The sequence below is a fragment of the Lysinibacillus sp. fls2-241-R2A-57 genome (genome assembly GCF_030209535.1).
In the GTDB taxonomy this organism is placed as follows: domain Bacteria; phylum Bacillota; class Bacilli; order Bacillales_A; family Planococcaceae; genus Lysinibacillus.
Genome location: NZ_JARVRU010000076.1, coordinates 1 through 53,800, shown reverse-complemented (window position 1 = coordinate 53,800; position 53,800 = coordinate 1). Strand labels below are relative to the sequence as shown.

Here is a 53,800-nt window from a genome sequence, read left to right as displayed (position 1 = left end):
ACTATTTGGGCTTTTATCGAAAAACAAGCTCTTTCTATCAAAGAAATCAACCACAATAGTTAAGATAGCTTCATACTTTTAAGTACGTAATTTAAGATAAACTTAAGATTTATCCTACCTTTTTCTTCATTAGTTTTATTTATAATATTTTAAGTAAAGAAGAATAAGGGAGCAGTTAAGAATGAAAAAGCGGGTCTTTTTATTAATTTTCGCAATATGTTTAGGTGTGACAGCCTTTAAAATAGTACCGTTCTTTCAAGGTGAAAAAGCCTATAATGAAAATGGTGTAGTGGACGGTAATTCGTCTTCTGAAAATATGAAAAAAGTAGAAATTCCAGAAGAACAAATTTATCAAGGAAATTTACTTTTGGTTAACAGTAAGCACCCAGTTCACAATGAAAGTATAAAATCAGATATCATCAATTTAAATGCTCGTGATGAATTGGTAAAAGGATACAGAATGTTTAATAGCGAAATATATTTATCAGAAGATATAGCACGTAAATTTTCGGATATGGTTCTTGATGCGGGAGAAGATGGAGTTTCTAGTTTTTTAATTACGAGTGGTTTTCGAGGATTTGATGAGCAAACTAAACTTTATGAACAAATGGGTTCCAATCGTGCCTTGCCAGCCGGTCACAGCGAACACAATTTAGGTTTATCGCTTGATGTGGGAAGTACCCAAGGGAAAATGGAGATAGCACCTGAGGGAGAGTGGATTGCAAAGAACGCTTGGAAATACGGGTTTACGCTACGTTATCCAGAGGATAAAACGGACATAACGGGAATTATGAATGAACCATGGCATATCCGCTATGTCGGTTTACCACATAGTGCGATTATGAAAGAAAAGAATTTTGTTTTAGAGGAATATTTAGACTATCTAAAAGAAGAAGAACATATTTCTGCTACTGTAAATGGTCAAGAATATGAGGTCTTTTATTATCCTGTTACTGAAAATACCACTATTAATGTGCCAGCCAATCTTCGTTATGAGGTATCGGGCAATAATACGGATGGTGTGATCGTGACAGTATTTCCAGATAACGCGTAGAAACGAAGGTGCGGAAGAAACCGAACGAAATTGATGAACAGTATTATGGTACAGGCACTATTTGCCTTTATGTGTATGCATTATTGTTTAGCTCGATTAATTTCAGAGGAATCTGGGAAACCCGATGTTATCTTGAATCGGTTGTTAAAATCATATCCACCTATGATTTTTTCACAATATTTCACATCGAAAAAGCGCAAGAAATCAACTTTTTTAAAATTGATTTCTTGCGCTTTTTTAAGTTTTAATCGGTTATGTCCCAGCCACTTTGTGCGTTAAGAAATGGGATTAATCCTGTATAACCCCTACGACCTTTCCAATTGTAATAAAGGTGAAACACCATATAAAGGCACCAATCGCAGCAAACGTAATATATGTTTTTAATCTCATTTTGCCGATTCCCGCAAAGTAACAGGTTACGTGTCTGAAACCGGGAATGAAGTACCCGAAAACAAGTGAGAACGGCCCGTATTTCTTCATCCACCTTTCTACTTTCATCATTCTCTTCTCTTTCAGCCCTATCCATTTTCCATATTTCGCTATTAAAGGACGACCAGCTTTTCTTCCGATTAGATAACTGATCATCATCCCTATAAGCGCTCCTGCAAAACTAACGAAAATAGCAAGTTCATAATTCAGGACATGAATATTTGTAAAATAACCGACAATTGTCATTAGGACTTCATCGGGTATCGGCAATCCAACGATTCCAAGAATCAACATTAAAAAAATTGCTAGATACCCATAAGATCCGATTAATTCTTGAACTGTTCCCATCTTTCCACCTCTGAATTTTCAACCGCAAGTCTTTTAAAATGTGGAAACTTAATTGTGCTCACCATCAAATAAGAAAGTACACATGTGCTTACTGCTAATACGATTGAGTTATTCATGAAACTTAATATAACAAGACATATTCCTGCAAATGGAATCGGCATTCCAATGAATGTTGGAGACTTGCTGTGACGAGCATTAAATCTGGAAAGGCGAATCGCACCACAAGTGCCATATGCCAGCGTACACAAAATCCCAATATACGGAATACTATACAATGCTACATTGTAAGCAAGCATAGCCGGAGCCACACCAAACGTGATCAAATCAGCGAAAGAATCAAGTTCCTTCCCAATATCCGAAACGGCATTTAGCTTACGTGCGACCATGCCGTCGAAAAAGTCAAGAAACATACCAACAAAAATGAAGAACGCTGCTGTATAGAAATCTTGAATAAACAAAGAGCGAATAGCAAGAAGTCCGCAAATAAAGTTTCCAATTGTAATCATACATGGTATATGTTTCACAGTATAATAAACCTCCTATTCATTCAAATCAACACAATGGATAAAAAACAGTCTTACAGCTCACCTTGAAAAATAGAATTTTCATTCGGTAAATGTTTTTATAGCGACAGGTACAAATGTTTTTTGTAACGTAAGTGAAACGTCAGTTACAAATGTATTTTGTACCGAAAGCGTAGCGACAGGTACAGAACAATCCCCCCTGAAGGTGGTGAGACTCCACAAACTGCTAATTATATTGTGAATGGTATTTAAGTACACGATAATACTAGGTAAAGGGAATTGTCTAGGTCCACAAAGAGAATAACAACAGGTACAATTGGGGTTTTCATTGTTCCGAAGGCTTCCCCCACTTTTCTAATTATTCCGCTAAGTTTTCTGTCAATTGTTTTTCTTTCCACACAAATGTAATACCGATGCCAATGACCATAATAACAGCAGAGAAAAGATAAGGATAGTGGACGTTTACGTCAAATAGTACTCCACCTAACATTGGCCCAATGATATTACCTAAGCTCGTATAGGTTGAGTTCATTCCAGCAATAAATCCTTGATCTTTACCGGCAGCTTTTGATAAATACGTCGTCAATGCCGGACGAAGCAAGTCAAATGCAAGGAAGATAAGGCAAGTTACCACCAACACTGCCCAAAATCCAGAGATCACGGTGGACGCAACCGCCAATATTGCACCTGCAATTAAACATAATTGGATCAATTTCTTTTCACCGAGTTTATCTACCATTTTTCCAAACATAAATATTTGTACAATAACACCGAAGATTGCGCTTATCGTAATAATGGTTGCGATGTCCTTCGGTGTGAAGCCGAATTTATGATCAGAAAACAGACTAAAAACAGTTTCATATGCAGACAAGCCGAAAGCTAGTACAAATACAATGATAAATGGAATGAAATAAAGCGGACTAAGTGATTTTTTTAAATCGTTTATAAAGTTTGTTTGTTTTGTTTTAGCAGAAATTTCTGCAAGCTGTTCCTTTGTAAGCGGCTCTTTTAAAATAAATATTGATAAAATGCACGCTACAAAGGCAATAGCTGCCGCAAAGAAGAAGGGCATGCGTATACCGTATTCTGCAATAAACCCTCCAAAGCCAGGCCCTATAATAAAGCCAGTACTAATGGCGGCAGAAACATAGCCCATCGCTTTTGGTCGTTCCTGAACTGATGTAATATCTGCAACATATGCAGTAACACCTGGTATAATAAAGGCGGCACTAATTCCCCCTAACATTCTCGATAAATAAAGCACCGATACATGCGTGCCTAAACCAAAGATAAGTTCTGAAATACCAAAAAGGAATAAACCGATTGTGATGATGTTCTTCCTGCCATAACGGTCAACCCAACGACCTGCGAGTGGTGACATAAGTAGTTGTGCCATCGCAAATACGGCAATAAGATAACCCATCGTTTTTCCTGATAATTGCATGCTATTCATAAATGACGGCATAACTGGAATGACAAGACCAATTCCAAGAAAAGCAATGAATACATTGCTTAGAAGTATAATTAATATCGACTGTTCTTTAATTGTTTTCTTCATGTATCAACATCTCTTTCTATAAGAATCATTGATGTGAAATATCTCTAACTGTCTATGAGGCTTCTAATTTTTTACATAGAATGGGTTCCAAATTAATTTGTATTTTGTACAAATAAACGTTTCAATTGTTTACGGAATCGGATAATAGCTACAATTATAATAACACCAAAAACAATCTCCCAGACATGTTGTCCCATCATACTAATGACAGAATGCATTTTATCACCTAACCAGTAACCACCAATTAAGAAGAACGATACCCAAAACAGAGCACCTGAATAAATTATTATTGCAAAACGGCGAAATGATAAATTGATTATTCCTACAAAGTATCCAGTAAAATGACGTACGCCTGGAATGAAAAACCCAATAAAAAGCAGGAAATATCCATATTTATCAAACCACATTTTCGTTAAATCGATTTTCCTCTGTGTTAAAAATACATACTTTCCATACTTTTGTATAAACGGCATACCTAGTTTATTACCTAGAAAATACTGAATCGTCATCCCAACACTTGTCCCAATAAACGATAGTATAATTAATATCGGTAAGTTTAAATCTCCCGTATGTACTAAATACCCTGCATAAACTAATGTTGGCTCCCCTGGAAATGGAAAAGCGATATATTCTAACAGCAAACCAACTAATACAACATAGTATCCATACTGTTGAAATAATTCATAAATCCATTCCATGTCATCTCTCCAAAGGTTAGTTTTTTCATCGTAGATCTCCCAATTTCTTATCAATCATATTTGGTGTTTCCCGTTCATCACGCTTGAAATCTGAAATAGAAACTTCAATATCTAAACGCTTTTGCAATCCTACTAATAAAGATTTGTACCTGAAAGAATGAAAGATGCTTTCTTCAAATAACTGTACATCTAGGTTTTCTTTGGCTCTTCACCATAACGTGTGGTTGATTTCCGTTCCGACTGGGCGCTTTGTTGCTGACGCTTCGCTTTCGCACAGATAAAACAATTGTCGCTGCCGCTTCGCTTTCGCGCAGTTAAAACATATGTCGCTGCCGCTTCGCTTTCGCGCAGTTAAAACATATGTCGCTGCCGCTTCGCTTTCGCACAGAGCAAAGCTTCCAAGGGGCGTCCGATGAGCCGCTTAGGCCTACACGATGTAGGTCACGAAGGCGTTATCACAGGACGTGATGCTCTTAGCCTTCGTTCCTCTACTTGCTCGCTCCAGGGTCTCATCTGTGACGCTAATCCCCAAGGAGTCGCCCAGCTGTAACGAAGATCAACTACATCAAAAATGTCATCCACAAATTTTGGTGATGAGCCTTTTCTTTTACAATATCGTTTTCAGAGACGATTAGGAGTGATCGAGATCAATCTTTTTAAGCTTTCCATCTCTGAGGAATAATGTTATACGCACAAAAATTTCAAGCTGCAGAAATAAACTTTTACTATGTAGAACTGCACACTGTTTAAATATTTCTCATCCTATTTTGCAAATTTTAATTCCATCTGTAATTACTCCATAGCTTCTTGTGTTAATATTTTTAACATTTTTTCAAATTGTTCTATTTCCTCTGCGGTACATCTTTTTTTCAAATTTGTAATCATATTATTAATATAATTATCATTCAGACAGTAATAGTCCATAAATTTATCTGTTACTTGAAGGTAATATACACGTTTATCTTTTTCGTCATTGAATTTTGTAAGATATCCTTTTTTTATCAATTTATTGATTCTATACGTGGCATTCGGCTGTGATATATTAAAAAACTCTGCAAGCTCGCTATAGGTAGGGTTTTTTAAGAAATATACAACTTCAAGGGATGCCATTTCTACAGCACTTATATTTTCAATCTCTACTGTTTGGTTGTGAGATGCATTTTTATAAAAATTCACAGCAAGTTTCATATACAAATCTTCAAAGAGTTCATTCAACACACTTTTTCTCCTTTCTGCAATAAACTTAAAATATTTTAATTAAAATATTTTAAGTTTATACTAAATCAAATAATCTTCATTGTCAAATACTATAAAAAAACAGGCGTGTTGATTAGGAAAAAATAAGTTTATTATTGATCGATGAAAGGGTTTTTCTTGTTGCTATTTAGTATCGAGCCCCAAAACAGAATCGCTAAAGCTACTTTCGTTCGTTTTATAGGAATACTTTGAAGATTTATCGAAACTAAATCGCTCTTTATCGAAACTATTTGAGCTTTTATCGAAACAAAATCTTATTTTATCGAAACTATTTGGGCTTTTATCGAAACAAAATCTTATTTTATCGAAACTATTTGGGCTTTTATCGAAAAACAAGCTCTTTCTATCAAAGAAATCAACATCAGGGTGGATAAAAATGGTTAATCAACACACCTGATAAAAAAACTAATTAAATACTGTAAAAAACGAGGTTCAGGTAATGAGATCAGGTTAGCGAGTAACCTGTAGCGGAAATCTATATTAAAATCAATGTTTGTGAACAACTTTAATCAAAATAAGTAGTTAAATTTCATTTTAAAATCAAAATAAAACAACCTAGCCTTCTCTCCTTAGAAAGGGGGCCAAGTTGTTTTTTATTTGACATTCGTTTCTTGGTATTCATGTGTTTAAATGGTTACTCTCCAAACGGCCATTTTGGTAGCATATTTGCTAATGGCTTATCTTGGCGTTTTCCTAATACATAGTCAGCCTGCATAATTGTATGAATTTCACGTGTACCTTCATAGATGACCGGTGCTTTCGAGTTACGTAAATAACGTGCGACTGGGTATTCATCCGAGTAACCATATGCCCCGTGAATTTGTACAGCATCATCCGCAGCCTTATTGGCAAAATCACAAGCCTGCCACTTTGCTAATGATGTCTCACGCGTATTGCGCACACCTTTGTTTTTTAACTCACCAACACGATATACAAGCAAGCGACTCATTTGATAGCCCGCTTCCATTTTGGCAATCATTTGCCCTACTAGCTGATGCTCACCAATAGGTTTTCCAAATGTTTCGCGTTCATGACAGTATTTCACGCTCGCCTCGATACATGCTTGAATGAGACCTACAGCACCAGCTGCTACTGTAAAACGGCCATTATCTAGCGCAGACATTGCAATTTTAAAACCTTCTCCTTCTTCTCCTAGACGATTCTCTACAGGTATACGTAGATCTTCAAAAAAGAGCTCACCAGTATTACCAGCACGAATACCATATTTTCCTTTAATGGCCTTCGATGTAAAGCCCGCCATGGAACGCTCTACGATAAAGGCGCTAATACCATGATGTTTCTTCGATTTATTAGTGTAGGCAAAGACGATAAAGTGGTCAGCTATATCACATAAAGAAATCCATGTTTTCTGCCCATTTAATACGTAAAAATCTCCATCCCTTACGGCGGTGGTAGACATTGCGGCTACATCTGATCCCGCTCCAGGCTCCGTTAAACCAAACGCTCCAATCCGGATCCCCTTCGCCTGTGGAACAAGGTATTGCTGTTTTTGGGCCTCAGTCCCCCATTGCATTAAGGTCATACTATTCAAGCCTGTATGAACTGAAACAGCTGTGCGAAACGCTGTATCTCCACGTTCAAGTTCTTCACAGACGATAGCAAGCGCATTGTAATCCATGCCACTGCCACCGTAATTTTCTGGTACACAGACACCCATTAAGCCAAGCTCAGCAAGTCTTGACCAAATCTTCGGATCGAAGCCACCTTCAGCATCCCACTTCGCAATATGTGGAATGATTTCATCATCCACAAACTGCCGTACTGTTTTCCGTAGCATTTCCTGCTCAGTGGAAAATTCGAAATTCATGACCACGCACCTACCATTTCACGATCATTGCAGATTTATGAGATGTTTCCTTAATGACAACACCACGTTTTGCCATCTCTTCAATATAAGTATCGCCCGGTACAACTGATTCAGGCGCAAATACACCGCGCTCTGTAATTTTATCTTCACCAATCATTTGTGCAACGACTGAAATTGTATTTGCTGTTGCACGAGCCATAGCTGTTTCATTAATCGTCATATCTTTACGCACAACCATTTCGTATTCATAAGTCACTTGTTGTTGTGCTTTTTCACCCGCTACAATAACACGTAGTAGTACTGCATCTGGTTTTGTACCAAGCTCAAGCTTCTTTTTAAGTGCTTCACGAACTACTGCACGCACAGGAACTTCCTGTTCTTCTACCTCTACCTTATTACTAGCATCAAGGAAGCCTAAATCTGCTAATAGCTTAAATTTCTCTGCATGTCCCTTATAACGAATTGTTTTATATTCTAATGTGCGGACATTTGGGAATGTCTTATACAATGTCGATATACCGCCAGATGTATAAAATGCCTCAAGCACACCAAAACCATCGAAATAAATAGGTTCAACACCTGATAATGATGGAACTTCTTGTAGTTTTCCTTTTTGAATCGTCTTTGATGGCTCTGTATAATGATCAAAGACACCATCTAAAGAAAACACTCGTGTATAGTGAAGAGGTGGCTTCGGCTCTGTAGGAATACCGCCTACAAAAAGTTTAATAGATTCTACCTCATCTAATTTCGAAGCACCATAACCTGCTAATATGTTGACCATACCTGGGGCAACACCCAAATCTGGAATAATCGTTACACCTTTTGCTTTCGCCTCTTCGTTGAGATCTAATATTTTTTCCGTTACACCACCAATATGACCACCTAAATCTACGGAATGAACACCAGCCTCAATTGCCGCCCTTGCTACACGCTCATTAAAGGAATAAAATAATGCATTAACGACTACATCACCTTTTGAGATAACCGCCATCAGCGAGTCATCGCGCTCAGCATGAACCTCCACAACCTCAACCTTATCAGTATTTAACGTGTCCACAAAATCTTGCGCTATTTTTACGTCTATATCCCCTAAAAATACACGCTCTACTTTGCTATTTTTTATTAAATCACGAGCTACCTCTTTCCCCATCAAACCTGCACCTAATACAACAACTTTCATCAAGAACATCCCCTTTCATTGATCTGTTACTCTGTATCGATTTGTGCTCTTTGTAATTTACCGCTATAGTCTACATAAATACTTTTCCATTCTGTATAGACATCCAAAGCAGCTACACCTGAATCACGGTGACCATTCCCCGTACCCTTTGTACCACCGAATGGTAAATGGATTTCAGCACCCGTTGTGCCTGCATTCACATAAACAATACCTGTGTCTAAATCTCGTTGCGCGCGGAAAATCGTATTAACATTTTGTGAGAAAATTGAACTTGATAAGCCAAATTTTACGCCATTGTTTACTTCGATTGCTTCATCCAAACTTGCTACTTCAATTAGAGAAACGACCGGGCCAAAGATTTCTTCCTGTGCAATAATCATGTCAGGCTTCACATTGGTAAATAGTGTAGGCTCATAATAAAACCCTTTATCATAAGGAGGCTCAGATAAAATTCTACCTCCAGCTAATAATGTAGCCCCTTCCTGTTTGCCGATTTGCACATAGTGATTAATTTTTTCCAATGCGGCTTTATTAATCACAGGTCCGATTTTCACATCTTCATCTAGCCCATCTCCAATTGTCAGCTTTTGCATTTCGTCTAATAGACGTTTTTCTAATTCCTCTCTTACATCTTTATGCACAATAACCCGACTACATGCTGTACATCTTTGACCAGCAGTGCCAAATGCACTCCATAAAATCCCTTCAGTAGCTAGCTGTAAATCGGCATCATCCATAACGATGACTGCATTTTTTCCACCCATCTCTAATGAAATCTTTTTCAGGTGTTTACCACCTAGCTCCGCCACTTTACTACCCGTTGTTGTAGAGCCGGTAAATGAAATGACCTTAACATCTGGATGTTCAATTAAAGCTGTTCCAACTGTTGGACCTGTACCAAAGACAATATTTGCTACTCCTTCTGGTAAGCCAACCTCTTCAAAAATTTTGCCCATTTCATACGCCATCATTGGTGTCTCATTAGACGGCTTCCAAATGAACGTATTGCCAGCAACAATTGCAGGGAACGACTTCCAAGTGGCAATGGCTACAGGGAAATTCCACGGAGTTATTAAACCTACAACTCCAATCGGTGCCCGTACACTCATGGCAAATTTATTAGCTAGCTCAGAAGGTGTTGTCTCCCCAAATAACCGTCGCCCTTCACCAGCCATATAATAAGCCATGTCTATCCCTTCCTGTACCTCACCTCTAGCTTCTTCAATAACCTTTCCCATCTCTTTTGTTAAAACGGTCGCCAAATGTTCCTTCTTCTCTTTCATTTTTTGACCGATGGCATATAAATAGTCAGCACGTTTAGGCGCAGGTACTAATGCCCAGTTTCTTTGTGCTTGTTTGGCAACCGCTACCGCTTCATCTACCTCACTTGCCGTAGAACGCGGTATGACAGCTAGCTGCTCTCCATTTGCAGGGTTGGTCACTGCTATACTTTGTAAATGTGAATGTGTTACCCATTCACCACCGATATAGTTTTTGATTTCCACTACAAACACCCCCTGAAATTTCTATGATGCCTCTGCCCCGTTGTTACCAGTCACATTGCCTGCAGACAGATATCATCTATTACTCTATCTATACAGAGAATCAATTATACCTCGGCATAATTGTGTCCAGATTTGTCTTTGCTTTTGCACAAAGAACTCCCTTCCAAATCCGCCAGAGTAAATATGTCAAAATTTCGAATTTTCAACAAATGACAATCTGCAGGGCATGCTTTCGGTTTAACAACGTCGATGACAATCGCCAGAGACTTTATTTTCTTTTAGCTAAACACGGATGTAGGGTCACTGATGGAAGTCTTTTGTGAGCATTGGAGAAACAATCACAAAAATCTTTAGCTAAATAAAAAATACACATTCTAGTTTTTTATATTCGACATTTCCTAGCTTATTCCCTTTTTTTCTAAATTAAATAATTATACATTGAAACTAATGTGAATTATAATCGTATATATAACAAAATTACTTTTTTTGGAGGAATCCTATTATGAATAATCACGAAATTGACTACAAATTATATGGCGATGATATGCAATACGTACAAGTTGAGCTTGATCCACAGGAAACAGTGGTAGCTGAAGCTGGAGCTTTAATGATGTTGGACGATTCCATCCATATGGAAACGATCTTTGGTGACGGTTCAAATGGAAGCCAAGATAGTGGTCTTATGGGGAAATTATTTGGAGCTGGAAAACGCCTAATTACAGGTGAAAGCTTATTTATGACAACATTTACGAACGTTGGTTCAGGTAAACGTCATGTATATTTTGCTGCTCCATACCCTGGTAAGATTATTCCAATGGATTTAAGTCAATTAAACGGAAAAATCATTTGTCAAAAAGATGCATTTTTAGCTGCCGCAAAAGGAGTTTCTGTTGGTGTAGAATTCCAGAAGAAAATCGGTGTAGGGTTCTTCGGTGGTGAAGGCTTTATTATGCAAAAGCTTGAAGGAGATGGCATGGCTTTTGTACATGCAGGTGGAGCAATTCACGAAAAGACTCTACAACCTGGTGAAGTATTACGTGTTGATACAGGTTGCTTAGTTGCTATGACATCCGATGTAGATTACAATATCGAAATGGTTGGTGGCGTAAAAACTGCATTGTTCGGTGGTGAAGGTATCTTCTTCGCTACATTAAAAGGTCCAGGTAAAGTTTGGATTCAATCATTACCATTTAGCCGTTTAGCAAGCCGTGTCTTCGCTGCAGCACCAATTTCTCAAGGCGGTGGCGGTCAATCTAGAGGTGAAGGCGGTATCGGCGGTTTATTTGATATGTTTAATAAATAATAGACGCATTTCTACTAATGTTCATAACAAAAGGAGCTCATCTAGTTACGATGTGCTCCTTTTCTTATAGATGAATAAAACAATGGATTTCCACTACGGACAATCGTTTCCCTCACGCTTCGTGGCAAAAAGGCACCTCCATCTGTTATTCAGTGTGATTAATCAATTCGATTCGACGGAGCCTTGCCCTGCCCATATGCAATAAGAGCATTGACATTCAGCATCAGCATAGCAGTTCTAGTTTGAAGCGATGCACTACCGATATGTGGAAGTGCTATAACATTTGGCAACGTTAATAATGGATGATCCAGCGCAATGGGTTCATGTTCAAATACATCTAGACCTGCTGCCCACAGCTTACCACTTTTCAAAGTTTCATAAAGTGCGTCCTCCTCGATAATGCCACCACGCGATGCGTTGATTAACACCGCGTCATCCTTCATTATAGCAAGTTCCTCTGCTCCTATAAGACCTACCGTATCATTATTATAAGGTGTCATAATAACAACAAAATCCGATTGCTTTAAAAGTTCCTCTAACGATACATACTGAAATCCATACATTTCTTCTGCCTCATGGCGACGTCTACGATTGTTATATAAAATTTTCATATCGAAACCTTTTGCTCGTCTTGCAACAGCCTGGCCAATACGCCCCATGCCAATAATTCCTATAGTAGCTCCTGAAACATCTTTACCTACTAATTGCATTGGATACCAGCTTTTCCATTTACCCTCACGTAAATATCGTTCGCTTTCTGGTATTCTACGAGCAGTCGCAAGCAATAATCCCATGACAAAATCAGCAGTTGTATTTGTTAAAACTCCTGGCGTATTTGTGGCCATTATTCCGCGCTTACGCAAAGCATTAATATCAATATTATTAAATCCAACTGCTAAATTGGTCACGAGTTTTAAATTGGGTGCGTGTAATAATAACTCTTCATCGACTTGGTCAGCAAGCGTTACCCACAGTACTTCACAATCTGCGGCAGCTGCCAATAGTTTTTCCCGCGGTATAACAATTTCCTCCTCCTCCCATTGTTCGATATCATAATACTCTTTTAACGGCTCAACTATATGCGTCGGGAACTTACGCGTAATAAATAATTTCTTTTTCATATTCCGAACACCCCTCTAATTAATTCGCCTATAGCGTAACACTTAGCACGCGCATTTTCTAGGGATTTCTTATCTTTCCATGTGTGATTCTATCCCTTTACAAGCTTCATCCGTCTATTTGTTGTTTTATCCTTCTAATAAGCGACTTTATCCTATTTATAAAAAAAAATAAAAACTAGGCTAATCGCCATAACGTGAGGTTGAGTGCCGTTCCGACTGGCGGCGTCCGATGAGCCGCTTCGCTCCAGAGTCTCATCTGTGACACTAAATCCCCTTAACAAAATGTCATCCTCAATTTTAGAGAATAAGAAAAAAAACTATTTATAATCACTAAAAACCCCTGATTGTCGATCTAAACGATTGGCAACTTTCTCTAATTATTCTAAGGATTCTCCAATCGATTCTATGATATTTACCAATTCCGTTATTTGTCGTCCAACATTTCGAAAGTTCGAGATAGAACCGTTTACTGAGCCACATCTTGCTTCGAATGCTTTCAAAGATTGTGCATTTTGCTCAATACTATTGCTCACCAGTTCTTGTATTTCGTGGGCTCATCACCAAAACGTGTAGTTGATTTCCGTTCCGGCTAGGCACTTTGTTGTTGCTGTCGCTTCGCTTTCGCACAGATAAAACAATTGTCGCTGCCGCTTTGCTTTCGCTACAGAAAACATTTGTTGTTACTGTCTCATTTGCCGCTGACGCTTCGCTTTCGCGCAGATAAAACATTTTGCCGCTGACGCTTCGCTTTCGCGCAGATAAATCATTTGCCGCTGACGCTTCGCTTTCGCGCAGAGCAGAGCTTCCTGGGCGTCCGATGAGCCATTTCGTGGATTGTTTGGACAACATGTGGGATAAACAAAAAAGCCACTCTTTCTTTAATAGAAGAGTGACTTTCTAATTTACATAAAAATAATGAAAGCTAGTACAGCAGCTAGTACTAAACGATAAATAGCAAATGGCTTTAATTTCACTTTTGAAACAAGTGCTACAAAGAATTTAATAGAAAGTAATGCAAAAATAAATGAACTGATGAAGCCTACTACATAGAAGCTAAAATAATCCATAGATAGCGTATCCCAGTTTTTCAGTACAGATACTAAACTAGCACCTGCCATAATTGGTACTGCCATAATGAAAGTAAAATCAGCGGCCACACGGTAACTCATACCACATAGTACACCACCAGATATTGTTGCACCTGAACGAGAGAACCCTGGCCAAAGTGATAAACATTGTACTAAACCTACTTTAAATGCTAAACCATAAGAAATCTTATCTAGCGAATCCACTTTTGGTTTTTTCGGTGCAAATTTATCTGCAATAAGCATTAAAATTGCCCCAGCTATTAAAGCATAAATAACATGCTCTACTTTAAATAAATGATCATCGATAAAATCTTTAAATGCAAAACCTAATACAGTTGCAGGCAACATGCCCACAATAACATGCATTAAGTTGAAGCGATTTTTCATCGAAGTAGATTGTCCTTCGATTTTATATAGCCCCACTAAGCTTAACATTCGTTTCCACATCACAACGACTACGGCTAATATAGAACCTAGTTGAACAACAATTTTAAATGTATTTGCGGGATACATCCCTAAAAACTCCTCTGTCTTTAGCCACATATCGTCCACAATAATCATATGACCTGTCGATGACACTGGTGCAAACTCTGTCAACCCTTCGACCATACCTAAAATTAACGCCTTTAATAACTCTATGATATCCACATCTTCACCTTACCTTTTATTAATTAAATATCCACATATAATAAAATACTCTTTTTCATGTACATTGGCTATAGTCTTCAGCTGTGAGTAGACAACATTTACTCAAAAAATATAATTATAGCTGTTTAACATCAAACTGTCTAAACACTAGCCTCTACCTCATCATCATAACGTGTGGTTGATTTCCATTCCGACTAGGCGCTTTGTTGTTGCTGTCGCTTCGCTTTCGCACAGACAAAACCTTGTTGCTGTCGCTTCGTTTTCGCACAGACAAAACCTTGTTGCTGTCGCTTCGTTTTCGCACAGAGCAAAGCTTCCTGGGGGCCCCCAAGGAGTCACCCAGTCTCCACCCCAATTAACAATATTCCCACAACTTTTGGTGATGAGCATAACTACTACCGCCTTTATTATTTAACGGAAATTGATATCTACCACCCATAATTCAGAACGGCTACCTATTCGCATTGGAGGACCCCAAAAGCCAAAGCCTGATGAAACAAGTGTATGCATTTTCCCCTTCCTCTTATAACCATAATCAAGCTCAAATACACGAGCCGTTATATACTGATTGGGCCATAATTGACCTTTATGCGTATGACCTGACATATGGAAGTCTACGCCCATTTTGGCAGGCGTTATTAAATCATTTGGGGTATGATTCATTACAAACCAAGGTAAGTCATCTGTTAACTTCAATGCATCTAGTTGTTTTCTATCCTTGTTTGTAATATCCTCTTGGCCCGTTAATATTAACGCATTATCGATTCTAATAGTTTCGTCCCTCATAATCTTTACATTTGCGTTTTCCATCTCTTCAACAAATTCAGATATTTTCTTACCGTAATATTCGTGATTACCAAGTACACCATACACTCCGTATGTAGAAGTTAAATGCTTCATCACATCTGCCATTCCCTCTTGAACAAACCATTTGGGATCATCATCCACAATATCCCCAACTAAAAAGACGATATCCGGCTTTGCTTCATTCGATAAAGTAACAAAGCGCTGTAAATGTTTTTTATGTGATAGAACACCTAAATGAAAATCTGATGCCACTACAACTCTCAACGACTCTAGCTCACTACTCTTTTTATCCATCGTTATTTCTAAATGACGAACAACAGGAGAATAGGCTAAATAGGAGCCCACAATACTTAGTACAAGCAACATTGCAACTGCTATACTACCAATTATCTGTACACTATTAAAGGGACTTAGCCAAATAATAATGTTTGCTCCCAAACAAATCAATAATCCATATTCAAAAATGAACATCCAGTAATTACTAATAATTGAAAACGCTCGTAAAGACTCATGCAGTCTGCCAATAATAATACTAAATGCAATGATATACAGCACTAACCAATATAAAATTGGGTAACGGAACCATTCCATTGCCACAAGCCATTGCCTTAATCCCCAACCTAAGTAAAAAGTTAACGCACTATATATACTTATTAAAAGAATTCCACCAATTACTTTAGGCATATCTTAGTCCTCCACTTTCATATTTTCTTAATCGATTATAGCATTATACTTAACATTAATATTTGCATTAAGTACTTTCACTATTCTTCTTATAGAAAAAAATAGAGGAAAAAAGGATACCAATTGGCACTTTATATCAAGTGTACATCTTCCTTGTAATTCAATCGTATGATTTACATGACAATCTCTACTAGGAAAGTGACAATTTTGTAATCTAGGTGATTACTTACCACTTTAGCTATATTAATGATTGTAAAACGTAGCGAGCGAAGCGGCAGCGACAAATGTTTTATCTGTGCGAAAGCGTAGCGGCAGCGACAAATGTTTTATCTGTGCGAAAGCGTAGCGTCAGCAACAATTGTTTTATCTGTGCGAAAGCGTAGCGACAGCAACAACAAAGCCCAGTCGGAACGGAAATTAACCCTACGTTATGGTAATGATCCCCACTTTTTTGATTAATGTACTTTAATTTTTTCCATTTTTTCAGTAACATAATAATAGCAAGAGAAAATTTACGCATTTACGAGCGAAAAAGGGGTGCTGTTTCAATGACAAGATATAAATTCGAATCAACAGAGCATGAGTTATTTCGTAAAACCTTACGTAAGTTTTTAGTAGAAGAGGCTGAGCCACACTATCCACAATGGGAGAAAGATCACCTTATTCCACTTGAGTTTTGGCGTAAGCTCGGGGAAATGGGTTATCTATGCCCTCAAGTAGAAGAGCAATACGGCGGTCTCGGGCTCGATTTTAGCTTTGGCGTTATAATCCAAGAAGAGCTTGAGCGTGTAGGTTCGAGCCTTATTGGTATTGGTCTGCATAACGATATTGTCGTGCCTTATATTGAGGCATACGGCTCACATGAGCAAAAATCACGCTGGCTGCCGAAATGTGTTACAGGCGAAAACATTACAGCAATTGCTATGACAGAGCCAGGCACAGGTTCAGATTTAGCAAACATCAAAACTACTGCTATTCGTGATGGCGATCACTATATCGTCAACGGACAAAAAACATTTATTACAAATGGTATTCATACAAATTTAGCGGTCGTTGCTGTCAAAACAAATCCTCAGGCAGAAAAAAAACATCGTGGCATTAGCCTTCTTGTGATTGAGGACGGGACACCAGGCTTCACAAAAGGCCGCAAGCTCGAAAAAGTCGGAATGCACGCACAGGACACAGCTGAGCTATATTTCGAGGATTGTCGAGTACCTGTAGAAAATCTCCTTGGTGAAGAAGGTAATGGCTTTATCTATATGATGGAAAAGCTACAGCAAGAGCGTTTAGCAGTAGCCATCGCTGCACAAACAGCTGCTGAGGATATGCTAGCCTTAACGATTGATTATGTAAAATCACGCGAAGCTTTTGGAAAATCAATTAGCGACTTCCAAAATACACAATTTAAAATAGCCGAAATGGCAACAAAAATTGAGCTTGGCAAATCATTTTTAGAAACTTTAATAGAAGAACATATCGCAGGAAATGATGTTGTAACAAAAGTTTCAATGGCAAAATACTGGATAACGGAAAATGCACGTGAGCTTGCTGTCCAGTGTATGCAATTACATGGTGGCTACGGTTATATGGAAGAATACAAGATTGCTAGAAGATATCGAGATATTCCCGTTATGTCCATTTATGCAGGTACCAACGAAGTCATGAAAGTGATTATTGCCAAAAATTTAGGCTTATAACTACGCACTTTAAGGTAATAAAGCATGGCTCTTCGGCACAACGAGTGGTTGATTTCCGTCCCGACTGAGCGCTTGTCCGGGGGCATCCGATGAGCCGAGATGACGGATTGAACAACCACAATCGTGGATAGAACCGCAAAGCCGAGAATGGCCCCGCCAAACGACGGATTGATAGACCGGAACGACGGATGAATGAGCCAAAGCGACGGATTAAACAGTCGCAGTGACGGATTGAATTCTGAGCGACGGATTGATAGGCCGGAACGACGGATGAATGGGCCAAAGTGACGGAATAAAATGTCGCGGTGACGGATTGAATTCTGAGCGACGGATTGAACCGCTAAACGACGGATTGATAGACCGGAACGACGGATGAATGGGCCAAAGCGACGGAATAAACAGTCGCGGTGACGGATTGAATTCTGAGCGACGGATTGATGGGCTGGAACGACGGATGAATGACCCAAAGCGACGGATTAAACAGTCGCAGTGACGGATTGAATTCTGAGCGACGGATTGATGCGCCGGAACGACGGATGAATGTGCCAAAGCGACGGAATAAACAGTCGCAGTGACGGATTGAATTCTGAACGACGGATGAATGGGCCAAAGCGACGGAATAAAGTGTCGCGGTGACGGATTGAATTCTGAGCGACGGATTGATGCGCCGGAACGACGGATGAATGTGCCAAAACGACGGAATAAACAGTCGCGGTGACGGATTGAATTCTGAGCGACGGATTGATGGGCCGGAACGACGGATGAATGACCCAAAGCGACGGAATAAAGTGTCCCAGTGAAGGATTGAATTCTGAGCGACGGATTGATAGGCCAGAACGACGGATGAATGACCCAAAGCGACGGAATAAACAGTCGCAGTGACGGATTGAATTCTGAGCGACGGATTGAACCGCCAAAGCGACGGATGAATGGGCCAAAGCGACGGAATAAACAGTCGCGGTGACGGATTGAATTCTGAGCGACGGATTGAACCGCCAAAGCGACGGATTGATAGGCCGGAACGACGGATGAATGGGCCAAAGCGACGGATTGAACCGACACTACCGTGGTAGAACCGGCAAAATCGTGGATAGAACCGCCTCAACCGTGGATAGAACTGCCTCAATCGTGGATAGAACTGCCATAATCGTGGATAGAACTGCCACAATCGTGGATAGAACCTCCACAATCGTGGATAGAACCGCCTCAACCGTGGATAGAACTGCCACAATCGTGGATAAAACCGCCTCAACCGTGGATAGAACAGCCACATCCGTGGATAGAACAGCCACATCCGTGGATAGAACCGCCTCAACCGTGGATAGAACAGCCATAGCGACAACATTCAAAAGGATTTACTCACATATTTTATTTTTCAACATAACGAAAACAGCGGCAAATACGTTTGCCGCTGTTTTTTTGTCTATGCTGCTGGAATTCGGACGATTACTTTAAATAAATCTCCATCTATTTCTATACTCATACGAGCGCCGTGCAAATCTACAATGGATTGTGCGATAGCTAAACCGAGCCCTGAGCCCTCTGTATGGCGCGAAGCATCTGCTCGCTTAAAGCGTTCAAATAATTCATCGGCATCCTCGCTAATTTCATACTTTGCGACATTCTTTACTGTGAATTCCGCATCGCCCTCAGGAGTATGTTTTAATGTCACATAGACACGTGTGCCTTCTAATGCATATTTCAATACATTGACAATTAAATTATCGATCAGTCTCCACCATTTTTGACCATCTACATATGCGTAAATTGGCTCAGGAGGATTTGTCATTCGTAAATCTAAACGTGCCTTCGCTAAATCTTCCTCATGCTCCCCTACTGCCTGCTGAACAAGCTGATTTAAATCAACTCGACTACGATGGAGCTCAATATTACCACTCGCCATTTTTGATACTTCAAAGAGATCCTCTATTAATACTTTTAGACGCTCTGATTTTTTATCGAGAATATGAATATATTGCTTACGCTCTTCCTCTGTAATATCAGGATTTTTCAGTAAATCGGTGTACGTAATAATGGATGTTAACGGTGTGCGTAAATCATGACTAACATTCGTAATTAGCTCTGTTTTTAATCGCTCACTTTTTGCCTGCTCATGCATGGACGTGCGTACGCCTTCTCTTAAATGATTAAGATTTTCTGCATGCCCTGCAAGTTGTGATTTGCCCATTACCTTCACATCACGATTTAAACGTCCTTCCGCCATGTCTTTTGTATCCTTCATAATTCGGTTTAAATACCCCGTTCTAGAGAGGAAGAGAATCATGGCTGGTATACCGATTATTGCGCAAATGACAAATACAAAGAAAGGAAAACCGCCACCTCTTGCCATTGTAGCGACAAGACTTCCACCACCGAAAAATGCTGCTCCAATCATTACAATGGAATGTAATGCGATGGAACGATTTATAAATAAATCTGTAATTGATTCGCCTAGTGACCATAAATAGCTAGCTTTTAAATTCTCCTCTAATTTCTGTGCTGTATTCACTCGATCATACAACCAGATTAGCTGAATAAAGAATACGATCGCAAGAATCATTAAGACGCCTGCTTCAAATAGTATATCCAAAATAAAACGTACATAATTGTATTGATTGTAAAATTCAATTGATTCCATAACAACATGTGATGTAAACCAATACATAGAGCCAGTTATGAACAACAATCCAATTTGGAAATCAATTTTCAGCTTTGCAAAAGCTTCTTTTTCCTTTATACCTAGTACCATTCGCAGTACTTCTTTACGTCCTTTCCATGCAAAAATAGCCGCTACAATACTCGTTAACCATATAAAATAGAAAATGTATTGATTGCGCTTAAAATGGTCATAATCCTCCATCACAACTGCAGATTGTGCTGGTTTTTTTGAGATTGATATGATGCCAGTATAATCAGCAGTTTCTCTAAGATTATCTGTGTTAACAGAGACATCATTTTCATAAAAAACATGGTCCAAATTTCTACTAATATTCTCAGTAGTTAATGGATGCTGCTCAGTGTACTTTATTTTATATACGTTACTGTCCGAAACATCGCCTGAACTATATGTTTTACCTGTTTCAGTGTTCGTTAATTCATAAGACCAATACTTATTATCCTTCACAAATCTCTTTGCTGCATCTTGTGCTGCCTTTATATATTGATCAACGAGTGCTTCCTTATCAGCAAGAATTTTCTTACGGACATGCTCATCATCCTCAAAGTTTGTCGTAATATCTTTAATTTTCTCATCTCGCTCTTTCTCTAGCTTTGTTTTTAAATCCGTTGCATTTACATTAGTAGCTTCTTGAATGCGCTCTTCATATTGAGCTTTAATATTTTCTATTTGGTATCCTAATGTTCCATAGCGATTACGATGCTCTTCAATTTCATTTTGCGTAACCTCTATTTTACTTTTCAAATCCTTTGAAGCTGGTACATTTAATACTAATGGTCCTAACTCTGACTGAAAATTTTCAAGTTCATGCTGGAAACTTTCAGATTGGAAATAGGACTTTCCAATATATTTATACCCGATATTGGAGAATGTAAATATACCGAAAATCACCCAGATTAAACATAGAAGAGCGAGAAGAGGTTTCCAATTTTTTAACATACTTTTAACTCCTCTCTAGAAAATTCTCTCAAGCAATTGTAGTACCTCTGAAGAGCGGGCATTTACTAGCTGATACGCAAACACACCGAAATAAATTAGTCCAAAAACCGCTGCTACAAACCCTGCAATTGTAACATACTGTTCTATTTTATTTTTCCATTTTATAGCCAACGCCCCACACCACCTTTAAATAGCGTGGATTTTTCGGATCTGCTTCGATTTTTTCACGTATTTTTCGAATGTGTACTGCCACAATATTTTCTGCATTGTAGGCTTCCTCATTCCATACACGCTCATAAATCTCTCTAATTGAAAATACACGCCCTGCATTTTTCATTAATAATTCCGTAATTTTATATTCGATTGGTGTTAATCGAACAGGCTCTCCTTCTAAAATGACTTCCTTGGCGTCTTCCTCTAAGACAAGTCCATCAATTTCTACCTTAGCTACTTCGTCATTGTACGTCCCAAGTTGTACATATCGTCGCAGCTGTGATTTTACCCGAGCCAACAATTCTAATGGATGAAAAGGCTTTGTGACGTAATCATCTGCACCTACAGACAATCCATGAATTTTGTCGCCATCCTCTGCCTTTGCACTAAGCATAATAATTGGAATATTGCGCTCTGCTCTAATTTTAAATGTCGCTGTAATTCCATCCATATTTGGCATCATAATATCTAAAATAATTAAATGTACTTCATTGTTTTCTAACTTTTCAAGTGCCTCTAAGCCATCAGCAGCTTTAATCACATGGTAGCCTTCATTTTTTAAATAGATTTCAATACCATCACGAATATCTTGATCATCATCTGTTACAAGAACTGTTAGTTTCGTCATGATATACACCTCGCTCTCAATTAATAGTGTACCTTTTAAATCTTAAAAACCAGTTATTATAAAAATGAAGAATTTCTTAAGTTTTGAATGAATTTCATCACTATGACGTGGGGTGATTTCCTAGGGGCGTCCGATGAGCCGCGTTGCTCCAATCAAGCTATATACATTGCTACGTTTCAACAAGTGTAATAAGCCAATAGCAATAAAAAAGATTGTATTGTATGACTTGTTCTCAAACCTTTTTTCGCCCTCCTAATGTCAATACAACAATACCACCTAATAACATTACAACACCAATCCAGGAAGTCATACTTAAATATTCCCCTACTAAAAATACACCGAGGATCGCTGCAGTTAAAGGCTCTGCTAGTGATAGTGTAACAGCCGTCGATGAATTAACTTTCTGTAGACCATTTAAAAACAGCAAATAGGCCACGCTTGTACACATAATCCCCATGAAAAGCATCGTCCATAAGTTATGTGTAACGGCTAACCAGCTAAAACCTTCACTTATCGAAAATGGCAGTAAAAATAACGTACAAATTGAAAACGTCATCGCCACTGCTGGTAGTGCCTCCTCTTGTGTCATAAGCTTTTTACTAATATTTGTGTACAATGCAAAGGAGAGACCTGCACAAAGAGCTAGTCCGATACCTCCCATATGAACAGCCTCTTCCCTATTATTAACAAATAATAAAATACACCCGAGTATGGCCATTATCGTTGCTATTCCCCACACCTTTGTTGGCCGTGTTTTCCATAGTATCCATTCCAAAACACCTGAAAATACAGGAGCACTACCAATCGTTGCAACTGTTCCAATAGCTACACCCGTTAGACGAATTGATGAGAAAAAAAGACCTTGAAATATTGCAATACTCGCGGCAGCTAAAATTGTCCATTTCCACGACCATTTACGAAAGTTAATTTTACGTAGCAAAATAGTAATAGCTAATAATAGTCCGCCACCAATCGCAGAACGAACTGTTGCTACTGCTATCGGAGATGTTCCATCATCTAAAAATGTTTGTGCAGTTCCTGTCATGCCCCACAATATAGCCGCTAGTAGCACGAAAAATGGATACATTTTTTATTTCCTCCTCGACCTTTACACTCATTAACATTAATAATACAGATTTATCCAAAATCAAACAATTACCATATTTCTTTTTCTTTCTTTTAAAGGGACGTTATAATAAAAGCAACAAAAGGAGCGAAAATTATGTATAAAACAATTGAAGAAACAGCCATTGAACTTGGTATGCCAGAGGATCAAATACTGCGCCTAGTTTATGAGGGACGTATCCGCTCAGTGTATGATGGGGACCAAATACTGATTAATAGCGGACAGTTCAGCACATACTTTGAGCAGTTAGATCGCATTAAAGAGGAAATCGAAATTTGGCGTAATACACCTATTCCCGAGGATATTGATGTTAAAGATGAGGATTAAAAAATGCCTATCATTCAAACAAATGAATGATAGGCATCTATACGTTCTTCACCTATTATATTGTTACTACAAATCCAGCTCGCTTACCGATAATTTCCGCATAATCCTCAACCATCACACTCGCTGTTGGATACATACCTGCTCCAGGTCCAATAAGCGTTAATGTGCCAATATAATTTGTATCCAACGCTACAGCATTATTGACGTCATCAACTGGATAAAGTGGGTGTTCTTTATCCACTAATTGTGGACCAACTTTTGCGAAGACTTTACCATCAGCCAGCTTCTCAACCTCAGCAACGTGGCGGTAACGCAAGCCCCTTTCACACGCTTCTTTCACTTGCTCTGCTGAAATACTATCAATCCCAATCACTTCTACATCTGCCCAATCTGGTTGTTCACCAAATGCCAAAGCACTTAAAATCATTAATTTTTTAAAGGCATCCTGGCCTGATATATCATTATATGGATCTGCCTCTGCATACCCTAAATTTTGTGCCTCTTTTAAAGCTCTTTCGAACGACCAGCCTTGAGAACGCATCTTCGTTAAAATATAGTTGGATGTGCCATTTAAAACGCCCTGAATACGACTAACATCATTGACAAGCAAAATGTTTTTCATCGTTTTAATAACAGGCACACCACCAGCTGTTGTTGCCTCAAAGCCTACAAAAACACCGTTTGCTTTGGCAAGTTCCTGCAGCTCTAAGCCTCGCTTTGCAAACATTACTTTGTTAGCCGTGATGACATGACATTTATGTTCAACAGCGCGCTTTAAGTAAGTAAATGCTGGTTCCTCATTCACGATCGCCTCAAAAACAACTTGCATACCCGGTTCTGCTACGACTTCATCCATACTAGTTGTCATTAAATGCGCTGTACCCGGTACACGTTCACGGCTAGCGTCTGTCACTAAAATTTTCGCTACTTCCAGCTCAATTCCTAATTTATTTTTAAGCTCTTCACGCTTTTCGTTTAATATATGGTAAATTCCTTGACCTACCGTTCCAAATCCTAATATAGCTGCCTTTATAGTTGCCATTCCTGTATTCCCTCCAACTTACATTCCGCAGTTTCATTAAATTTATTTCGCCTTAGCTTATTTCGTACAGATTTTGAATTGTGCGCCGACTTTACAAAGCAGGTCAGATTGCCGTATTTCTAATACTTCATTTTCAGTCATATATTTAGTCGTGGTATTTTCGCTCTCACCATCTGTGGAAGTTCTTTATAGCTGACGCTTCCGGTACAAAAAATATTTGCTGAAAGAAGTTAAAAAATATGTGAAACACAAACAAATTCAAATAATTCAAAATTCAACTTAAAGAAAATTGTAACGCAAATACATACATTGCACAAGAAAAATCTTTCTAGGATGGACATTTGTTTTCCCTAGACGTGCAAAAGAAATCGTTTTCATCCCTTTTATCATATAATTTTTCAGTAGTTCTATAATATTTGAACAAAAAATGACGATTCCCGCTTCCGTGACACCCGCTGATAGAAGTTAAAAAATGAATGCCTTTCTTCTATTATATATATGTATGTTAAGACATCCAAAAGAAGTGTTCTTTTGAAATATAGTACTAAAAATATTTAAAAGGTATGCCAGTCTATCTCTTCACTTTTTAAAAAAGCTCATTCCCTGTAGCAGCAGAGAATGAGCACAAATTATATGAGGGATAATTAACTAGCTTTTGCTAGCAATTTATAACGATATTTTGTTAATGCTTGTTGTACTAGTCCTATTTCTTCTTGCGTAAGATTTGGTATTGCATACGTACGTTCAACTAATTGGAATGTACCGTATTTTAAGTAATACTCTGTCGCAGGTAGAGGTATATGACTTGCTCCATAGCTTTTATAAGCTTCGAAAACTTCTTTTACTGTATAATCTTCCTCTTTGGCATAAATGATTTCCTGAAAAGCAGAATGTCCAAAGGTTTGTTGCCATTTACTATCAACCGATGCAAGTATGTTTTGAATGGACATGTTGTTCACAAACACATGACCTTCATTTAACTCATAAATAAGATAAGATGCAATGTTTTGTGCACTATAAACATTTCCCATTGAAAACACTCCTTTATCATCAGTTTTTAGTTAAGAGTAGTTGCGGGCTGAGCAACTACCCCTCTTCACATATTCAAAAGTGGGGGAGCACTTTGAAAACAAATTGGTTCTAGGTTGGTAGCCTTTAGAACGTTTAACTTATTTCCTAGTATAATACAAGGATTTAAATAAATCAATAATACTTATAAAATTACTAGGTATTATTCGTGAATATTTTCAAATATCTTACCGAATGAGGCAAGCGGTTGATGCCGCAACGTTTTACGTATTACCAAATGAGGCCTATCGAATGAGAAAATACGTAAACGCTACAACATTAGCCAATTTTCATTAAGCTTCTATTGTTTGTTGAGAAGCTGTTACTTGTTCAATAGCTTGTTCTAAATCTGCAATAATGTCCTCTACTGCCTCTAAACCGATTGATAAGCGAATGAGCGACTCGGTTACGCCAGTTTGGATTAACTCTTCAGCTGATAGTTGCTGATGCGTAGTAGATGCCGGATGAATAATTAATGATTTGGCATCCCCTACATTTGCTACGTGCGAGAATAATTTCACACTATCAATTAGTTTACGCCCTGCTTCACGTCCACCTTTAATACCGAATGTAAGCACTGAACCGAAGCCATTTCTCAAATATTTTTTTGCTAAATCATGAGTAGGAAAATCTTCTAAGCCATTGTAATTTACATATTCCACAGATGGGTGGTTTCGTAAATATTCAGCTACTGCCAATGCATTTTCATTGTGTTTTGGAATACGCAAATGAAGCGTTTCTAAACCTTGTAATAAATTAAATGCTGCATCTGCACTCAACGTTGGTCCAAAGTCGCGTAGTAATTGTACACGCAGTTTTGTGGCAAATGCAGCCTCTGCTGTGTCAATACCATAACGCAAACCGTGATAAGAAGCATCTGGCTCAGTAAAGCCTGGGAAACGTCCACGAGTCCAATCAAACTTTCCTGCATCTACTACAACGCCGCCTAAAGTTGTACCATGTCCGCCAATCCATTTTGTTGCGGAATGAACGACGATATCTGCACCGTAGTCAATTGGTGTAGAGCCATATGGTGAAGCAAATGTGCTATCAATAATTAATGGTAAGCCGTTTTCATGTGCTATATTCGCTACTGCTTCGATGTCTAGCACTTTTAAACTTGGGTTACCGTAAATTTCAGCGAACACCGCTTTTGTTTTATCAGTAATAGCTGCTCGGAAATTTTCTGGATTTGTTTCATCTACAAAATTCGTTTTAATACCGTAGTTTGGTAGTGTATTGGCAAATAAGTTATAAGTACCTCCATATAAAGAGCTAGCTGCGACAATTTCATCCCCTGCCCCTGCAAGATTTAAAATTGAAAATGCAATAGCTGCTGCACCAGATGAAAGTGCTACCACTGCTGTACCGCCTTCTAATAAAGCGACGCGTTTTTCAAAAACATCTACAGTTGGGTTTGTAATTCGTGTGTAAATATTGCCAGCTTCCTCTAAGGCAAAAAGACGTTGCGCATGAGCAGTGTCTTTAAAAACGAATGCCGTTGAGCGATATACGGGCACTGTACGAGATCCTGTTACCGGGTCTGGCTCCTGGCCACCGTGTAACAGCAATGTTTCTGGTTTAAAATTTGTCATTATATACCTCCAAATGGTTATTTTTTTACGATGGTACCGGAGATGAGGAGGATTTTTTCAGTAGAAAACAAAAACCCTCTTCAGTAAGAAGAGGGTTGCGGTTGCAAGTTTTCCTCCCCTTATCTGCCAGATCCAAGTAAGAATCTGTAGGAATTAGCACCTTAGCAAGTTTGTCACTTACTGGTTGCCGGGCATCATAGGGCCTATCCCTCCGCCGCTCTTGATAAGAGTATGTGATTCAATTTCCATCGTTGTTACAAAGTATAAACACAGACTTTTTTTCTGTCAACACTAAAATTTTATTTTTTCCGAAACTTCTGTCTGTTTATATACGTATTACGAACGCATACACTATTTTAGTATTTATTGGTTTATCACCAAAAGTTTGGGATGAAATTTGTTAAAACGTATGCCATTTATCTTCATTCAGTAGAAGACCCCCACCTCTGAAAGCGGAATGAATTGTACGGGCACAATTCAAAAATCCGGACGCATTGTTTATCTGTGCGAAAGCGTAGCGACAGCGACAGCAATGCGCCCAGCCGGAACGGAAATCAATCCCACGTTATGGTGATGAGCCTATTTATTTCGAAAGGAGGACTTTTATGGTAAAAGCCGTTATCATTTTTCTACTTGTTGGTTATTTAATTGGCTGTATCCACGGCTCTAAAGTAGCGCAGTTTTTATCCGGGGTAGATTTAAAAAAGACTGGGCATGGCAATGCAGGTGCTTCCAATGCAACTCTTTCTCTTGGATGGAAATACGGCGTATTAGTTGCACTTATCGATATCGGTAAAGGTGTAGCAGCTATTATAGGCGCCCATTTCTATCTAGCAGATGCAACACACTTAACAGAAGTACAAGTTTGGTTCTTAAGCTATGTCATAGCTGCTGGTGTCATCCTAGGTCATAATTTTCCATTTCACATGGGCTTCAATGGCGGTAAAGGAACTGCATCAATCATAGGAATATTACTTGCAGTTGATTGGAAAATTGGTTTATTTGCACTTATTTTATTTGTTATTTTTTCTTTCGTGACGAACTATTTAATTGTCGGTGTACTTGAATTTTATCTTGTTTTTTGTACAGCAACATATTTATGGATTCCTGGAGTAGGCCCAACGATTATAGCTCTACTACTTTTTAGCATAGCAATCATTTTGCATATCGAAAATATCAAACGCTTAATTCAGGGAACTGAGCCAAAAGTGACTTCTGCATTTAAGAAAAAGAAATAATATTACTTTAGGGTTTTTGTCCTTTCTATGACCACATATTTTCTCGCAATCGCCTATTATTGCTATAACTAGAGAGTATTTCATATAAGATTTTTATTTACAATAAATATACAAATTACTTTCTTAAAAAAGCATATTACTAGCCGATGTTATGGAAAATAATAGTTATTGATAGAAGAAAGGATGAAAAAAGTATGTCTACTTCTGAACAAGCAAAACCGAAACGTAATTTGAAACCGCTCTGGATTGGATTAGCCTTTGCTTCACTGATTATCATTACTTTTTTACCTAACAACGGCGATTTACCTATAGCTGGACAACGAGCCTTGGCCATCTTAGCTTTCGCAGTCATCCTTTGGGTTACAGAAGCAGTATCCTATCCCGTTAGCTCTACCATGATTATTGCACTCGTTACAATTTTATTAGGTCTAGCTCCGTCAATGGAAGATCCAACGACACAACTTGGAACATCAGAAGCGCTAAAATTGGCATTAAGCGGGTTTAGCAATTCTGCAGTTGCACTAGTAGCCGCAGCTCTTTTCCTAGCAGCAGCTATGCAAATTACCAATTTACATAAACGTCTTGCGCTATGGATACTTTCACTAGTTGGGACAAAAACAAAAGCCATTGTATGCGGTGCTATTTTAGTATCGATAGCACTCGCATTCTTTGTCCCTTCTGCTACTGCACGTGCAGGCGCAGTTGTGCCAATACTACTAGGAATGGTAGCAGCATTTGGTTTACCACGTGATAGTCGACTTGCTGCTTTACTTGTCATTACCTCTGTGCAAGCTGTCTCCATTTGGAATATCGGTATTAAAACGGCGGCAGCTCAAAATATGGTCGCTTTAAATTTCATCAAAGAACAGTTTGGTGTGGATATTTCTTGGGGTGCTTGGTTACTTTACGCTGCCCCCTTCTCAATCATCATGTCAGTGGCTCTATTTTTCATTATGATTACACTGATTAAGCCTGAAACGAATAATATTGAAGGTGGTAAGGATGTCATTAAAAAGCAGCTTGCGGATCTTGGTCCATTAAAAGCTCCCGAAATTCGGTTAATCATAACATCGGTAGTTTTACTATTTTTCTGGGCTACTGAAGGAAAACTTCATCCATTCGACACTACAACAGTCACAATCGTTGCAATTGCCATTTTATTAATGCCAAAAATCGGGGTCTATACTTGGAAGGAAGTTGAACCGCATATTCCTTGGGGAACAATTATCGTCTTTGCAGTAGGAATTATGCTAGGAACGGTTTTACTTAATACACAAGGCGCATCATGGTTATCTGATAAAGTATTCGGTTCACTCGGTTTAGATTCTATGCCAATTCTAGCAACAATCGCAATTGTTACTTTATTTAATATTCTTATTCACTTAGGCTTTGCGAGTGCAACAAGTTTAGCATCCGCACTTGTGCCAGTATTTATCGTTTTAGCTTCAACGTTAACGGCCAATGTCGATCAGGTTGGATTCGTTATCGTGCAACAATTCGTTATTAGCTTTGGCTTCCTCTTACCTATTAGTGCACCACAAAATATGCTTGCCTACGGTACAGGAGCGTTTACAACAAAGGATTTCTTAAAATCTGGTATTCCATTAACGATTTTTGGATACCTCCTAGTTCTGCTATTCTCCGCAACGTATTGGAAATGGATTGGATTATTGTAAGAAGGAAATTTGTAGCTAGACTTTTCTGTGGGCACCTGATCACTTCGGGGCCCACCTGAACGTTTTGTCGGCTTACCTGATCACTTTGCTGGCCTACCCGATCACTTTGTCGGCTTACCTGATCACTTTGGGGGCCAACCCGATCACTTCGCTGGCCAACCTGATCACTTCGCCGGTCCACCCGATCACTTTGACAGCTAAAAAAAGCCTTGAAGGAACAAGTCAACTGTCCTTCAAGGCTTTCTTCAATTTATTATTTCGACAACGCAGGGTCCTTCATCGTCCCATTTTTTGCGTAATTTACATGCCATGAAAGTGCTTTTTCGAGATTGTGTGGCGTTTGGTGCCCACCTGTTGCTTCATTGGCATCGTTAAAATACTTCCATAATTGTTCATGATATTCTGGGTGTGCACAGTTATCGATAATAAGCGCAACTCGTTCTTTTGGCGCAAGCCCACGCAAGTCTGCTACTCCCTGCTCTGTTACGATTACGTCTACATCATGTTCTGTATGGTCTACATGGGATACCATTGGGACGATACTAGAAATATTTCCGCCTTTTGCGTAAGATTTTGTGACGAAAATACCTAATCGTGCATTACGCGCAAAGTCTCCAGAACCGCCGATTCCATTCATCATTCTTGTGCCAGAAACATGCGTAGAATTCACATTCCCGTAAATATCTACTTCAAGCGCCGTATTCACGGAAATTAACCCGAGTCGGCGAATGATTTCTGGTTGGTTAGAGATTTCTTGCGGACGTAATACTAATTTATCTGCATATTTTTCAAAATTACTATAAACTCGGTTTCCAACTTCCTCGGAAAGAGTAATAGAAGTAGCAGATGCAAAGCTTACCTTGCCTGCATCTATTAATTCAAATACCGCATCTTGTAGTACTTCTGAATATACTTCCAAGTTCTCAAACTCAGAATCTTTAAAGCCTAATAATACAGCATTTGCTACTGAACCTACACCTGATTGGATTGGTCGTAAGCTCGTCGTTAAACGACCTACTTTTATTTCCTCACGTAAGAAATTTAATAAATGGTTGGCCATAATATCTGTTTCTTCATCAGCAGGAACGATTGTGGATGGTGCATCTAAAATATCTGAAATAACAATACCTTTTACTTTATCTAAGTCTAGTGGAATGCCAATTGTGCCAAGTCGATCCGATACATCTTGTAATTGAATTGGATCACGTTTCCCCTGTGGTCCTGGTACAAAAATATCGTGCACACCCTCTAATGCATCAAGCTGAGCTATGTTCAACTCTATGATTATTTGGTCTGCCTCTTGCACAAAAATCGGAGAGTTACCAACTGAAGTTGTAGGAATTAGTAAGCCGTCTTCTGTAATGGCAGCCGCTTCAATAATCGCAAAATCAATAGGCCCAATAATACCTTGGCGTACTAGTTCCGCATTATGTGAAAGGTGCGCATCAACGAATGTAATTTCACCTCTATTGATTTTATTACGAATACCGGCATCTGCTTGGAAAGGCCCGCGTTTACGAATAACGCCAGCTTCTGCTAAGTATTGGTCAACTTCAGGACCTAGCGAAGCACCTGTATATACATCTACCTTGAAGCTCTCTTTTTTAGCTTTCTCTACAAGTGCCAGAGGGACCACTTTAACGTCACCAGCACGTGTAAATCCGCTCATCCCAAGTATCATACCATCCTCAATCCAAGATGCTGCTTCTTCTGCTGTTACAACCTTACTCCGTAGCTGTTCATTACGAAGCTTTTTCGCTAACTTTTCTTCCATCCCTTATTCCTCCATCCCACTTTATTTTTGTTCAACTAGATTACTAGGCTTAATCCACTTGGTATATACATCCATTTGTTGTAAATCCAAACAAATAAACCACTCACACTTAATTCTATATTATTTAGAATTTTTAATCTATATCAAATGAAATATTTAATTTTACGAGAAATATTATGCATTCGCACTTTTCTCACAAATAATTTCAACATCTAATAAATTCGATTTTGAAGAAAAAGCGTGATATGCTCTTGATATATAAGGGGAAAAGGAGATTTTTTAGATGGTTAAACAATTATTACGTAACCACTCTTCGGTTCGTATTTATGATGGAAATCAAATTTCAAAAGAAATTATTGAAGAATTAATTGCCACTGCACAAATGGCTGCTACATCACATTTTGTACAAGCTTACAGTGTTATTTGGGTAACAGATGAAGAGAAAAAGGAAAAATTAGGTTTACTCTCTGGTAATCCCCGTCAATACGAAACTTCTGGCGGTGCCTTTGTCTTCTGTGTAGATTTCAAACGTCTTCAAACTGCAGGCAAATTAGAAGGTGTAGACATCGTGGCGGATTCGGCAGAAAACGTACTTGTTGGAGTAGCTGATGTATCATTATTCGCGCAAAACTTTGTCATTGCGGCAGAGTCTATGGGATATGGTATTTGTTATATTGGCGGAGTGCGTAATAAGCCTGAGGAAATAAGCGAATTATTCAATCTACCTGATTATGTATTCCCGCTATTCGGCTTAACAATTGGGGTTCCTGCTCGTCGCAATGAAGTAAAACCTCGTTTACCGGTTGCAGCAGTATTACATGAAAATGAATATAATGCAGAAAAATACGAGGAGCTTTTACCGGCTTACAACGACACAATGGAAACATACTACAATAATCGTTCATCAAATCGAAAAATTGATAACTGGACTAAGCAAATGGCGGATTTTTTAATTGATCAACGCCGTCCTCATATCAATGAATTTTTAGCAAAAAAAGGTTTCAATTGGAAATAATTTTCTGTGTGGAGTTACTATCGTATGATAGTAACTTCACTTTTTTCATATACGCCCCCATTCTAGTATTTTTTGTCTTTAGCCGTATGTTAAATTTAGGTATAAATTAAACGAAAAGACACTTTCTTTTTCCAGCAATTCTATTACTATTAATAGATGATACCAATATAAAAAGGAGCTATGTAAATATGTCCTATGTCAATAAACATCTTGCTCGTATCTTAGAACAACAACATAAGCGAAGTGTAAGAGGTTTATTTTTTAAAATCCAAGATTTAAATAATGATTGCACATTATTAAGAAAGCGACTTGAGCCACATATCGACTTAACTGTTTATAAGAATGCTATTGATTATGTCAATCAATTCGTTGCCCACACTACTATCCTCAACTTAAAATTCATTACAAATACGCAAAATCTAGAGGTGGTTGTGTTACATACCCTTTTATTAGCGCATATTTTAGACAACGAAAACTCTTATTCTTTTGAGTATGAACATACATTACTTCAAGGGTACATACATGAAATATTTGAATTAAATGATCATGCTAAGACACTTTATACTAATCACCAGGAAAAAATGTTTCACTATATGGAATCTCAACCAACATAAAAAAGACGATCTTCGTAGCGCAGTACTACTAGATCGTCTTTTAGTTTTAGATTATCTTTTTTCTTCTACTTGTAATCCTTTAATAATCAGTGATCGAACTGGTAAGAACTGCTCTCCTGTGTCACCATAAGTGAGAATTACATCATCACCTTCTTGTAAATAAATTGCAAGTGGTTCTGTTTCTGAACTTACTACATAGTTCTCTCCGTTATCTAGTAAAAATGATGCAACTGTAAAGTCACCGAGACGTTCTTTGTATACGCGAAGCACCTTTCCACTTGCATTTTTTTCTTCGGCATGTGAGCTACCTTCAACCGTATTGCCACCTCGACTTAAGGCAGTTTTATACAATTTTAATGCCTCTTTAGGAGTTGGCGCATAAACGGAAATTTCAGGATTTGCCGCGGACACGATGAAATAATTTTGTAAGAAACCATTTGAATCAAGCACCGCTGTTAGCCAACTAGCTTCACCGTAGAAGTTATACAATACTGGCATTTTCCCAGTCCATTTTTTCTCGATAAATTTCTTCTCAATTATTTGCAAATTACCTTGTGAATCCATATAAGAAGAATCTAAATTTCCTGTATAATAGGTTGCTTCACCTGTTCGAGCATTTGTTAATGAATAGCCAAGCATCGAATCGACACCCTCTTTAGGACTCGTAAAGTCTGTGAAATAATACATATCACCTTTCTCGTCAAAAATTGGGCTGACATTTGACTCTGTTCCCTCATCAGAAGGAAGTTTTACATCTTTCTTACCAAATCTACTGTTCCAAAATCCGTGAACATAATTACCGAAATAGCTATTTTGTAAACTTACTGTCTCAGGCGAAACTGCTCCGTCAATAAACTCTGGGACATCTGCTAGCTTGATCACCTCAGATTTTCCTGTCAGCGCATCTACAAGCACTATCCCTTTTACATCGAAGCCATTACGTCCTGTAATAAAATCACCGTATGATTGGATGTAATATGGCTTACCTTCATCATCCACTTCAAGCTGTACATCCCCGTAAAAAATAAGGTAAGGATTTTGTAAACGTATATGTCGCTCTAAATTTGCATTTAAGAAAGCAGAAGGAACATACTTCATTTCTTGCTCAACAAATTTAGGATTATCCGCTGAATCCGTTGCACTCATGGTAAAGTAACCAGGTGTCGTCCCACCATTCATCCATTTAAAAAAGCCTGAAAACTCAACTGGAGCTATATAAACATACTCGCCATTTACTTTTTGAATTTGTAGGCGTCCTAACTCATAATAACTTGTATTCGGTACTTGCCCGAACGCTTTTTTCATCTTATTACGCGCAAATTGAGGAGGCACACTAGCTGGCGTTTTTGTTTCATCAAACGGTTTTATTTCAACCTCTTGCTTCATGTCAGCTGATTTGAATTTTTCGTTAGCATTCCATAAAGGTGCTGATAATACATACACTGCAATACCTAAACTAGCTAAAAATAAAACACCTTTTATTTTTCTCTCAATGCCACTTGCAAGAAGCGCACCACCTAATGTTAATAGAATAATAGCTGGCCAAAAAGCAAGCCAGTTTACGTCCATTTTTGTCACATATACTGTTATACCTGTAGCTAAAAATCCTAGCACAAATACACCTATAAAGAAGTATCCAATTACCTTTTTAGATCCGTCTTCTCGCTTTTTCGTTATAAGCGGTGTTAATAAAACACTCGCAATTAGTCCAATAATTGCCGAAGCTACTATTAGCTTGGTCATTTCGTTCACCCTCTCTTAGCTGACTGTCTACTTATTTACGGCTACATATCAAAAAAGTTTCATACATAAGATGCGTATAGTAAACTCTTTATATAGCATCTAAAACTTTGTATAAAGGAAATTGTAACACAGATAAAGAATTTTAAAGAAAAGGAGCTGAGAAGTTTGTCTAAAAAAATATTAATACCATTCATTATTTTGTTTGGCCTCTATTATATTTTTTTCTTTTCCCATATTGCAGAAAGCTTGAAACTTGTCTTTAAAGTCATTCCAATGCTTTTAATCATTATTTTAGCGGCTACACCAAAAAATTTAGGCATTAAAAAATATCAACTACTGATTGTCATCGGACTTGTGTTTTGTATGGTCGGTGATTATACGCTCCAGTGGTTTCTAGTTGGGCTAACAAGTTTCTTAATCGGACATATTTTTTATATCCTTGCCTTCTCTTCTACGAATGAACGACAAGTACCCACTTGGGCGAAGATTGTATTACTTGTTTATGGAGGAAGCATGGCTGTGTGGATTGTAGGTACAGTGTTTTCATCAGGAGAGGTCGTTCTTGGTTTCGCAGTAATTGCCTATATTTCGGTTATATTAACGATGGGTTGGACTGCAATTCGAACAGGTTCCACTCTTGCAACAATTGGAGCTATGCTATTTATCGCATCAGATTCCTATTTAGCTATTGATAAATTTGTTATGCCTTTACCATTTTCACACGAGTTTATTATGCTGACATATTATAGCGCCCAAATACTTATTGCGTTAAGCATCCTTCAATATTCCGAAATCCGAAGTAAAGTGTTACAATAATATCAATTACGCCTCGGCATAATTGCGTCCGAAGGCTTAAAGAAGTTACACATACACATTAGGAGGCCATACTTATGAAAGAACAAGTAATCGAGCGTTTAATTCGTTATGCAAAAATTGATACACAATCTGATTTCACAAGCGAAACAACTCCTTCAACACAAAAACAATTTGACTTATTGCATGTACTAAAAGATGAACTTGCTGCAATAGGCTTAACTGACATTACATTAGATGAAAATGGTTATTTATTTGCAACACTTGAAGCAAATACAGATAAAAATGTGCCTACTATTGGTTTTTTAGCGCATGTCGACACTACAACAGATTTTACTGGCACAAACGTGAATCCACAGCGCATTGACAATTATGATGGTGGAGATATTCAGCTAAACGAAAATCTAGCGATGTCGCCAACAGATTTTCCTGAGCTAAAAAATTATGTAGGTCAAACGTTAATTACAACGGATGGTACGACATTATTAGGCGCTGACGATAAAGCTGGTATCGCTGAAATTATGACTGCCATGGAATACTTAATAAATAATCCTTCGATTAAACATGGTAAATTACGTGTAGCCTTTACGCCTGATGAAGAAATTGGCCGCGGTCCTCACAAATTTGATGTAGCTGCATTTGGAGCCGAATATGCTTATACGATGGATGGCGGACCTCTTGGCGAGCTACAATACGAAAGCTTTAATGCAGCAGGTGTAAAAGTCGTGACAACAGGTACGAGTGTACACCCTGGTTCTGCAAAAAATAAAATGGTCAATGCGATTACAATGGCGATCGCCTTCCAAAATGAAATGCCTACTGATGCAGTACCAGAAAAAACAGATGGCTATGAGGGCTTCATTCACTTAATGGGCTTTAAAGGTGCTATCGAGCATACTGAGCTTTCCTATATCGTTCGTGACCACGACCGTCAAAAATTCGAGGCGAAAAAACAATTAATGCTTGATGCTGCGGCAAAAATTAAAGCTCAATATGGTGAAGATGCTTTAAGCATTACAATTGAAGATCAATACTATAATATGGGCGAAAAAATTGAGCCTGTAAAAGAAATCGTTGACATTGCACGCATAGCAATGGAAAAGTTAGATATTACTCCAATTACATTACCAATCCGTGGCGGTACTGATGGTTCACAGCTTTCTTACATGGGCTTACCAACACCAAATATTTTTGCAGGTGGCGAAAATATGCACGGTAAATTCGAATATGTATCTGCGGAAACAATGGAAAAAGCAACACAAGTTATTATTGAAATCGTACAGCTATTTGAAGAACAAGCAAAATAGTAATTGCGAAGAAGGGTTTGCCCCTTCTTCGTAATTTTTTCGAGATAAATAACTGAATTTTCAAATTACATAAAAGGTTTTGAGGTGAATTTTAATGAAAGAAATTGCATTAGGCGTTTTAGCCTCACTATTTTTTGCTGTTACATTTATATTAAATCATGCAATGGAAATGCAAGGGGGTAGTTGGCTATGGAGTGCCTCTCTGCGCTATTTCTTCATGCTTCCATTTTTACTTGCCATCGTCTTTTTTCGAAAAGGCTATTCCCAACTATCAGATGAAATGAAAGCACAACCAGTACCTTGGCTGCTTTGGAGCTTTATTGGGTTCGTTTTGTTCTATGCACCACTAACATTTGCAGCAGCATTCGGCCCAGGCTGGCTCGTTTCTGGAACGTGGCAATTGACAATTGTCGCTGGCGTATTACTAGCCCCCCTATTTGTTTCAGTAGTGGCTGGGAAAACTGTACGTCAAAAAATACCGCTAATTTCATTACTAATTTCATGTGTCATTTTAGTCGGCATTTTACTTATTCAAATACCACAGGCACAGTCCGTTCCATTCAAAAGTTTAATGCTTGGCATTTTACCTGTAGTAGTTGCAGCATTTGCCTACCCTCTTGGTAACCGCAAAATGATGGAAATCTGCGGCGGACGCATCGATACATTTCAACGCGTACTAGGCATGACCATCGCCTCGATGCCCGCATGGATTATTATGGCCATTTATGCACTGGCGACGGTCGGGCTTCCTTCAAGCAGCCAAGTGATGCAATCGTTGCTTGTAGGTATAAGCTCTGGTGTCATCGCGACAACTTTATTTTTCATTGCAACTGACCGTGTTCGCGATCATCAAGGCAAACTTGCCGCAGTTGAAGCAACACAATCCACTGAAATACTTTTTGTCATTATTGGTGAAGTATTATTACTCGGCATTGCATTCCCAGATCCAATTGCTCTTGCCGGCCTAGGCGTCATTATTGTTGGCATGCTATTACATAGTTACTATACGATGATACTAGGGAGAAAAAGTGCTGTCTCTTCATAGCAGTCCGCACACAGTGGACTGCTTTTTTCGCGGAATTTGGAGTTTATCGGAATACTTTGAGCATTTAATCTCCCCCCACGTTGTGATGAGGATTTCATTTTTATCGGAAAGATTTGAAGATTTATCGGAACATAATCTCATTTTATCGGAACAATTTCAGTATTTATCGGAACAATTGCAGTTTCTTATAATTTGAAAATCATTGTTTTAGATGTTCCTACTACTTCATAATCTTTAAAGCCTAATTTGTTGTAAATATTAATTGCAGAACTATTTTCAAGGTCTACACTAAGAGAAAGGGTTTGATATCCATCATCCTTTGCTTGTTGAATTATTTTAAGCATAAGTGAAGTTCCCAAGCCCCTTCCTCTTACCTCTTTCGAAACAGCGATTCCTATTTCAGGCGTATTGCAATCAATGTAACCATAACTTTTATTAGTTTCATCAAATAATCTATACCAGACTGCACCAATCATTTGATTTTCTCGGTTGAAGGCAATCAAAGCTTTGTCTCCCACTTCCCCCCAACCTTCATGATATTTCTTTATGTCAGGCGAATTTAGCAATGCCTCTTTTGATGGTTTATTTTCAGGAATGTGTATTGATTCATATAACATATCTTGAAAGAACTCAAACTCGTTTTCATTACCTTCGAAGTTTTTAATAGAAAACATGAAATAATCCCCCTTCCTGCAACTATATGCATTCAGGGGGATTATATATTAAATTGTAATTTTCGGGACAATATATATACATTGATTGGAGTGAAGGCTGGGTGACTCCTTGGGGATCAGCGTCACAGATGACCCCTGCAGCGCACTCTTACCTAGCAGAAACAGAAATCAACCCACGTTACGTTGACGATTTCATTTTTATAGGAATACTTTGGGCATTTATCGGAACATTCTCTCGTTTTATCGGAACAATTGCAGTTTCAATCCCCAAAAAAACGACTCAATCACAATGGATGAGTCGTCTGAAGATTTCACGTTCCCAAAAAATGAGGGGGGTTTTAGGAGCGTCTATCATGAACTAGCAAACTTCTGGAGAAAAGTAGCTAAAGTTCATCCTCCCTACACTGTATTGTAGAAGAGGAATAATCTTTATACGATAATGATAATCATTATCAATTAAAATGTCAACATTAATCTGAAAATTTTTTAAAGTTTTTAATGACTACACCTTTTGTAATTGCAAATAATTAAGCTATAGAGGTTTCGATAATCAAAACCAACTTTTCAGATATGTTTAATTAATTTTACTATATTGCATTCCATTTGTGAAGCAAAAATGATTAATTTATAATTGAAGCAGAAGATTGAAAGAAAAGGTGATGACAATGCCAGCATTAACGATGGATCAAGTTCGACAATTGAATTCCTATAGCATTTATACAACAGAACCAAAGCGAACATTATTTACTTTAGCAGATATACATAAAGACTTTTACCATCCTGACTTTTTAAACCTGATGATGGGAATTACAGATGCAGCAACGGAAACGGCCGCTATTTCTCACTTTGCACGCCGCTACGGTATGTTTTTCGCTATGCAACTATACATGCTTGCCGCCTATGACGAAGTGTGGGATGGTAAACCAATCGAGCTTCGCTTTGATGCAGCAAAAGAATTCAACAGCTTTACAGTCGCTATGTTTGTAAACCCAAATGATTGGCGTTATGTCGATGAAGATGAACGCCAGGCAGTTATTGAGAAGATCTTATATGATGGGCATGTTATCGTTCAACAGCTTCGTAAAGTAACGTCTATTTCCCCTCTCACTATTTGGGAGAATTTCTTTGGATATTTACTTTGGCACTATCACATATTGCTTTCTAATCCTGGTTTAGCCGATCAAGCCATGGAGGATATTGAAGCTTTAGAGGATCCTAAAACGTGGGCTCGTTTCTCTAACAAATCGTGGTGGGCACAATATACAGGAGGTCAAAGTCCAACTAATTTAGTGAACGTTCCTGTACGAAAATCATGTTGTTTTTCTAAAGATATACCTGGTTTAATGGCATGTGGCTTTTGCCCGATTAAATAATACCACCGTATATAATAACCAATACAACTTTCAATGAAGATACAAAGGGAATGGAGAGAATTTACAACGCAATCAATCTCATTATCGTCTGCTGGAATGTTCCGATCCACTGAACATTAGCGCGCTATAAAGCAGACGTCATGAAGTACAAATACCGTTCCCTTTTTTTCGAAAGAATCAAATTTGTAAATAATGTGATAGGAAAGGATTAAAAGAATTGCACACTTACACAAATAGTTGAGGATTTAAGGGCTGATAACCCTACATTAAAGTATTTTAGTTTTCACCTTCTTAAAAAAGAATTACGTGCTAAAAACATTAAGACGAATTTCTAAAATGGCCCAATACTTCTTATACAAAAAAGCCCCCCTCCAGTCACATTGGAGCGGGGGTTATTAAACGATTTTGATGAAAATACATGTTTCTCTATGTATGGAAAGAAAAAACGCTTCAAATCAAAAATTATAAGCGAGCTTTTTTCAATAAAACAAATATATCAACTAGTTTCTTTCGGTAGTAATTGCTTCAAACGTTCATCCAAACCAGAAACTTTTAAAGGCTGAATGGCTTTTAAAAATTTACGGACATTCGATTTAGTCTCAATTTCAAAAACAACCAAATAGCAACAAAAGTCCAGTAGCGTATCATGTTGAATGAGCACACTTTCCTCAGCCTCATCTACAGTTATACATAGCTTTGAATCCTGTATAATCTCTCGGATGTCATAATCATTGCTAAAAATGATGGAAGCCCCTAATAACATGGCAGCGGCTAAACAATGCATTTCACCTAAATCGTTTGTATGTTTCAGTGGCCGATCTTCTCTTTTTTTCTTTTCATTTTGATCATCAAACCCTTGTTTCACATCTACTAAGTATCGATTATAGATTTCATATATATCATCTGATAATGTAACTTCATCATCAGGATCAAATAGTATCCAACCGTCTTTTAACTTAGCGTCTACATTTTGCTTTACCTCGTTTAACAACAGTTCATCATACACCATTTTATGAATATAGACCTCATCATATAATGCATCAATCAATTGGAATATGTTAATTATCTTGTATTCTGTTGCAAATATTAATATGTTGGAGTCTATCAATACTTTTCCTTTACGTTTCTTCATCGTTTTCCCCCAGATACAGCGTTTTTTGGTACTGCTCAGCTTGTTTGGGAGCAAACTTTGCCAATTTATTTGCGGCAATTAAAGTATCCAAGCCTATGTGCTCAACATTTTGTTTAACGACATCTTCATAAGCCTTAAAACGGGTCTCTTTCACAGGTTCATCTAAATTCGAATATGGAAACCCTAACTCAATCCGGCTGTCTCTCCACTCATGCTCTGTTCTATTTGCCAACGAACTAGGTATTGTATATCCTAATTCTTTTACTCTGCGAACCATAGCTAAATATGGTACCTGGGCGAAATCTGAAAGATGAATTATGCAACTTTCGATATCATTTAGTTCTGAAAGTTTGTTCCACAAATCTTTTATTAACGCTTTTGGAAGCATTATTGCAGCTGCAAATCGATCCGCAGCACGTTCATGATCAAAAAACTCGTTATCTAAATCTTTGTACTTAGTTAAATGCCACAATTCATGTGAAGCTGTGAAATACCTCGTCCGCAACGGATGATATGTGTTTAAAGCAATAAATTGTTCTTCATTTTCATGGGTTACTGCTACACCAAAGAACTCTTCATCTTCAACGTATTGATAAATAACATTTGCGTACTCTGCCAAAATATGTTCAATTTGACCACCTATAAATAAATCATGTCCATATTTATCATGTAAAAAACTTGTTGCAAATGCCTCCGCTAATACTTCAGCTTGTTCTTTTCGTTCCAACATCTTCCACCTGCTCTTTTAATCCAATATAGTCTTCGATAGCAAACAATAAAGAGTCCAGCTCTCTACGAGAACGTCGATTAGTTAACTTTCCTCTTAAATTTACAGTTAATTTATCTTTTGTTATAACTTCTGATTCCATTAGCTCTTTTGTAGTTAAGTTCATTATTTTTGCTATTTGTTCTATTCTTTCAGGTTTAAGAGTTCGCTCTCCTTTCAATATAAATCCTATTAGTGACTTACTAATCCCCATTTGATCAGCTAACCATTGGTAAGACTTACCCTCCGATTCCAACCATTTCTTCAATCTGGTAATAACTACCTCATATGTGTTCATTCCTAATCGCTCAACTCCTGTCTACATAAACTGTACAATATTTTGTAGATGTCTACAAATATTTATTTTTTAATTCTTTCGTATCAGCTGTATTATTTCTTTTTAGACAACTTTAGTTTCTTGCCACATCATAATTAAGGACTGCTAATATCCCCTCCAAAAATCTAGACTTTCAATTTTTAATTATGAATCGGTTGGTGAAAAGCAAATGGCCACATACTCCAATATGCAACTTGGAACATTTGCAGTTAATGCGATTACAACAGCAGCAATATGTCATCCTCTTATGCCAGATATTCCAGCAGGAGACAAAGGAATATCTTTTGATGGTCATATAGACGTAATGAAAGATGCGTCAGAAAGAAAGGATGCTTTTTTAGGGAAGGTTCCTGTTCAAGTTAAAAGAACTGGCGTTAAACATTTTTCAGGTCTCTACATAACCAGTGGAGCAGTTCTATTTGTTGTAGAGGTAGACGACAAAACCAATACAAAAATATTCTATAGACCAACTATTACCCTTCGAGCTAAAGATGATAATTAATGACTATGGACATCAAAAAATGCGAACGATAGATTTACACGAATTGGATCGAACAACAATTTACTTTGTATGTAAAGGTTTTTTACCTGAATCTCATAAGCAATCAACTAGTCTCATATCATTCCCATTTTGGACGCTTTTAATTCCATCAATTTATTTTGTTTAAATTGTGTAATGGCCTACGATACAACCAATCGGTTAGATTTTTTATACTTGGCAGACAATATTTACTCACTTCATAAAGACGATTAATAGATAAAGATGAAAATATAATTCGAATTAATCAATTACAAATTAAAAAAAGAATAAACATCAAGTCGTATTTCTAATATTCTACCCTTACAAAAAAGCCTTCCCTCTCACAATAAGTAAAAGGTAAGGCTTTTTACTGTTATTTATTTTTCATAAACGACGAACCAATCATTTTGATCCTCATACATAGAAGTACCTACATAGCCCTGCTTTAAAAGCTGTTGCTGACCAACTGTATCCCCCATCGATATCGTCTTCTTTTCTGTACAGGTTGATAGCTCTTGTCGCAAGTCTTTATAGAAAATGTAACGTAGCTTATCTACATACTTAACTTTTAATCCCTTTACCACTAATCCTTGAGAAAATTTATCTTTTAAGCTCGGGATATTATATGGCTTTACGGTTGAGCATACATAATCATATTTTTCTAAATCGATATGACTCATGACCACTTTGGCTAATGTTTTTTGTAGACCATAGCCACGATATATTGGTGAGACATTCGATATTTCTTGATATAATACGCGATTGAATTCATCCTCGGCAATTCCACAATCAAAGCCAAGGTGCTCATCATCGACAGGGGGATTTAATAGTGCACGGAAGGCAATTAACTCATCACCGACGTAAGCACCTATCATCATGCCATTGCCGCTTAAAATATAGTCAAATTCCTCCGTGCTTAATGGTTGTAATATACTTTGGTCGGCTAATGATTCATACACCTCAAGCTGTAATTTCTCAATTTCCTCTAAATGTTGAAAATTTAAAGTTGTCACAAAAAACGGCGTTTCACCAAGCTTGCCTTCATAAATTTTTTCCATTTTACCGTCTCCTTACGCTGTTACAGTTGTTGAGAATTTACATAATTCTTTAAGAATCTCTTCATCTACGTCCACACCTAATCCTGGTTTTTCATTTAAGCAGATGAATGGAACATCATAGTGTAAGTTTCCGACATCCTTAGAGAATTTTAATGGACCTGTTAATTCTACACTTGTCATTATTTTTTTAGAGAATGCTACATGGAAGCCAGCTGCTGAGCCAACTGATGATTCTACCATTGAACCGATCTGACATTCAATGCCAGCCATTTCAGCCATAACTGCTAGTTTCATAGCAGGATAAATGCCACCGCATTTCATTAATTTAATATTCACCTTATCTGCAGCACGCTTGGCAATAATTTCACGCATTTCGCGTACACCGCGAAGTCCCTCATCAATCATTAATGTTACATCTGATTTTGACTTCACTTCTACCATTCCATCAATATCTTCACTATCTACCGGCTGTTCTAACCAATCGATATTTAGATCCTTTAATGCACGTAAACCTTGTAATGTAGTTGACGCATTGCCCCATCCTTGATTGACATCCACTCGAATGGCGATGTCTTCACCGACACGCTCACGCACTGCTTTAATACGAGCAACATCACGTGCTACCTCTGTTCCTACCTTCATTTTAAATGATTGATAGCCCACCTCTACTCTGCTAGCCGCCTCATCAGCCATAGCATCTGGTTCCCCGATACTTAGTACATGTGTAATAGGGAACTTTTCATGATAGCGTCCACCTAGTAGTTGGTATACCGGAACCTGTAACGCCTTACCTGCAATATCAAAGCAAGCAATATCAAGCGCTGCTTTCGCTGCTGGGACATCCTTCACAACTTTGTTCATTTTATCGTGAAGTTTTTCAAAGGCCATTGGATTTTCTCCAATGATTGCAGGAGCAAGCTGATTCTTTAATACAGCGTATGTACTCTCCCATGTCTCCCCTGTTACGTGCTCATCTGGGACAGCTTCACCGTAGCCTACAATACCTGTGTCTGTCGTAACCTTCAAAATAATAGAAGGCATCGTATCATATGTAGCATAACTGATGATAAATGGATCAATAAGTGGTAAATGGATTGCAAAAATTTCTACTTGTTGGATTTTCATATGTATCTATCTCCTATATAATATAGTTGTCGTTAATACGTCGTTAATTATTGAAAAAATATAGAAAAGGAACATTGCCTATGTCTACTAAAATAGCAGTTATCTGCTCTAAAGCATTTATGGAGCGTATAAATAGTATCGCACACAACATTAAGAATATTCAATTAGAATTTTATCTTTACACTCAACCTACAGAGGCACCCGTTTTGTTAAAACAAATTAAACCATGTGATGCACTACTGTTTGGAGGAACGTTACCCTATTTACATGCCCAATCTGCACTGTCAGCAATGCCAATACCTTGGAATTATATAAAACAAGATGAGACGGCAATTTCTACAACTTTTTTATCCCTTATAGCAAATCATGCAGTGCCTTTAAATAGAATTTCCATTGATGTTATGAACCCAGCTATTGTAGAAAATGTTTTAACAGAAATAGAGTATTGTGGTCCAAAACCATTTATCCAGCCTATTGCTATCACTAAACCTACTCAATCTATATTGCAACATCATATAGCTTTATGGGAGGCTAACAGTATTGACTTTATCATAACAAGTATTCATAGTGTGTTTGATGAATTACAAGCTCTTCAAATACCTGCAATGCGCATGCTAGATGCAACTAACTCTATTATTCAATGTTTAGAGGAAACGAAATCCCAATCACTTCTTACAAAATCTGAATCTGTTAAAGCTGTTGTCGGACTATTAGAGGCTCCTGAAAATAAACCTATAGACGCTAACATGTTAACGCAAATCACTGCAGCTACGCATTCAACTTATAAACAAATTACACCTTACTCTTTTGAGCTTTATACGACAGCTGGGCATTTGCAAAGGGCACTCGAAAAAGAGAATTTACAGAACTTATTACAGCAAACTGATAAGCCATTTAAGTTAGCATTTGGTTATGGTCACTCTATTTTTGAGGCTAACCAAAATGCCAAGAACGCATTAACATTTGCTAAACCTTGTGAAGTTTATCTGTTAGATGAACATAAAAACTTGCTAGGTCCATACCCAAATTCGGAAGTAAGGCTAGCTTTAAAAACGGATGATCCTTACGTGTTACAAATGGCAAAGCAAACAAGCTTAAGCCCCTTAAACATTTCCAAGATCATTCAGTTTAGCCGAGAGCGACAATCCGCTCAATTCACGTCACATAATCTTTCAGAGTACTTACAAGTTACACGCCGCACAACAGAGCGCATTATCAAAAAACTAGTGGATCACAGCTATGCTAAAATAGTTGGTGAAGAAATGACCCACCAACAAGGTCGCCCACGCACAATATATGAATTAAACTTTGCAACCTACTAAAATATATAAATTGAAATCTCGCAGATGCTTTTGCATCCGCGAGACTTACCGTTAACTATCAGATAAGAGTGACATTTTAGTTTCTACATTAGTCAGCCATGACCATATTAGCTTCGTCTACTTCTTGCTCTTTTTTGCGTTTCTCAGCTTCTTCCATTTCTTCAGGTGTCAGCTTAACAATCGCAAATCCGATATAAGCATAAAAAATTGAAATGATCGGTACTAAGAAGTTAATAATTGCATATGGCGCATATTCTATAGCGCTTACACCTAATGTTGCTAAAATAAACACGCCACAAGTATTCCACGGGAAGAATACAGAAGTTAGAGTTCCCCCATCCTCTAACGCACGAGATAAGTTTTTCGAATGCAAGCCACGCTCTTGATAAACATTTGCAAACATACGTGATGGAACAACAATTGAAATATACTGCTCAGAACATGTAGCATTTGTTGTAATACATGCAGCAATCGTTGAAGCAACTAGGCTTCCTGTAGATTTAGCAAATTTCACAATAACATTCATAAGGGCTTTTAACATGCCGGAATATTCTAACACCCCACCGAATGTCATAGCCACAATCGTCATTGAAACCGTATTCATCATCGAATCTAAGCCACCTCGGTTAAATAACTCGTCCACCATTTCATTGCCAGTTGAAATAACAAATCCTTCTTGTAAAGCATGTACAGCCATTGCAGGCGTGCCACCTTGTACGAAGATTTGTAGTAAGAATCCTGAGATAATTCCAATAATTAAAGCTGGAATTGCAGGTACTTTTTTCGCTACCAAGACAATTACACCAACTGGTACAAGCAATAACCACGGAGAAATAACAAAGCTTTCCTCCATTACTTGAAGTGTTGTTAAAATGCTTTCTGATTTCATTGAGATATCCGCAAAGCTTCTTCCCATAATTCCAAATGCAACGATTGCAATGACTAAAGCTGGAATTGTCGTATAAAGCATATGCTTAATATGCTCAAATAAGTCGGTACCTGTTAAACCCGCTGCGAGATTAGTAGTATCCGATAACGGCGACATCTTATCTCCAAAATATGAACCCGAAATAACTGCTCCAGCAATCATTGGTGCAGGGATTCCCATACTTAAACCAATACCCATACCAGCCACACCGATTGTTGCCATCGTCGACCATGAGCTACCAATCGCCAATGAAACAATTGCACATAACAGCATGATTGTTACTAAAAACCATGCTGGGGAGATTAATTTTAAACCATAAAAAATCATTGTAGCTACAACCCCGCCGCCAATCCATGCACCAATTGTCAAACCTACTAAAATAATAATGACAATTGCAGGTAAAGCTAGACGTATACCCTTATACATCATCTCTTCAATTTCTAACCACTTAAATCCATGCAATTTGGCAACAATTGCCGCTACAGTTGTTCCGATAATAAGTGGTACGTGAGGACTTTGCTCTAACACAACTACTGTTATAAGCATAGCTACAATCATTATTAAAAAAGTTAGAAGTGCCCAACCTGCATTAATTTCCTTTTTCATAATCCCATCCCCTTTTTTGCACCAATTGCCAATCTCAATTATCAAAGACGCAAATATTTTTTTACGTTTTTTAGCATAATATTCAAAAAATTAAAAGTCAACGCAAAAAATTTATGCTTCTCGAGCAATTTCGACTGTTTTAGCGTAAAAAAACGCTTTCAAATAGATATTAGGGTCAATGCAAAATATTCATACATTTCACCCAAGAGAAAAAAGGAACTACATCAAATGAATTTTGATATAGTTCCCTCTCGCTATCATTATTCATATTCAGGTTTTTTTCTTACGCTTAACTCATCTAAAATCGACGCAACCTTTTTTGTAGTTTCAAATTCCTTCCAACTTATCTCTTGAAAAAAGTCTCGCAGATACTTTTGGCATCTGCGAGACTACAGTTAACTATAGTAACAATGTAATTGCTGTTAATTATATAGTAGATATTATTTCAAATTATTTTTTTCAAATTCAAAATCAACATCCTTAAGATTAACAACTTTTGTTTTTCTAATGATTTTATAGCCAAACCATAAAGAAAGGAATAATGGGATTCCTAAATATGCTGCTACAACACTACCCCAATCTATTTCTTCAGCCATAAACGCTTGGAAATTTTGTGCGATAATTACAATTAGTCCACATGCTATTGCAAAAATCGGTCCAATCGGAAACCATTTTGCCCTATATGGCAAATCGTCCAACGAGTACCCTTGTGCAATATAAGCTTTACGGAAACGATAGTGACTTACAGAGATTCCTAACCAGAAAATAAACCCTGTTATACCTATTGCATTCATTAACCAAATGTAAACTACCCCATCCCCGAAAAAGGAAGCTAAAAAAGCAAGCATACCGACTGCACATGTTAATATCATACCCGCAACAGGAACACCACGTTTATTCAACTTTGCAAATATTTTTGGAGCCTGACCTTCTTTAGCCATAGAGTATAGCATACGTGTTGAAGCATACAAACTTGAATTCCCTGCTGATAAAACTGCTGATAAAATAACAGCATTCATTAATGAAGCAGCAAATGCAAATCCAGCTTTTTCAAATACCATGGTAAATGGACTGACCATTACATTTTCACTTTGTAAATTTGGATGTGTATACGGTATGATAAGCCCAATAATTGCAATTGCAAATATGTAGAAAAGAAGAATTCTCCAAAACACACTTTTAATAGCTGTAGGTACATTTTTCGCTGGATTCTCGCTTTCTCCGGCAGCTACCCCTACAATTTCTGTACCTTGGAATGAAAACCCTGCTGCAATAAAGACAATAAAAACACCTATAGTTCCACCTGAAAAAGGTGCATCATCTACAGTGAAATTTTTGAATCCTACTGCTTCCCCACCCATAATACCGAAAATCATTAGTAAGCCGACTATAATAAAAATTACAATTGCACTTACTTTAACTAATGAAAGCCAATATTCTCCTTCACCGTATCCTTTAACAGATAGAAAATTTAATAGGAAAATAATAGCTAAAAATGAACCGCTCCATACTATAGATGAGCTGTCTGGAAACCAAAATTTCATAATCATTGTAGAAGCAGATAACTCAGCTGCAATCGTCATTGCCCAATTAAACCAGTAGGTCCAACCAATTGCAAAGCCAAAAGCTGGATCAACAAATTTTGTACCATAAGTACTAAATGCACCACTTGTAGGCATAAATGCTGCTAGTTCTCCTAAACTTGTCATTACAAAGAAAATCATAGCCCCAACTAAAGCATATGCTAGTAATGCACCGCCTGGGCCTGCGGTACTGATTGCTGCACCGCTACTAAGAAACAATCCTGTACCAATTGCTCCACCAATAGAGATCATTGTTAAATGTCGAGATTTCAAACCCTTTTTTAAACCGTATTCTCCTTGTATAATAATGGGCGAATTTTCATGAGATGTACTAGTTTCTTTTTTTAAGACCATTTTTTTATCCTTTCTAAAAACACTTAATGTTGCCAATTAAAAGAAAACTGAATCTAGTTTTTCTTTACCTAGCTGTTGTTATATATCAAAATTAAATGTCTTCGTTAAAATAATAATGACAAAATCTCTTTTTAATAAACCCTTGCGATAACAGCATAATTGTTACTTAGAACCATGCTGGAGAAATTAATTTTAAGCCTTCATAAATCATTGTTGCTACGACTCTATCACCGATCCATGCTCCGATAGTTAATCCTACTAAAATAATAATGACAATGGTATGTAAAGCTAGGCGTATACCCTTTTACATCATTTCCTCAAATTCCATACATTTAAATCCATGCATTTTAGCAACAATTGCCGCTACAGTTGTTCCAACAATAAATGAAACGTGAGGACTTTGCCCTAATACTACTACCGTAATAAGCATAGTTATAATCATAATTACAAAAGTTAGAAAGTGCCCAACTAGCACTCTCCTTTTGTATCATTCCATCCCCTTTTTTGCACCTATCCCCTTTTCAACTTTTCTAAGACGCAAATAATTTTTTATGTTTTTTAGCATAATATTCGAAAAATTAAATGTCAACGCAAAAATTTTATTCTTTTCGAGTTATTTCGACTATTTTTGCGCAATAAAACGCTTTCAAATAGCGATTAATGACGATGCGAAATATTCATACATTTCGATAAAAAATAAAATAAAATAAAAAGGAACTATACCAAAAGAATTTTAAACTTTTGATATAGTTCCCTCTCGCTATCATTATTCATATTCAGGTTTTTTTTCTAGCACACACGCAAGTACTTTCGCAGCATCAATTAATGCACTTCGCTCAAAAGTCATTTTTGGATGGTGTAATCCCGGTGTTAAATTGGCTCCAATACCAACCATCGTCGCTTTTAATTCAGGTTTTTTAACTGTGTAAAAATGGAAGTCATCACTTCCAGGTGTTGTAATTTCTTCAGCTAGATGCTCTTCACCAAGTGTTTCAATTATCGCATTTTTAGCCATCCGTGCGGCAACTGAAGAAACCACAGCACCAGGTGTAAAATCAATCCATTTCCAATCCATCACAATCTCAAACTGCTGTTGAATCGATTTTAAGCCACATTCAATACGGCTACGAAGTAGTTCTAATTGATCATTGTGTTGCGCACGAATATCCATCGAAAAGCTCGCAGTACCCGGAATAATATTTGTACTACCACCATCTGCAACAATTTTCGTTAACTTCGCCGAATGCGGTTCAAATGGTGATAAATGAATACTGTGCAGCATTTGTTGCACCGCCATAATAACATCAATTGCATTTTTCCCTTGATGAGGTCTAGCACCATGGGCATCAGTACCTCTAATCGTTCCTTCTAAAAAACAGGCTGCACCATGATGAATAGCAGGCGATACCTTGCCAAGTGGTAGCTCTTCAATTGGTCTTAAATGAACACCAAACAAATGCGATACGCCATCGACAGCTCCACGCTCAAAGGCTGCACAAGCACCATTTCCAAGTTCTTCTGCAGGTTGGAAAATAAAACGAACACGATGTTGCAGTGGTCGATCCTTCAACTGTAATAAAGCCCCTAGTACCATCGTTATATTGGCATCATGCCCGCATGAATGATTAGCTTGCCATTTCCCATCCACTTCCTGCCATAAAGCATCTATATCTGCACGTACAGCAACAATTTCATCACCTGTACCAATTTCAGCAATCAATCCCGGAACATCACCTAATAACCGATAAGATACGTTTAATTCGTCTAATATCGATGCAATCTTTTTAGTAGTTTCAAACTCCTTCCAGCTGACCTCTGGGTATTTATGAAAATGTTCAAACCATTGATAAATCGTTCCTTCTAACGTTACCGCATTAGACATAACTACACCCCTATACGCATTTTTGTTTCCCATTATACAGGAAACTATTTCATAAAAAAAAGAGGGCAATGACCATAGCGTGTGGGTTGAATTCCATTCTGACTGGGCGCTTTATTCCGATAAAAGCTAAAATTGTTCCGATAAAACGAGATTTTGTTCCGATAAATCTTCAAAGCATTCATCTTGAGTCGCTGGGCCAACGGATACAAATACTACTCCCAACTTTTATGTAAATAAACAAAGGACTGTGTCAAAAGTATTTTCTACCTTTAGCACAGCCCATCAAATAAATGTTATAAACTTGTAAAAAAACCTTCAGGATATTCTTCATAATGAACCATTGTTATTTGCTCCTCACATTTTCCCTCTTCCATACTAAGCTCCAGTTCCTGATCCATTAAATACGTTTCAAACTTTGAGTTTAACAACTTTTCCATTTAATCACCCCTTTATTTAATTGAATTTTCTGATAAAAGAATTATACAATGACCTTTGTTAAAAAAGCAATAAACGATGCTCATTATGCATAAAAAGTATAAAACCAATCTATATTTTAGATTAAAATTTCATGAGAAAAAGAGATGTATCAAATTACGATACATCCCCCTTTACGGTAAGACTTATAAATTAAGCGCTCGGTACATAAACGTCGTAAATTGTGCACGCGTCAAATTTTCATTCGGTCGGAAATTACCATCTTCATCACCTAACGCAATGTTATGGTCTGCTAGAGCGGCAATATATCCACTCGCCCAATGCGATGGATCGACATCTTTAAACGTACTATTTCCTGTTGGCGTTAAGCCAAATGCAAGCACCATCATTTTTGCCATTTGGGCACGTGTGATATAAGCGTTTGGACGAAATGTCTCGTTTGAACCATCCACAATTCCTGCTCGTTGTAGTCGTGTGATTTGTTCATAATAAGGATGACTTTTAGGGACATCCGAAAATGAGACAGCCTCTCGAATTGGTGTTGGTTGTAATGCACGGTCAATCATAAGTACTACGTGTTGACGTTGCGTCATATCATTTGGTCGGAAAGTGCCATCTGGATAACCTATAATAATGCATCGCTTGGCAACTTCTTTAATCATATCTTGTGCCCAGTTATGATCAATATCCTTGAAAGTAATGTCACAGCCATTACTCTCCTTCATCCATCGAGCATATAATGTTAGGTCTTCTGCGACGACATCTTTTGCAAAATCCCACGCTTTTGTGAATTCTTTATTTTTATACCAGCCGATAAACAAGTAACCTTCTTTCTTTGGATTAGAAGGTGCTTTCACTAAAGTTTTATATGCCACTGTTTGTGACGGGATTTTACTACCCCCATTTGAATCAAAAGTAACAATATAGTCCTTTGTCCACTTCGCATACAACGTTATGTCTGCGGTTACTTTATCTTTCGCAAAGTCCCATGCATTGTTAAGCGCCGCATCCTTACACCAGCCAACAAATTGATAGCCTTCTTTCACTGGAGTGGATGGGGCTTTCACTAGGTCGTTATAGCCAACCGTTTGTGACGGCACTTTACTGCCACCATTGGAGTCAAAAGTGACGAT

The 53,800-nt window shown here is 37.8% G+C and carries 50 protein-coding genes, 2 pseudogenes and 1 riboswitch; of the genes and pseudogenes, 15 read left to right on the top strand and 37 right to left on the bottom strand.

Annotated features, from left to right (window positions below; genetic code table 11):
* Positions 1-181: 181 nt before the first annotated feature.
* Positions 182-1,054, top strand: a complete 873-nt coding sequence (vanY, locus tag QRN68_RS13400) for a VanY-A/VanY-F/VanY-M family D-Ala-D-Ala carboxypeptidase (RefSeq protein ID WP_285397394.1) — start codon at positions 182-184, stop codon at positions 1,052-1,054.
* A 288-nt stretch (positions 1,055-1,342) separates the two neighbouring features.
* On the opposite strand, the gene QRN68_RS13395 is transcribed toward vanY, so the two are convergent.
* The 9 genes and pseudogenes from QRN68_RS13395 to QRN68_RS13355 all read right to left on the bottom strand — a co-directional run bounded on the left by QRN68_RS13395 (position 1,343) and on the right by QRN68_RS13355 (position 10,384).
* Positions 1,343-1,831 carry a DedA family protein gene (locus QRN68_RS13395; RefSeq protein WP_285397393.1) on the bottom strand — a complete coding sequence of 163 codons (489 nt, stop codon included), beginning with the start codon at positions 1,829-1,831 and terminating at the stop codon, positions 1,343-1,345.
* On the bottom strand, positions 1,810-2,355 hold the full coding sequence (gene pssA / locus QRN68_RS13390; protein WP_285397392.1) for a CDP-diacylglycerol--serine O-phosphatidyltransferase: 546 nt from the start codon (positions 2,353-2,355) through the stop codon (positions 1,810-1,812). Before pssA ends, QRN68_RS13395 begins: the two co-directional genes overlap by 22 nt.
* Before the next feature lie 358 nt (positions 2,356-2,713).
* A complete protein-coding gene (locus tag QRN68_RS13385; RefSeq protein ID WP_285397391.1) occupies positions 2,714-3,913 on the bottom strand; it encodes an MFS transporter in 1,200 nt (399 codons plus the stop codon).
* A 92-nt stretch (positions 3,914-4,005) separates the two neighbouring features.
* Complete coding sequence (locus QRN68_RS13380) at positions 4,006-4,611, bottom strand: DedA family protein (protein WP_285397390.1); 606 nt, start codon at positions 4,609-4,611, stop codon at positions 4,006-4,008.
* Between the two features lie 25 nt (positions 4,612-4,636).
* Positions 4,637-4,813: pseudogene (gene dltC, locus QRN68_RS13375) on the bottom strand (D-alanine--poly(phosphoribitol) ligase subunit 2); the annotation flags it as partial.
* 590 nt (positions 4,814-5,403) lie between these two features.
* Positions 5,404-5,829: a MarR family transcriptional regulator gene (locus QRN68_RS13370; RefSeq protein ID WP_285397389.1), complete on the bottom strand. Its 426-nt coding sequence runs from the start codon at positions 5,827-5,829 to the stop codon at positions 5,404-5,406.
* Between the two features lie 673 nt (positions 5,830-6,502).
* The gene (locus tag QRN68_RS13365) at positions 6,503-7,696 is read right to left on the bottom strand and encodes an acyl-CoA dehydrogenase family protein (RefSeq protein WP_285397388.1); all 1,194 of its coding nucleotides are present in this window, start codon (positions 7,694-7,696) and stop codon (positions 6,503-6,505) included.
* Between the two features lie 10 nt (positions 7,697-7,706).
* Complete coding sequence (locus tag QRN68_RS13360) at positions 7,707-8,879, bottom strand: saccharopine dehydrogenase family protein (RefSeq protein ID WP_285397387.1); 1,173 nt, start codon at positions 8,877-8,879, stop codon at positions 7,707-7,709.
* A gap of 26 nt (positions 8,880-8,905) precedes the next feature.
* Entirely contained in the window at positions 8,906-10,384 is a 1,479-nt protein-coding gene (locus tag QRN68_RS13355; RefSeq protein ID WP_285397386.1) for an aldehyde dehydrogenase family protein, read from the bottom strand.
* A 502-nt stretch (positions 10,385-10,886) separates the two neighbouring features.
* On the opposite strand from QRN68_RS13355, the gene QRN68_RS13350 reads away from it, so the two are divergent.
* Entirely contained in the window at positions 10,887-11,687 is an 801-nt protein-coding gene (locus QRN68_RS13350; protein WP_285397385.1) for a TIGR00266 family protein, read from the top strand.
* Positions 11,688-11,845: 158 nt separating this feature from the next.
* Here QRN68_RS13350 and QRN68_RS13345 read toward each other — a convergent pair whose 3' ends face one another.
* From QRN68_RS13345 to QRN68_RS13325, 5 genes are all read right to left on the bottom strand, one after another.
* Positions 11,846-12,808: a 2-hydroxyacid dehydrogenase gene (locus QRN68_RS13345; protein ID WP_285397384.1), complete on the bottom strand. Its 963-nt coding sequence runs from the start codon at positions 12,806-12,808 to the stop codon at positions 11,846-11,848.
* 522 nt (positions 12,809-13,330) lie between these two features.
* The gene (locus QRN68_RS13340) at positions 13,331-13,657 is read right to left on the bottom strand and encodes a hypothetical protein (protein WP_285397383.1); all 327 of its coding nucleotides are present in this window, start codon (positions 13,655-13,657) and stop codon (positions 13,331-13,333) included.
* A 53-nt stretch (positions 13,658-13,710) separates the two neighbouring features.
* Entirely contained in the window at positions 13,711-14,544 is an 834-nt protein-coding gene (locus QRN68_RS13335) for an undecaprenyl-diphosphate phosphatase (protein WP_285397382.1), read from the bottom strand.
* A gap of 165 nt (positions 14,545-14,709) precedes the next feature.
* Entirely contained in the window at positions 14,710-14,934 is a 225-nt protein-coding gene (locus QRN68_RS13330) for a hypothetical protein (RefSeq protein WP_285397381.1), read from the bottom strand.
* 21 nt (positions 14,935-14,955) lie between these two features.
* Positions 14,956-16,035: a metallophosphoesterase gene (locus QRN68_RS13325; protein WP_285397380.1), complete on the bottom strand. Its 1,080-nt coding sequence runs from the start codon at positions 16,033-16,035 to the stop codon at positions 14,956-14,958.
* A gap of 548 nt (positions 16,036-16,583) precedes the next feature.
* Here QRN68_RS13325 and QRN68_RS13320 point away from each other — a divergent pair.
* A complete protein-coding gene (locus QRN68_RS13320; protein WP_285397379.1) occupies positions 16,584-17,732 on the top strand; it encodes an acyl-CoA dehydrogenase family protein in 1,149 nt (382 codons plus the stop codon).
* 210 nt (positions 17,733-17,942) lie between these two features.
* Here QRN68_RS13320 and QRN68_RS13315 read toward each other — a convergent pair whose 3' ends face one another.
* The 6 genes from QRN68_RS13315 to QRN68_RS13290 all read right to left on the bottom strand — a co-directional run bounded on the left by QRN68_RS13315 (position 17,943) and on the right by QRN68_RS13290 (position 23,276).
* The gene (locus QRN68_RS13315) at positions 17,943-18,794 is read right to left on the bottom strand and encodes a hypothetical protein (protein ID WP_285397378.1); all 852 of its coding nucleotides are present in this window, start codon (positions 18,792-18,794) and stop codon (positions 17,943-17,945) included.
* Positions 18,794-19,081, bottom strand: coding sequence for a hypothetical protein (locus QRN68_RS13310; RefSeq protein WP_285397377.1), 288 nt, complete (start codon positions 19,079-19,081; stop codon positions 18,794-18,796). Before QRN68_RS13310 ends, QRN68_RS13315 begins: the two co-directional genes overlap by 1 nt.
* 74 nt (positions 19,082-19,155) lie before the next feature.
* A complete protein-coding gene (locus QRN68_RS13305) occupies positions 19,156-21,348 on the bottom strand; it encodes a sensor histidine kinase (RefSeq protein ID WP_285397376.1) in 2,193 nt (730 codons plus the stop codon).
* A 15-nt stretch (positions 21,349-21,363) separates the two neighbouring features.
* Positions 21,364-21,519 (bottom strand): hypothetical protein, encoded by a 156-nt coding sequence (locus QRN68_RS13300; RefSeq protein ID WP_285397375.1) that lies wholly within the window; start codon positions 21,517-21,519, stop codon positions 21,364-21,366.
* The gene (locus QRN68_RS13295) at positions 21,497-22,189 is read right to left on the bottom strand and encodes a response regulator transcription factor (RefSeq protein WP_285397374.1); all 693 of its coding nucleotides are present in this window, start codon (positions 22,187-22,189) and stop codon (positions 21,497-21,499) included. Before QRN68_RS13295 ends, QRN68_RS13300 begins: the two co-directional genes overlap by 23 nt.
* 232 nt (positions 22,190-22,421) lie before the next feature.
* Positions 22,422-23,276: a DMT family transporter gene (locus QRN68_RS13290; RefSeq protein WP_285397373.1), complete on the bottom strand. Its 855-nt coding sequence runs from the start codon at positions 23,274-23,276 to the stop codon at positions 22,422-22,424.
* 135 nt (positions 23,277-23,411) lie between these two features.
* On the opposite strand from QRN68_RS13290, the gene QRN68_RS13285 reads away from it, so the two are divergent.
* Positions 23,412-23,642 carry a MerR family transcriptional regulator gene (locus tag QRN68_RS13285; protein ID WP_142509709.1) on the top strand — a complete coding sequence of 77 codons (231 nt, stop codon included), beginning with the start codon at positions 23,412-23,414 and terminating at the stop codon, positions 23,640-23,642.
* A gap of 55 nt (positions 23,643-23,697) precedes the next feature.
* On the opposite strand, the gene QRN68_RS13280 is transcribed toward QRN68_RS13285, so the two are convergent.
* From QRN68_RS13280 to QRN68_RS13270, 3 genes are all read right to left on the bottom strand, one after another.
* A complete protein-coding gene (locus tag QRN68_RS13280) occupies positions 23,698-24,684 on the bottom strand; it encodes a homoserine dehydrogenase (protein WP_285397372.1) in 987 nt (328 codons plus the stop codon).
* Between the two features lie 644 nt (positions 24,685-25,328).
* Positions 25,329-25,715: a hypothetical protein gene (locus QRN68_RS13275; RefSeq protein ID WP_285397371.1), complete on the bottom strand. Its 387-nt coding sequence runs from the start codon at positions 25,713-25,715 to the stop codon at positions 25,329-25,331.
* Positions 25,716-26,045: 330 nt separating this feature from the next.
* Positions 26,046-27,347 carry an O-acetylhomoserine aminocarboxypropyltransferase/cysteine synthase family protein gene (locus QRN68_RS13270; protein WP_285397370.1) on the bottom strand — a complete coding sequence of 434 codons (1,302 nt, stop codon included), beginning with the start codon at positions 27,345-27,347 and terminating at the stop codon, positions 26,046-26,048.
* Positions 27,348-27,463: 116 nt separating this feature from the next.
* Positions 27,464-27,577: riboswitch (SAM riboswitch) on the bottom strand.
* Between the two features lie 375 nt (positions 27,578-27,952).
* Here QRN68_RS13270 and QRN68_RS13265 point away from each other — a divergent pair.
* Together QRN68_RS13265 and QRN68_RS13260 are read left to right on the top strand one after the other, a co-directional pair.
* Complete coding sequence (locus QRN68_RS13265; RefSeq protein WP_285397369.1) at positions 27,953-28,585, top strand: glycerol-3-phosphate acyltransferase; 633 nt, start codon at positions 27,953-27,955, stop codon at positions 28,583-28,585.
* A gap of 194 nt (positions 28,586-28,779) precedes the next feature.
* On the top strand, positions 28,780-30,261 hold the full coding sequence (locus QRN68_RS13260) for a DASS family sodium-coupled anion symporter (protein WP_285397368.1): 1,482 nt from the start codon (positions 28,780-28,782) through the stop codon (positions 30,259-30,261).
* Positions 30,262-30,514: 253 nt separating this feature from the next.
* On the opposite strand, the gene QRN68_RS13255 is transcribed toward QRN68_RS13260, so the two are convergent.
* Positions 30,515-32,035, bottom strand: a complete 1,521-nt coding sequence (locus QRN68_RS13255; protein WP_285397367.1) for a succinate CoA transferase — start codon at positions 32,033-32,035, stop codon at positions 30,515-30,517.
* Between the two features lie 283 nt (positions 32,036-32,318).
* On the opposite strand from QRN68_RS13255, the gene chrR reads away from it, so the two are divergent.
* Both chrR and QRN68_RS13245 read left to right on the top strand, forming a co-directional pair.
* Entirely contained in the window at positions 32,319-33,050 is a 732-nt protein-coding gene (gene chrR, locus QRN68_RS13250; protein WP_285397366.1) for a class II chromate reductase ChrR, read from the top strand.
* Positions 33,051-33,238: 188 nt separating this feature from the next.
* Complete coding sequence (locus tag QRN68_RS13245; RefSeq protein ID WP_285397365.1) at positions 33,239-33,664, top strand: hypothetical protein; 426 nt, start codon at positions 33,239-33,241, stop codon at positions 33,662-33,664.
* Between the two features lie 51 nt (positions 33,665-33,715).
* Here QRN68_RS13245 and QRN68_RS13240 read toward each other — a convergent pair whose 3' ends face one another.
* A complete protein-coding gene (locus QRN68_RS13240; protein WP_285397364.1) occupies positions 33,716-35,407 on the bottom strand; it encodes a hypothetical protein in 1,692 nt (563 codons plus the stop codon).
* A gap of 165 nt (positions 35,408-35,572) precedes the next feature.
* Here QRN68_RS13240 and QRN68_RS13235 point away from each other — a divergent pair, with 165 nt between their 5' ends.
* The 3 genes from QRN68_RS13235 (at position 35,573) to QRN68_RS13225 (ending at position 38,572) form a co-directional block, all read left to right on the top strand.
* Positions 35,573-36,223 (top strand): lysoplasmalogenase, encoded by a 651-nt coding sequence (locus QRN68_RS13235; RefSeq protein ID WP_285397363.1) that lies wholly within the window; start codon positions 35,573-35,575, stop codon positions 36,221-36,223.
* A gap of 74 nt (positions 36,224-36,297) precedes the next feature.
* On the top strand, positions 36,298-37,527 hold the full coding sequence (gene pepT, locus QRN68_RS13230) for a peptidase T (RefSeq protein WP_285397362.1): 1,230 nt from the start codon (positions 36,298-36,300) through the stop codon (positions 37,525-37,527).
* Between the two features lie 94 nt (positions 37,528-37,621).
* Positions 37,622-38,572, top strand: coding sequence for a DMT family transporter (locus QRN68_RS13225; protein WP_285397361.1), 951 nt, complete (start codon positions 37,622-37,624; stop codon positions 38,570-38,572).
* Positions 38,573-38,757: 185 nt separating this feature from the next.
* Here QRN68_RS13225 and QRN68_RS13220 read toward each other — a convergent pair whose 3' ends face one another.
* Positions 38,758-39,246, bottom strand: a complete 489-nt coding sequence (locus QRN68_RS13220; RefSeq protein WP_285397360.1) for a GNAT family N-acetyltransferase — start codon at positions 39,244-39,246, stop codon at positions 38,758-38,760.
* Positions 39,247-39,347: 101 nt separating this feature from the next.
* Between QRN68_RS13220 and QRN68_RS13215 the strand changes: the two genes are divergently transcribed.
* Both QRN68_RS13215 and QRN68_RS13210 read left to right on the top strand, forming a co-directional pair.
* Positions 39,348-39,608, top strand: a complete 261-nt coding sequence (locus QRN68_RS13215; protein ID WP_285397359.1) for an ATP synthase subunit B family protein — start codon at positions 39,348-39,350, stop codon at positions 39,606-39,608.
* Between the two features lie 303 nt (positions 39,609-39,911).
* On the top strand, positions 39,912-40,619 hold the full coding sequence (locus QRN68_RS13210; RefSeq protein WP_350224353.1) for a Fe-S oxidoreductase: 708 nt from the start codon (positions 39,912-39,914) through the stop codon (positions 40,617-40,619).
* Between the two features lie 496 nt (positions 40,620-41,115).
* Here QRN68_RS13210 and QRN68_RS13205 read toward each other — a convergent pair whose 3' ends face one another.
* The 3 genes from QRN68_RS13205 to QRN68_RS13195 are packed head-to-tail and all read right to left on the bottom strand — an operon-like array spanning position 41,116 to position 42,815.
* Complete coding sequence (locus tag QRN68_RS13205; protein WP_285397357.1) at positions 41,116-41,751, bottom strand: PIN domain-containing protein; 636 nt, start codon at positions 41,749-41,751, stop codon at positions 41,116-41,118.
* Positions 41,738-42,481, bottom strand: a complete 744-nt coding sequence (locus QRN68_RS13200) for an ImmA/IrrE family metallo-endopeptidase (protein WP_481817449.1) — start codon at positions 42,479-42,481, stop codon at positions 41,738-41,740. The genes QRN68_RS13205 and QRN68_RS13200 overlap by 14 nt, the downstream gene beginning before the upstream one ends.
* Entirely contained in the window at positions 42,456-42,815 is a 360-nt protein-coding gene (locus QRN68_RS13195) for a helix-turn-helix domain-containing protein (RefSeq protein ID WP_285397355.1), read from the bottom strand. The genes QRN68_RS13200 and QRN68_RS13195 overlap by 26 nt, the downstream gene beginning before the upstream one ends.
* 208 nt (positions 42,816-43,023) lie before the next feature.
* On the opposite strand from QRN68_RS13195, the gene QRN68_RS13190 reads away from it, so the two are divergent.
* Entirely contained in the window at positions 43,024-43,356 is a 333-nt protein-coding gene (locus QRN68_RS13190) for a hypothetical protein (protein WP_285397354.1), read from the top strand.
* A gap of 395 nt (positions 43,357-43,751) precedes the next feature.
* Here the strand turns inward: QRN68_RS13190 and QRN68_RS13185 are convergent, their stop codons facing one another.
* Together QRN68_RS13185 and QRN68_RS13180 are read right to left on the bottom strand one after the other, a co-directional pair.
* Complete coding sequence (locus QRN68_RS13185; RefSeq protein ID WP_285397353.1) at positions 43,752-44,432, bottom strand: GNAT family N-acetyltransferase; 681 nt, start codon at positions 44,430-44,432, stop codon at positions 43,752-43,754.
* A gap of 12 nt (positions 44,433-44,444) precedes the next feature.
* Positions 44,445-45,557: a mandelate racemase/muconate lactonizing enzyme family protein gene (locus QRN68_RS13180; protein ID WP_285397352.1), complete on the bottom strand. Its 1,113-nt coding sequence runs from the start codon at positions 45,555-45,557 to the stop codon at positions 44,445-44,447.
* An 80-nt stretch (positions 45,558-45,637) separates the two neighbouring features.
* Here QRN68_RS13180 and QRN68_RS13175 point away from each other — a divergent pair, with 80 nt between their 5' ends.
* Positions 45,638-46,879, top strand: a complete 1,242-nt coding sequence (locus tag QRN68_RS13175; protein ID WP_285397351.1) for a hypothetical protein — start codon at positions 45,638-45,640, stop codon at positions 46,877-46,879.
* A gap of 88 nt (positions 46,880-46,967) precedes the next feature.
* Here QRN68_RS13175 and nhaC read toward each other — a convergent pair whose 3' ends face one another.
* The 6 genes and pseudogenes from nhaC to QRN68_RS13145 form a co-directional block, all read right to left on the bottom strand.
* Positions 46,968-48,413: a Na+/H+ antiporter NhaC gene (gene nhaC, locus QRN68_RS13170; RefSeq protein WP_285397350.1), complete on the bottom strand. Its 1,446-nt coding sequence runs from the start codon at positions 48,411-48,413 to the stop codon at positions 46,968-46,970.
* 440 nt (positions 48,414-48,853) lie between these two features.
* On the bottom strand, positions 48,854-50,350 hold the full coding sequence (locus QRN68_RS13165) for an amino acid permease (protein WP_285397395.1): 1,497 nt from the start codon (positions 50,348-50,350) through the stop codon (positions 48,854-48,856).
* Between the two features lie 169 nt (positions 50,351-50,519).
* Positions 50,520-50,792 (bottom strand): annotated as a pseudogene (locus QRN68_RS13160) (Na+/H+ antiporter NhaC); the annotation flags it as partial.
* A 324-nt stretch (positions 50,793-51,116) separates the two neighbouring features.
* Positions 51,117-52,232: an amidohydrolase gene (locus tag QRN68_RS13155; RefSeq protein WP_285397349.1), complete on the bottom strand. Its 1,116-nt coding sequence runs from the start codon at positions 52,230-52,232 to the stop codon at positions 51,117-51,119.
* 293 nt (positions 52,233-52,525) lie between these two features.
* Positions 52,526-52,669, bottom strand: coding sequence for a hypothetical protein (locus tag QRN68_RS13150; RefSeq protein ID WP_285397348.1), 144 nt, complete (start codon positions 52,667-52,669; stop codon positions 52,526-52,528).
* A 183-nt stretch (positions 52,670-52,852) separates the two neighbouring features.
* Positions 52,853-53,800, bottom strand: a 948-nt coding sequence (locus QRN68_RS13145) for an InlB B-repeat-containing protein (RefSeq protein ID WP_285397347.1), incomplete at its 5' end; no start/stop codon positions are given.

Excerpts from the sequence above, each read along its gene's own strand:
- vanY (WP_285397394.1), top strand. The coding sequence starts at position 182 with ATGAAAAAGCGGGTCTTTTTATTAATTTTCGCAATATGTTTAGGTGTG.
- QRN68_RS13395 (WP_285397393.1), bottom strand. The coding sequence starts at position 1,831 with ATGGGAACAGTTCAAGAATTAATCGGATCTTATGGGTATCTAGCAATT.
- QRN68_RS13385 (WP_285397391.1), bottom strand. The coding sequence starts at position 3,913 with ATGAAGAAAACAATTAAAGAACAGTCGATATTAATTATACTTCTAAGC.
- QRN68_RS13380 (WP_285397390.1), bottom strand. The coding sequence starts at position 4,611 with ATGGAATGGATTTATGAATTATTTCAACAGTATGGATACTATGTTGTA.
- QRN68_RS13365 (WP_285397388.1), bottom strand. The coding sequence starts at position 7,696 with ATGAATTTCGAATTTTCCACTGAGCAGGAAATGCTACGGAAAACAGTA.
- QRN68_RS13360 (WP_285397387.1), bottom strand. The coding sequence starts at position 8,879 with ATGAAAGTTGTTGTATTAGGTGCAGGTTTGATGGGGAAAGAGGTAGCT.
- QRN68_RS13350 (WP_285397385.1), top strand. The coding sequence starts at position 10,887 with ATGAATAATCACGAAATTGACTACAAATTATATGGCGATGATATGCAA.
- QRN68_RS13345 (WP_285397384.1), bottom strand. The coding sequence starts at position 12,808 with ATGAAAAAGAAATTATTTATTACGCGTAAGTTCCCGACGCATATAGTT.
- QRN68_RS13340 (WP_285397383.1), bottom strand. The coding sequence starts at position 13,657 with ATGTTGTCCAAACAATCCACGAAATGGCTCATCGGACGCCCAGGAAGC.
- QRN68_RS13330 (WP_285397381.1), bottom strand. The coding sequence starts at position 14,934 with ATGCTCATCACCAAAAGTTGTGGGAATATTGTTAATTGGGGTGGAGAC.
- QRN68_RS13325 (WP_285397380.1), bottom strand. The coding sequence starts at position 16,035 with ATGCCTAAAGTAATTGGTGGAATTCTTTTAATAAGTATATATAGTGCG.
- QRN68_RS13320 (WP_285397379.1), top strand. The coding sequence starts at position 16,584 with ATGACAAGATATAAATTCGAATCAACAGAGCATGAGTTATTTCGTAAA.
- QRN68_RS13305 (WP_285397376.1), bottom strand. The coding sequence starts at position 21,348 with ATGTTAAAAAATTGGAAACCTCTTCTCGCTCTTCTATGTTTAATCTGG.
- QRN68_RS13295 (WP_285397374.1), bottom strand. The coding sequence starts at position 22,189 with ATGACGAAACTAACAGTTCTTGTAACAGATGATGATCAAGATATTCGT.
- QRN68_RS13290 (WP_285397373.1), bottom strand. The coding sequence starts at position 23,276 with ATGTATCCATTTTTCGTGCTACTAGCGGCTATATTGTGGGGCATGACA.
- QRN68_RS13285 (WP_142509709.1), top strand. The coding sequence starts at position 23,412 with ATGTATAAAACAATTGAAGAAACAGCCATTGAACTTGGTATGCCAGAG.
- QRN68_RS13280 (WP_285397372.1), bottom strand. The coding sequence starts at position 24,684 with ATGGCAACTATAAAGGCAGCTATATTAGGATTTGGAACGGTAGGTCAA.
- QRN68_RS13275 (WP_285397371.1), bottom strand. The coding sequence starts at position 25,715 with ATGGGAAATGTTTATAGTGCACAAAACATTGCATCTTATCTTATTTAT.
- QRN68_RS13270 (WP_285397370.1), bottom strand. The coding sequence starts at position 27,347 with ATGACAAATTTTAAACCAGAAACATTGCTGTTACACGGTGGCCAGGAG.
- QRN68_RS13265 (WP_285397369.1), top strand. The coding sequence starts at position 27,953 with ATGGTAAAAGCCGTTATCATTTTTCTACTTGTTGGTTATTTAATTGGC.
- QRN68_RS13260 (WP_285397368.1), top strand. The coding sequence starts at position 28,780 with ATGTCTACTTCTGAACAAGCAAAACCGAAACGTAATTTGAAACCGCTC.
- QRN68_RS13255 (WP_285397367.1), bottom strand. The coding sequence starts at position 32,035 with ATGGAAGAAAAGTTAGCGAAAAAGCTTCGTAATGAACAGCTACGGAGT.
- chrR (WP_285397366.1), top strand. The coding sequence starts at position 32,319 with ATGGTTAAACAATTATTACGTAACCACTCTTCGGTTCGTATTTATGAT.
- QRN68_RS13245 (WP_285397365.1), top strand. The coding sequence starts at position 33,239 with ATGTCCTATGTCAATAAACATCTTGCTCGTATCTTAGAACAACAACAT.
- QRN68_RS13240 (WP_285397364.1), bottom strand. The coding sequence starts at position 35,407 with ATGACCAAGCTAATAGTAGCTTCGGCAATTATTGGACTAATTGCGAGT.
- pepT (WP_285397362.1), top strand. The coding sequence starts at position 36,298 with ATGAAAGAACAAGTAATCGAGCGTTTAATTCGTTATGCAAAAATTGAT.
- QRN68_RS13225 (WP_285397361.1), top strand. The coding sequence starts at position 37,622 with ATGAAAGAAATTGCATTAGGCGTTTTAGCCTCACTATTTTTTGCTGTT.
- QRN68_RS13220 (WP_285397360.1), bottom strand. The coding sequence starts at position 39,246 with ATGTTTTCTATTAAAAACTTCGAAGGTAATGAAAACGAGTTTGAGTTC.
- QRN68_RS13210 (WP_350224353.1), top strand. The coding sequence starts at position 39,912 with ATGCCAGCATTAACGATGGATCAAGTTCGACAATTGAATTCCTATAGC.
- QRN68_RS13205 (WP_285397357.1), bottom strand. The coding sequence starts at position 41,751 with ATGAAGAAACGTAAAGGAAAAGTATTGATAGACTCCAACATATTAATA.
- QRN68_RS13200 (WP_481817449.1), bottom strand. The coding sequence starts at position 42,481 with ATGTTGGAACGAAAAGAACAAGCTGAAGTATTAGCGGAGGCATTTGCA.
- QRN68_RS13195 (WP_285397355.1), bottom strand. The coding sequence starts at position 42,815 with ATGAACACATATGAGGTAGTTATTACCAGATTGAAGAAATGGTTGGAA.
- QRN68_RS13190 (WP_285397354.1), top strand. The coding sequence starts at position 43,024 with ATGGCCACATACTCCAATATGCAACTTGGAACATTTGCAGTTAATGCG.
- QRN68_RS13185 (WP_285397353.1), bottom strand. The coding sequence starts at position 44,432 with ATGGAAAAAATTTATGAAGGCAAGCTTGGTGAAACGCCGTTTTTTGTG.
- QRN68_RS13180 (WP_285397352.1), bottom strand. The coding sequence starts at position 45,557 with ATGAAAATCCAACAAGTAGAAATTTTTGCAATCCATTTACCACTTATT.
- QRN68_RS13175 (WP_285397351.1), top strand. The coding sequence starts at position 45,638 with ATGTCTACTAAAATAGCAGTTATCTGCTCTAAAGCATTTATGGAGCGT.
- nhaC (WP_285397350.1), bottom strand. The coding sequence starts at position 48,413 with ATGAAAAAGGAAATTAATGCAGGTTGGGCACTTCTAACTTTTTTAATA.
- QRN68_RS13165 (WP_285397395.1), bottom strand. The coding sequence starts at position 50,350 with ATGGTCTTAAAAAAAGAAACTAGTACATCTCATGAAAATTCGCCCATT.
- QRN68_RS13155 (WP_285397349.1), bottom strand. The coding sequence starts at position 52,232 with ATGTCTAATGCGGTAACGTTAGAAGGAACGATTTATCAATGGTTTGAA.
- QRN68_RS13150 (WP_285397348.1), bottom strand. The coding sequence starts at position 52,669 with ATGGAAAAGTTGTTAAACTCAAAGTTTGAAACGTATTTAATGGATCAG.